Origin of the sequence: Massilia sp. Dwa41.01b (assembly GCF_014171775.1) — a bacterium.
In the GTDB taxonomy this organism is placed as follows: domain Bacteria; phylum Pseudomonadota; class Gammaproteobacteria; order Burkholderiales; family Burkholderiaceae_D; genus Telluria.
Window position 1 is genome coordinate 858948 of record NZ_CP050454.1, and the last position, 57671, is coordinate 916618.

Sequence of the window (57671 nt, forward strand, 5' to 3'; positions counted from 1 at the left end):
ACTGATTACCGCCATTATCAAGCCCTTCAAGCTCGACGAAGTGCGCGAGGCGCTGTCGGACATGAACGTGCAGGGCATGACGGTGACCGAAGTGAAAGGCTTCGGGCGCCAGAAGGGACACACCGAGCTCTACCGCGGTGCCGAGTACGTGGTCGACTTCCTGCCGAAGATCAAGATCGAAGCCGCCATCGATGACGCGCTGGTCGACCAGGTCATCGACGCCATCCAGGGCGCCGCCCGCACCGGCAAGATCGGCGACGGCAAGATCTTCGTATCCGACCTGGGCCAGGTCATCCGTATCCGTACCGGCGAGACCGGCAACGACGCACTGTAAGGGGCTGACGATGAATCGACTGTTCACCAAATCCGCTGGCCTGCTGCTCGGCCTCGGCCTGGCGCTGCCCGCCATGGCCGCGCCCGCCATCAACAAGGGCGATACCGCCTGGATGTTCGTTGCCACCCTGCTCGTGATCATGATGTCGATCCCGGGCCTGGCGCTGTTCTACGGCGGCCTGGTGCGCGCGAAGAACATGCTGTCGGTGCTGCTGCAGGTCTTCATGATCTTCTCCATCATCATCGTGCTGTGGTGCCTGTACGGCTATTCGCTGGCCTTCACCGGTGGCAATGCCTTCATCGGTGGCTTCGACCGTGCCTTCCTGAACGGCATCTATGATCCGGCCGCAGGCGTGTTCAGCATGGCTGCCACCTTCAGCAAGGAGACGATGATCCCCGAGTTCATCTTCGTCGCCTTCCAGGGCACGTTCGCCGCGATCACCTGCGGCCTGATCGTCGGCGCTTTTGCCGAGCGTGCCCGCTTTGCCGCGGTGCTGCTGTTCGTGGTGCTGTGGTTCACCTTCGGCTATATCCCGGTGGCGCACATGGTCTGGTTCTGGGCCGGCCCGGATGCGATCAAGGATGCCGCCACCCTGGCTTCCGTCACGGCGGACGCAGGCTGGTTGTGGCAGAAGGGCGCGCTCGACTTCGCCGGCGGCACCGTTGTGCACATCAACGCGGCCGTTGCCGGCCTGGTCGGCGCATATGTGATCGGCAAGCGCGTCGGCTATGGCCGCGAATCGATGGCCCCGCACTCGATGACGATGACGATGATCGGCGCTTCGCTGCTGTGGGTGGGCTGGTTCGGTTTCAATGCCGGCTCGGCCCTGGAAGCGGGCGACATCGCTGCGCTGGCCTTCATCAACACCTTGCTGGCGACTGCCGCCGCAACCGTGGCCTGGACCCTGGGCGAGTGGATGACGAAAGGCAAGCCGTCGATGCTGGGCGCGGCGTCCGGCGCGGTGTCGGGCCTGGTGGCGATCACCCCGGCCTGCGGCTTCGTCGGCCCGATGGGCGCGCTCGTCATTGGCCTGATCGGCGGCATCGTCTGCCTGTGGGGCGTGAATGGGCTGAAACGCATGCTGCGCGTGGACGATTCGCTCGACGTGTTCGGCGTGCATGGTGTCGGCGGCATCGTCGGCGCGTTGCTGACCGGCGTGTTCGCCGCGCCGCAACTGGGCGGGCAGGGCATCTGGGACTATGTCACCAACAAGGCGTCGCTTGAGGTGTATTCGATCGGCCACCAGGTCTGGGTGCAGGCGCAGGCGGTGGGCGTGACGATCGTCTGGTCGGCTGTCATTGCCTTCCTTGCCTTCAAGATCGTCGACCTGACGATCGGGCTGCGCGTGCCGGAAGAGCAGGAACGCGAGGGCCTCGATATTACCAGCCACGGCGAATCGGCGTACCATGCCTGATACCGCAAGCTGATCGAGACAGAGGCGCCCTGCGGGGCGCCTTTTTGTTTTCAGCAACCTTAGGTGCGGTGCAGCATAAGCCTTTAAAATGGGAGTATTGCCCCAAGATAAATGCATTGATTGCCAAGAAGCCAATAAGGATAGCATTCCATGGTTCCGCACCTCGCCACGGCCCTGACCGGCCCGCTGCTCGATCTAGAAAAGAAAATCCTCGATGCCACCCCGGCCATCGAGCGCTGGTTCCGCCTCGAGTGGCAGGAACATACGCCGCCGTTCTATTGCTCGGTCGACTTGCGTAACGCCGGTTATAAACTGGCGCCGGTCGACACCAATCTGTTCCCGGGCGGCTTCAACAACCTGTCCACCGAAATGCTGCCGCTGACCGTGCAGGCGGCCATGGCGGCCATCGACAAGTACTGCCCGGACGCGCGCAACCTGCTCTTGATCCCGGAAACGCATACGCGCAATCCCCACTACCTGCAGAACGTGCAGCGGCTGATGCAGATCTTCCGCCAGACCGGCCTGCACGTGCGCCTCGGTTCGCTGTCGCCGGAGGTCACCCAGCCGACGCCGCTGGCGCTGCCAGACGGGAACATGCTGGTAGTGGAACCGCTGGTGCGTTCGCCCAACGGCCGCCGCCTGGGCCTGGCGGACTTCGACCCGTGCACGATCCTGCTCAACAACGACCTGTCGAGCGGCATTCCTTCGATCCTGGAAAACATCCACGAACAGTCGTTGCTGCCGCCGGTGCATGCCGGCTGGGCGGTGCGCCGCAAGAGCAACCACTTCAAGGCGTTCGACGAGGTCGCGAAGAAGTTCGGCAAACTGATCGACATCGATCCGTGGATGGTCAACCCGCTGCACGCGAAAGTCAGCGAAATCGACCTCGAGCACGACCAGGGCACGGAAGCGCTGGCCGATGCCGTATCGAGCCTGCTCTCGAAGATCAAGAAGAAGTACAAGGAATACGGCATGAAGGAGCAAAAGCCCTTCGTGATCGTGAAGCCCGACGCCGGCACCTACGGCATGGGCATCATGACGATCAAGGACGCCAGCGAAGTGCGCGACCTGACGCTCAAGCAGCGGGCCAAGATGTCGGTCATCAAGGACGGCCTGGCCGTGACCGACCTGATCGTGCAGGAAGGCGTGCCTACTTTTGAAAACATCGATGACGCGGTGGCCGAGCCCGTGGTCTACATGATCGACCGCTATGTCGTCGGCGGCTTCTACCGCGTGCACGCCGAGCGCGGCATCGACCAGAACCTGAACGCGCCCGGTTCGCAATACGTGCCGCTGGCATTTGCCCAGCAGCATGCGGTACCGGACCTGAAGGCCCAGCCGGGCACGGCCGCGCCGAACCGCTTCTACGTGTACGGCGTCGTGGCGCGCCTGGGTTTGCTGGCGGCTTCGCTGGAACTGGAACGCACCGATCCAAATCCGGAAGTGTATTGAACGCCGCGGCTAGGCAGCCAAAGACATCGACAGGGACCTGCGGGTCCCTTTTTCATTGGCGGCGTGCCTGGCGCCTGTGTATGCGGCGATAATGTTCGCTCAACAATATTGCGACTGTCATCAGGCTTTTACGAAAAGACACCATGCGCCGCTTCTCGTTCGCCTTGCTGATGCTTATCTTCGCTGCCGCAGCCCTGTCCTGGTTCGCCGGCAGCAGGCTGGTGGCACCGATTCGTCATCCGGTGCCGCTGCCGGCTGGCCTGGCGGCACGCAAGGTGGCGCTGGCACTGGAGGAGGGGCGCACCCTGGCCGGCTGGTTCCTGCCGGGTAAGGGGAAAGGGCGCCATTCTCCTGCTGCACGGCATACGCGGCGACCGGCGCCAGATGCTGGGACGGGCGCGATTCCTGAACGCGGCGGGCTATGGGGTCTTGCTGGTCGACCTGCCCGGGCACGGCGAGAGTGCCGCGCCTGTCATCACCTTCGGCCTGCGCGAAGCCGATGGCGTACGCGCTGCGCTGGCTTACCTGGAGCGTGAAGCGCCGGCGCAGCCGCTCGGGGTCATCGGCGTCTCGCTCGGGGCCGCGTCCTTCATGCTGTGCCGCGACTGCTTGGCGGTCGATGCCGTCGTGCTGGAATCGATGTACCCGACGATTCACGAAGCGGTCGAGGATCGCCTGCGTATGCGCGTCGGGCCGCTGGCGGTGCCGCTGTCGACGCTGTTGCTGGCGCAGCTGCCCTTGCGGCTGGATATTCTGCCGGCCCAGCTGCGCCCCATCGATGCCATGGCCGGTTTGACGGCGCCCGTGCTGGTGGCGGCAGGCGACCAGGACCGCCATACGACGATCGCGGAAACCCGCCGCATCGTGGCAGCCGCGCCGGCGCCGCGGGAAAGCTGGGAAGTGCCGGGAGCGGCACACGTCGATCTGTACGGCTATGCCCGGCAGGAGTATGAGGCGCGCATCGGCGGCTTCCTGGCGCGCGCGTTTGCACAGCGCCATGCGCGTGCGGGCGGATTGACAACAGCGGTAGGGGAGTGATGAAAGCCGCACCATCGGCTGGGTTCGGAAGAACCGGCGGTGGTGCGGCTGCCTGCGCACGCCCCGGGGGGCGGCGCAGTGGGAAAGGTCAGGCAGGAACGGCGGGAGTGACTGGCGCAGCGGCAGGGGCAACAGCAGGAATCGCAACGCCCAGGGTAGCTGCGGCGCGGATATTGTCGCCGTCGCTACCAGCGAGGACATAGCCACGTTCCATGAGCTTGCGGGTGTAGTACTTGTTGTACATGAAAGCCCACACCAGGCCGATGAAGAGGGCGCCAACGCCCATCGTCAGGAAGGCGATGATCAGCGAGACCACGAAGCCACCGATGAAGGTGATGAAGTCGCCGCGGAACAGGGCGGGGAAGAAGCCGAAGAACAGGGTGGTCCAGGAAAAGCCATAGAAGCCATCCTTGACGATGCCCGATTCCTTGTGACGCATGCTGATACGTGTTGCCAAGATTTTCTCCCGAGTTGAACTGAGTGCTTATAGTTTTGTCCGGTCCGTGGCGCCATGCCCTGCTGTAGAGCGCTGTACCGTTCGTAGGACCGATCCTACGAGTATCTCAGTTTTTCCGTGAGGAAATCTATCGTATTGTAACGAAACACAATATTCGCGGGTGTTCACACTGCCCGGACGACGGTGTCTGGACGCGAAGCCGGCCGTCCCATGCACGACATGCCCCAGCCTGCATGCGGCTCATCGTTCCTTTTGCACCATATAGACGAAGTGCGACCGCAGCGGCGGTGCCAGGCTGGCCAGCGCTTCGGTGAGCAGGGTCCGGCATGGCGGCCAAGGCGCGGCCGAGCGGCGGCGCCAGCAGCAGCGTCTGGTATTGTTCGCGGTGGCCGGGCCAGTAGGCGCGCAACTCCTCGCGCCTGACCTTGCGCACGTGCGGGTTGCGCGGGTTGTTGTAGCGGAAGTCGAAGACCAGGCACCAGCCGCCGGGTTTTAGTACGCGCCACATGTCGGACGCCAGGCGCTGGCGCAGTTCAGGGTCGAGTACCGAGGACAGCACCGTTTGCGCGCTGACGAGGTCGGCGCTGGCGGCGGGCAGCGCGCTCAAGGGCCCACATACCCACTTCACCTCGGGCGCGGTGCGCGGGCGTGCCAGGTCGAGCCGGTCTTGCTGGAGTTCCGTGCCGGTGAGATGGGCGGGGGTAGCGCCCCAGTCGATCAGCTGGCGCAGGAAGCCGCCGGTGCCGCAGCCGACGTCGATCACGCGTACGCCGCCAAGGTCGGTACCGAGGGTAGTGGCGAGCATGTGCGACAGTACCCGGCTGCGCATGCCCTGCTGGCGCACGACGTCGGGCCGGTGCCAGGCATAGCGCGCCAGCGCCGCGCCACCATGCCAGCCACGGTAGACCTGGCCGATGCGTTCCTGTTCTGCCTGATGGTGAAGCTGAGGGTCGAGTTGAGCGTCCATGACCCCATCGTGGCCCAGCCAATCGCACTCCGGTTTGCGCCCGCTCAGCCCAACTCCCGATCCCGCGCAATTTGCTCATCAGCACTATATGCCTGAGGAAACTATGCGCCCCGGGGCCCGCGGCCGCGCGCCTTTGCGAATCACGATAAAATCGCATCCATTGCCATCAATGGACCCACCATGAAAATCGCCTTCCTCGCCGATCCGGTTTCCAGCTTCAAGATCTACAAGGACTCGACCTTCGCGATGATGCGCGAGGCCGCGCGCCGTGGTCACGAGGTTTATGCCTTCGAGCAGCGCGACATGGCGCTCGAGCAGGGTGTCGTGCGCGCCGAAGTCGCGCGCCTGCACCTGACCGGCGATCCGGTCGACTGGTACCGCGCCGACCCGGCTGTTGATGCGCGCCTGGCCGAGTTCGACGCCATCATCGAGCGCAAGGATCCGCCCTTCGACATGGAATATGTCTACGGCACTTATTTGCTGGAACTGGCGGAAAAACAGGGCGCGCGCGTGTTCAACAGGCCGTCGGCAATTCGCGACCACAACGAGAAGCTGGCGATCGGCCAGTTCAGCGAGTATACCTCGCCGACCCTGGTCACCTCCTCGGAAAAGCGCCTGCGCGCCTTCCATGCGGAACACGGCGACGTCATCTTCAAGCCGCTCGACGGCATGGGCGGCACCGGCATCTTCCGGGTAAAAGCCGACGCCATGAACCTGGGCGCGATCATCGAAACGCTCAGCGACAACGGTAAACGCACCATCATGGTGCAAAAATACATTCCCGAGATCGTCAAGGGCGACAAGCGCATCCTCGTCATCGGCGGCAAACCGGTGCCGTTCGCACTGGCGCGCATCCCGCAGGGGACCGAGGTGCGCGGCAACCTGGCGGCCGGCGGCATCGGCGTGGCCCAGCCGATCACCGAGCGCGACCGCGAGATCGCCGAGGCGCTGGGCCCCGTACTGGCCGAGCGCGGGCTGTTGCTGGTAGGATTAGACGTGATCGGCGATTTCCTGACCGAGGTGAATGTCACCAGTCCGACCTGCTTCCAGGAGATCACCGACCAAACCGGTTTCGACGTGGCCGCGATGTTCATCGACGCGGTCGAACAGCAGGCGACAAGAAAGTAAATCATGGTAGGCATCCTGCTCCTGACCCACGCACCGCTGGGCCAGGCATTCATCGCGGCGGTCGCGCACGTGTTTCGCGGACCGACCGAACGCTTCGAGGCCATCGACGTGGCGGCCGACCAGGACCTGGTCGACGTCAACTGCAAGGCCAGGGAAGCGATCGCACGGCTGGACGACGGCGACGGCGTCCTCGTCATTACCGATATCAAGGGCGGCACGCCCTCGAACTGCTGCAATTCGCTGGCCGATGCCGGGCACGTGGAGGTCATCGCCGGCATCAGCCTGCCGATGCTGCTGCGCGCAATCACCTATCGCCGCGACACGCTCGACGTGGTGGTGGAAATGGCGTTGGCCGGTGCCCAGAACGGCGCGGTGCGGGTCGATAACCGCATCCGGGTCGGCTCCTGATGTGGATGTGGACGGGCGCCTCGCGCAGGTAGCCCGTCTTTTGGTGTAGCGCCGTCCTGACGATGGAAAAGAAAACGAGAACATGATTCAGCAAGAACTTGAAATCATCAACAAGCTGGGCCTGCATGCGCGCGCATCGGCCAAATTCACCCAGCTCGCCGCCAGGTACAAGAGCGATGTCTGGCTCACCCGTAACGGGCGCCGCATCAACGCGAAATCGATCATGGGCGTGATGATGCTCGCCGCCGGCAAGGGCGCGAAGGTCACGCTCGAAGCCGACGGCGCCGACGAGCATGACGCGATCGTCGCGCTGGCCGCCCTCGTCAACGACAAGTTCGGCGAAGGCGAGTAATGCCCGAATCCGGATTCGCCCGCTCCCGGGGACCCTCGATGGCTTCGTTCACGCTGCACGGCATACCGGTGTCACGCGGGATCGCGATCGGCCGCGCGCACCTGCTCACGCCGGCCGCGCTCGACGTCAAGCACTATCTGGTTCCGGAAGAGCAGGTCGAAGCGGAAGTAAAACGCCTGCAGGACGCGATCGCCGAAGTGCACCGCAACCTGCAGGAGCTCTGGACCGATCTGCCCAAGGATGCCCCGACCGAACTGGGCGCCTTCATCGACGTCCACGCGCTGATCCTGTCCGACCCGATGATCTCGGAAGCGCCGCTCGACATCATCCGCTCGCGCCACTACAACGCCGAGTGGGCGCTGGTCACCCAGATCGACGAGCTCTCGAGCCAGTTCGACGAGATCGAGGACGAGTACCTGCGCGAGCGCAAGCACGACATCCAGCAGGTAGCCGAACGCGTGCTGAAAGTGTTGATGGGCACCGCGCTGTCGGTGCCGCCCGTGCTGGCCGGCGACGACGGCTACCAGCCGCAGATGATCGTCGTCGCCCACGACATCTCGCCGGCCGACATGCTGGCCTTCCGCGACCGCGGCGGCGATCCGCGCCCCTTCGTCGGCTTCGTCACCGACGTCGGCGGACAGAACTCGCACACGGCGATCGTCGCCCGTTCGCTCGACATCCCGGCGGCGGTCGGCATGAGCCAGGCCTCGCGCCTGATCGAGCAGGACGACTGGGTCATCGTCGACGGCGATGCCGGTGTCGTCATCTGCAGTCCGAGCCCGCTGGTGCTGGAGCAGTACCGCGCGCGCCAGGCGGCGCTGGGCAAGGCGCGCAAGCGTCTTCTCAAGCTGAAGAAAACGCCGGCCGTGACGAAAGACGGCACCGCGATCCGCCTGATGGCCAACATCGAGCTGCCCGACGATTGCCCGCATGCGCTCGACGCCGGCGCCGTCGGCATTGGCCTGTTCCGCTCCGAGTTCCTGTTCATGGCACGCGGCGCCGACGGCCTGAAAATTCCGAGCGAGGACGAGCAGTTCGAGCAGTACCGGCGCGCCGTGGTGGCCATGAAAGGCCGTCCGGTGACGATCCGCACGCTCGACGTCGGCGCCGACAAGCCGCTCGACCCGACCGAACACACGGCCCTCAATCCCGCGCTGGGCCTGCGCGCGATCCGCTATTGCCTGGCCGAGCCGCAGCTGTTCCTGACCCAGCTGCGCGCCATCCTGCGCGCTTCCTGCTTCGGCAAGGTGCGCATCCTGATCCCGATGCTGGCCCATGCCTACGAGATCGACCAGACCCTGAACATGATCGAGCAGGCCAAGTTCCAGCTGCGCGAACAGAACATCAAGTACGACCCGGCCATCGAGGTCGGCGCCATGATCGAGATCCCGGCCGCCGCGCTGGCGCTGCCGATGTTCGTGCGGCGCATGAATTTCCTCTCGATCGGCACGAATGACCTGATCCAGTACACGCTGGCGATCGACCGCGTCGATTACGAAGTGGCCCACCTGTACGACCCGCTGCACCCGGCCGTGCTGCAGCTGATCGGCATGACGATCGCCGCCGGCCAGAAGGCGGGCATCGACGTGGCGGTCTGCGGCGAAATGGCGGGCGACATCAAGCTGACGCGCTTATTGCTGGGAATGGGCCTGCGCGAATTCTCCATGCACCCGGCCCAGCTGCTGGCGGTGAAGCAGGAAATCCTGAACGCCGACCTCGGCCAGATCACGCCGCGAATGCGACGCATCATGCGCTCGATGGAGCCGGCCGAGATCATGGAAGCGGTCGAACAGCTCCAGCTCACGTAATACCCCAGCTTTACCTCAGTTTTACCCAAGCGGCCGTCAGTGCCGCGACACACACAGCAAAGAAAACCTCATGGGATCCATCGGAACCGTCACTCCGCAAGCGATGCATTTCGCCGAGCCGCTGCGCCTGCAAAGCGGCGCGCACATCGGCGACTACACGCTCATGTATGAAACCTACGGCACCCTCAACGCCGACAAGTCGAACGCGGTGCTGGTTTGCCACGCGCTCAACGCCTCGCACCACGTCGCCGGCACCTACGCGAACGAGCCGAAAAGCACGGGCTGGTGGGACAACATGGTCGGACCGGGCAAGCCGCTCGATACAAGCCGCTTCTTCGTCATCGGCGTCAACAACCTCGGTTCCTGTTTCGGCTCGACCGGCCCGATGCATACCAATCCCGCCACCGGCAAGCCCTATGGCGCCGCCTTTCCGCTGCTGACCGTGGAAGACTGGGTGGCGGCGCAGGCGCGCCTGGCCGACCGCCTCGGCATTGCGCAATTCGCCGCGGTGATGGGCGGTTCGCTCGGCGGCATGCAGGCCCTGTCGTGGAGCATCCTCTTCCCCGAGCGCCTGCGCCACTGCATCGTGATCGCCTCCACGCCGAAGCTCTCGGCCCAGAACATCGCTTTCAACGATGTCGCGCGCCAGGCCATCCTGACCGACCCGGACTACCGCGGCGGCGATTTCTACGAGCACGGCGTGGTGCCGAAGAACGGCCTGAAGGTGGCGCGCATGGTCGGCCACATCACGTATTTGTCGAACGACGACATGGCGGAAAAGTTCGGGCGCAAGCTGCGCAACGCGGCCGAGAGCCGGGACGCTGGCCGCTCCGACTACAAGTTCGACTTCGGCGTCGACTTCGAGATCGAGTCCTACCTGCGCTACCAGGGGGATAAATTCTCGGAATACTTCGACGCGAATACCTACCTCCTGATCACCAAGGCGCTGGACTATTTCGACCCCGCGCGCGAGCACGGTGGCGACCTCACCAAAGCCCTGGCGGCCACCCGTGCCCAGTTCCTGATCGCTTCCTTCACCACCGACTGGCGCTTCTCGCCCGAGCGCAGCCGCGAGATCGTCGAAGCCCTGATCTCGAATCGCCGCCGCGTCACCTATGCGGAAATCGACGCGCCGCACGGGCACGACGCTTTTCTCCTGGAAGACGCGCGCTACATGGGCGTGGTGCGGGCCTATTACGACCGCATCTGGGAAGAAGGCGAAGGAGCACAGGCATGAAATTCGAAGACTTGACCACCTTGCGCCCCGACCTGGCCTTCATCGCGCACTGGGTACGCGAAGGTTCGCACGTGCTCGACGTCGGCTGCGGCGACGGCGCCATGCTGCGCTACCTGGAAAAGGGCAAGGGCTGCAGCGGCTACGGCATCGAGATCGCCGACGACAAGGTACTGGAAAGCACGCGGCGCGGCATCGCCGTCATCCAGCACGACATGGAGCAGGGCCTGGACCTGTTCGGCGATAACTCCTTCGACACGGTGCTCTGCCTGTCCTCGCTGCAGATGATGCTGCACGTGGAGGCGCGCCTGCGCGACATCGTGCGCGTGGGCGCCGAGGCGATCGTCTCCTTCCCGAACTTCGCCTACTGGCCGCACCGCATGGCGCTGCTCAAGGGCCGCATGCCGGTCTCGCGCACGCTGCCTTACCAGTGGTACGACACGCCCAACGTGCGCTACGCAACGATCTACGACTTCAAGGAGCTGGCCGAGGAATGCGGGCTGGAGGTGCTGGAATACGTGGCGCTGGCCGAAGGCAAGCCGGTCAGCTTCCTGCCGAACCTGCGCGGGAGCCTGGCGGTGTTCAGGTTGAGGAAGAAGGCGCAGCGGGCTTGATCGTTGGCGGATCGTAGGGTGGGCACGGAGTGCCTCGCCGGCCGCGCCCACCCTGCGAGATACTTCCGCCCATATCGTGCGTACCCCATCCGCGCTTTTCTGCGACGATGTTGTTGACAAAAACAGCATACTGGTAACTATCATGAAAAAATTCAAACACTTAGCCGTTTGCATCGCGCTGCTGTCGACGCTCGGCGGCGCCCATGCCCAGAAGGGCGAACAGGTCGTCCAGGACGGCATCGCCGTCAAGCCGCTCTCGCGCGTGCGCGTGCTGGTGCCGGAAGAGCAGCTCAACGCCCAGGCTGCCCAGCAATACCAGGCGATGATGTCCGAAGCCCAGCAGAAGGGGGCCCTGGTGCCGGCCACCCATCCGGAAGTGCGGCGCCTGCGTGCGGTCGCCCAGCGCATCATCCCGTATGCACCGCGCTGGAACGCCTCGGCCAAGAACTGGAACTGGCAGGTGAACCTGTTCGACGTGCCGCAGGTGAATGCCTTCTGCATGCCGGGCGGCCGCATCGGCTTCTACACCGGCATCATCAACCAGCTGCGCCTGACCGACGACGAGATGGCCGCCGTGATGGGCCACGAGATCGCCCACGCGCTGCGCGAGCATGGCCGCGAGCGCGCGGCGAAATCCGGCATCACCTCGGTTGTCGCGCGCGGCGCCGGTGCCCTCGGTGCGGCCATCTTCGGGATCGACCCGAACATCACCAACGCGGTGACCGGCATGGTCGGGCAGGGCGTGGTCTTGAAATTCTCGCGCGACGAAGAGCGCGAAGCCGACCTGGTGGGCCTGGACATCGCCGCCCGCGCCGGCTTCGACCCGCGCGCGGGCGTGGCGCTGTGGCGCAAGATGGGCGCCCTGAACAAGTCGGCGCCGCCTGAATTCATGTCGACCCACCCGGGCGGCGAAACCCGCATCCGCGACATGGAAAAGCACATGAACGTGCTGCTGCCGCTGTATGCGCGCAGCAAGGGCACGAGCGTCAATCGCCTGCCGTCCTACCGCACCACGGCCCTCCAGCGCTGACCGATGGGACACCAGGCCGACGCCAATTCCCATGTTCCGCTGCCGGTGAAGAGCGGCGTCGCGCCCAGCTACCTGTGGCTGACCGAAACGCGCGCCGGCGGCATGCTGCGCTTTCTCAGCGAGCGCTTTCCCGACGTGGCGCCCGCGTCCTGGGCCGCGCGCCTGCAGCGCGGCGAAGTGGTCGATGCGGCAGGCAAGCCGCTGCAGGCGGACAGCCATGTGCGCCAGGGCATGCGCATCTGGTACTACCGCGAACTCGACGAAGCGGAAACGCCGATCCCGTTCAAGGAACGCATCCTGTTCCAGGACGCGCACCTGCTGGTCGTCGACAAGCCGCATTTTTTACCGATGATCCCGAGCGGACGTTTTCTCCACGAGACCCTGCTCGTGCGCCTGAAAGCCCAGCTCGAGCTGCCGCACCTGACGCCCATCCACCGGCTCGACCGCGAGACGGCGGGCGTGGTCATCTTCTCGCACAACCTCGATTCGCGCGGGAAGTACCAGTCGATGTTCCAGAAGCGGGTAGTGAAAAAAGTGTACGAGGCCCTGGCCGGGCCGATCGAGGGGAGGGAGTTCCCCTTCACCTACCGCAGCCGCATGCAGGACGCGGCGCAGTTTTTCGTCAGCGAAGAAGTGGTGGGCGAGCCGAATTCGGAAACGCTGATCGAGGTCATCGAGCGCCGCGGCGACGTGGTGCGCTACCGCCTGCACCCGCACACGGGGCGCAAGCACCAGCTGCGCCTGCATTTGTCGTCCCTGGGCGCGCCGATCCTGAACGACGCGTTTTACCCGGTGGCGCTGCCCTGCAAGGGCGACGATTTTTCGGCGCCGCTGCAGCTGCTGGCGCGCTCGATCAGTTTTGACGATCCCCTGACGGGGGAACCGCGCACGTTCAACAGCGAACGCACGCTCGATTGGCCGTGAATGGTGGGCACGGGGCGCCTCGCCGGCCGCGGCCACCCTACCAGTCGCTGTCGTGCCAGACCCGTAGGGTGGGCGCCCCGAGCCCACCATCCTCAGCGTCACAACCGGCCATGCATCAAGGGTGATAGTCGATGATCAGGGGCGCGTGATCCGAAAACCGCTCGTCCTTGTACACCGCCACCGCATGCGCCTTGGCCGCAATGCCGGGCGTCGCCACATGATAGTCGATCCGCCAGCCCACGTTCTTCGCCCACGATTGCCCGCGGTTGCTCCACCAGGTATAGTCCGCCGCATCCGGCGCCACGACACGGTGCACGTCCACCAGCCCCAACTCGTCGAACAGGCGCGTCATCCACGCGCGCTCTTCCGGCAGGAAGCCCGAGTTCTTCTGGTTGCTCTTCCAGTTCTTCAGGTCGATTTCCTTGTGGGCGATGTTCCAGTCGCCGCAAATGACGACTTCGCGGCCCTCGGCCTTCAATTCCTGCAGGTGCGGCAGGAAGACTTCCATGAAACGGAACTTGGCCAGCTGGCGCTCCGGCGAGGACGAGCCGGAGGGGCAGTAGACGGAAATGACGGTGAGGTTGCCGAAATCGCAGCGCGTGTAGCGGCCCTCGGCATCGAATTCCTGGCAGCCGAAGCCGATGCGCTTGTTGTCCGGGGCGACGCGGCTGTAGACGCCGGTGCCGGAATAACCCTTCTTTTCGGCATAGTGGAAATGGCCGTGGTAGCCGTGCGGACGCAGGAATTCCTCGGTCATGTCGGCTTCCTGGGCCTTCAGTTCCTGGACGCAGATGAAGTCGGCGTCGACGGACGCCAGCCAGTTGAAGAAACCTTTTTTGTGGGCCGAACGGATGCCGTTCAGGTTGGCGGAAATAATTCGTGGCATGGAAATGAGAAGAAGAGGGAACGGCGGCTGTGGGCACGGAATGGGTGCTGGATTAAAATACAGCCACTTTTTTAATCTGGGGTCACCGTGAACAATTTGCGCCAACAGTTTATCGCTTTTTCGGTCTCGACGGGAGTGCTCAAGTTCGGCGAGTTCACCACCAAGGCGGGCAGGCTCTCGCCGTATTTCTTCAACGCCGGCCTGTTCCACGACGGCGCGACCCTCGGCCAGCTGGCCCAGTTCTACGCCCAGACCCTGCTTGACTCGAACGTCGAGTTCGACATGCTGTTCGGCCCTGCCTACAAGGGCATCACGCTGGCCAGCGCCACCGCGGTCGCGCTGGCCGCCAAGGGCCGCAACACCTCCTACGCCTACAACCGCAAGGAAGCCAAGGACCACGGCGAAGGCGGCACCATCGTTGGCGCCACACTGCAGGGCAAGGTCGTGATCGTCGACGACGTGATCTCGGCTGGCACCTCGGTGCGCGAATCGGTGACCATGATCCGCGCCGCCGGTGCCGAGCCTGCCGCCGTGCTGATCGCGCTCGACCGCATGGAGCGTTCCGGCAAGGACGACGCGTTATCAAACGGGTCGGCGGTGCAGCAGGTGGCGGAGGAATTCGGCATACCCGTCATCTCGATCGCCAACCTGGAAGACCTGTTTACTTACCTGTCGGGCGAAGGGGCCGGGGCCGAACTGGGACAGCACAAGGACGCGGTGGCGGCGTATCGCAGCCGCTACGGCGTCTGAAGGTGAAGCGTCTGCAAGCGGGCCTCGCGTTGCTGTGCGCGGTCCTGGCCGGTGCGTCCCACGCGGCGGCGACGGACCTGCCGCGTGCCGATCCCTGTCCCGGCGCCACAGCCTGGGCCGCGGCCCACCCTGACGAATCGGACGAGGCCCAGGCTGCGCGCGACGCCACGCGCAAACTGGGCGACCCCGCGCTGCGTGCGGAACTGGACAAGCGCTTTGCCGTCGACCAGAAAGTGCGCAAGGCCTACCTTGCCGCCCGACTGGATCGCGACGCCCAGCGCATGGTCGTACTGGTCGACGACAACAACCTGGACTGGCTGAAGTATCTGGTGCGCACGAAAGGTTTTCCGACAGCTGCCCGGTGGGGGAGACGGGCGTGGATGCTGCATGGACCCTGCTGCAGCACGCCGACAGCAGCCCGGATTTCCGGGCGGCGCTGCTGCCGACGCTGGGCGAGCGCGCCGCCGCCGGCGAGCTGCGCGCCGCCAGGCTGGCGCAATTTACCGACCGCGTGCTGGTCGCCTATGGCCGGCCGCAACGCTACGGCACCCAGTTCTCGCCCGAGGGCTGGCGCGCCCCGCATTTCGGCCTGGACGACGCAGCGAGCCTGCGCGCGGTCGAGGAAAACCGGCGTGTACTCGGTGTCATGCCACTGGCGGACTATGTGTGCATGATGAGCGAGGCCAGGAAGCGCTGACGGCGCTGGCGCCTCATGCGAGCACGCCTCGCCCGCATACAGGGCCACTGGTCGGCGAGCGTCTTCCTGAACGCCTGCCGTGCCGTATAGCGCGCGCAGGCCATCGTCTCGCTGTGCGTGGGCGCCATGGTGCTCGCGGGTACCGCCGAAGACCTGGCACTGCGCCGTTCCCTGCGCGTGGCGGCGCGGCAGCAGGCGCTGGTGCTGCTCGACGGGTAGGCAGCAGGGCCGGTCCAGGTGAACAGGGCAGCGCCGTCGTGCTAGGTCAATGGTGCAGGGCGATCCTGCGCAACTGGCACATCGGTAAACGTCTTGTTGACGATTTTCCACTGTCCTTCCTGCCGGACGAAGCTCAGGTAGTCGATGTAATGGAAATCGAACATCGGGCAATGAACTTTCGCAAAAGCGATCTCGCCTGTAATCTCGATGTGGAGCGGCTTCATCGCGAATGCCTGCCCGAGCGAGGCGGGCGATGCGCGTCCTGCGACCACGGCGAGATAATCGTCCAGCGGCCGGAAATAAGCTTGTCCGCGCACTTCGGCAAACAGCTGCGCACGGGGATCGAAGACCGAGCGCAGGAGCCCGATGTCTCCGTGGTACACGCCGCGGCAATAGGCGTCGATGGCTGCAAGGACTTCGTCGTGCTGGTGCATGGCATTCCTCCTTCTGCAAAAAGCGCGCCGCTCAGGCGCAGGTTCGATAGTCGTCGGCACTGCTGCGGCGCTGCTCAGGAGCGCCTGACAAAACCGTTATGGCCGCGTTGCGGCTCCTGGCCGTACAGATGTACTGTCTTCGTCGCCGCGCCTTGCTCTGACGATTTTGTCAGGTGCTCCAGGGCTCGGTGGTCTCAGCGGGCGGTGGATGCATGCCGGGCGCATGAAGGCCGAAAAAAAACCGGAGCGAGCTCCGGTTTTTCATGCGTGCAGCTCGCTTCAGCCCGCCAGCTTCTTCTTCAGCAGCTCCGTCACCTGCGCCGGATTGGCCTTGCCTTTCGAGGCCTTCATGGCCTGGCCGATCAGCGCGTTGATCGCCGCTTCCTTGCCGGCGCGGTACTGCTCGACCGATTTCGCGTTCGCCGCCAGCACCTCGTCGACGATCGCTTCCAGGGCGCCCGTGTCCGAAATCTGCTTCAGCCCTTTTTGCTCGATGACGGTGTCGGCCAGGTTGTCGTCGAGCGATTTGGCTTCCCACATCGCCGCGAACACTTCCTTGCCGGCCTTGTTCGAGATCGTGCCGTCGGCGATGCGCTGGATGAGCAGGGCCAGCTGCGACGCCTGCACCGGCGCTTCACTGACGTCGACGCCTTCGCGGTTCAGGGTCGACGAGACGTCGCCCATCATCCAGTTCGCCACTGCTTTCGCGTTCGCTTTGCCGGCTTTCTCCACCACGGCTTCGTAGTAGGTCGCCATCGCCTGGGAAGAGGTCAGGATCAGGCTATCGTATTCCGGCAGGCCGTACTCGCCGGTGAAGCGTGCACGCATGGCGCCCGGCAGTTCCGGCATCGACGCACGCACGCGCTCGATCCAGTCTTCCGAGATCGTCAAGGGCGGCAAGTCCGGGTCGGGGAAGTAGCGATAGTCCTGCGCGTCCTCTTTCGAGCGCATGGCGCGGGTTTCCTTCTTGTCCGGGTCCCACAGGCGCGTGGCCTGCTGGACCTTGCCGCCGTCCTCGATCAGTTCGATCTGGCGGCGCACTTCGTAGTGGATCGCCTCTTCCATGAAGCGGAAGGAGTTCAGGTTCTTGATCTCGCAGCGGGTGCCGAATTCCTTCTGGCCCATCGGCCGCACCGAAACGTTGACGTCGCAGCGGAAGGAGCCTTCCTGCATGTTGCCGTCGCAGACGCCCAGCCACATCACCAGGCCGTGCAGGGCTTTTGCGTAGGCGACCGCTTCGGCGGCGCTGCGCATCTCCGGCTCCGAGACGATTTCCAGCAGCGGCGTGCCGGCGCGGTTCAGGTCGATGCCGGTCATGCCTGCATAGTCCTCGTGCAGCGATTTGCCGGCGTCTTCCTCGAGGTGGGCGCGGGTCAGGTTGACGGTTTTCGTCTCGAGTTTCCCATCCTTCTCGTAGCCGAAGGTGATCGTGCCGCCCTGGACCACGGGGTCTTCGAACTGGCTGATCTGGTAGCCCTTGGGCAGGTCGGGATAAAAGTAGTTCTTGCGCGCGAAGACGGAATGCGGGGCGATTTTCGCACCGACCGCCAGGCCGAAGCGGATCGCGCGCTCGACGGCGCCCTTGTTCATCACGGGCAGCACGCCCGGCAGGGCCAGGTCCACGGGACTGGCCTGCGTGTTCGGCGCGGCGCCGAACTGGATCGCGCTGCCGCTGAAGATTTTCGAATTGGTCGTGAGCTGGACGTGGTTCTCAAGACCGATGACGACTTCCCATTGCATGGTGTTCTCTCTTTGTATTCTTTGTGCAGGCGTTGGTTGAACGCGTAGGCGGGAAACCCGCCTACCCTGCGACCTTAGATGCCTTCGGGGGCGCGCTGGTGCCAGTCGGTCGCTTGCTGGTACTGGTGCGCGATGTTCAGCAGCTTCGCTTCGGCAAAATAATTGCCGATGATCTGCAGGCCGACCGGGCGCTTGGCGTTCTTGTCGCCCTGGCCGAAACCGCAAGGGATCGACATGCCGGGCAGGCCGGCCAGGCTGGTCGACAGCGTGAAGATGTCGGCCAGGTAGTTTGCCACCGGGTCGTTGGCCTTCGCGCCCAGGTCCCAGGCGACGGTCGGGGCCACCGGGCCCATGATGACGTCGCACTTGTCCGCGAACGCGGCCTGGAAGTCGTCGGCGATCAGGCGGCGGATCTTTTGCGCCTGCACGTAGTAGGCGTCGTAGTAGCCATGGCACAGCACGTAGGTGCCGACCATGATGCGGCGCTGGACCTCGCGGCCGAAACCTTCGGCGCGGGTTTTCTTGTACATGTCCTGCAGATCCTTGTACTCGCTCGCCCGGTGGCCGTAGCGCACGCCGTCGAAACGCGACAGGTTCGACGAGGCTTCGGCCGGGGCGATGATGTAGTAGGTCGGGATCGACAGGGCCGTTTTCGGCAGCGAAATATCCACCAACTGAGCGCCCAGCGCCACGAATTGATCGAGCGCGGCGCGCACGGCGCTTTCCACGTCGGCCGCCAGGCCTTCGCCGAAGTACTCGCTCGGCACGCCGATGCGCAGGCCGGTGAGCGGCTGGTGCAGGTCGCGCGTGAAGTCTTCTTTGAGGTTGCCCTGTTCCACGGTCAGGCTGGTCGAATCGCGTTCGTCATGACCGATCATCTCATTGAGCAGCAGCGCGCAATCCTCGGCGGTCTGGGCGATCGGGCCGCCCTGGTCGAGCGAGGAGGCGAACGCGATCATGCCGAAGCGGGAGACGCGGCCATAGGTCGGCTTGATGCCGGTGACGCCGCAGAAGGCCGCCGGCTGGCGGATCGAACCGCCGGTATCGGTGGCGGTGGCGGCCGGGGCCAGGCGCGCGGCAATCGCGGCGGCGGAACCGCCCGAGGAACCGCCTGGTACGGCTTGCGTGTCCCGGGGGTTCTTCACCGCACCGAAAGCCGAGTTCTCGTTCGCCGAGCCCATCGCGAATTCGTCGCAGTTCAGCTTGCCCAGCGTGACCATGCCGGCGGCGCCGAAGCGGTCGACGACGGTGGCATCGAAGGGGCTGACGTAGTTGGCCAGCATCTTCGAACCCGCAGTCGTGCGCCAGTCGCGCGTGACAAAGATATCCTTATGGGCAATCGGAATGCCGGTCAGCGGGCCGGCGCTGCCGGCGGCCAGGCGCGCGTCAGCGGCGGCAGCCTGGGCCAGCGACAGTTCCGGGTCGAGGTGCAGGAAGGCGTTGTGGCTGCTTTTCTCGATGCGGGCCAGGTAGTGACGGGTGAGTTCGGTGCTCGAGACCTGCTTCGCATGCAGTAGCGCCGACAGCTCTTTGATGGTTTTGTTGTGCATGGTGCGTTTTCTGTTCGTGGATGCAGGATTACTCGATGACCTTCGGTACCAGGTACAGGCCGTCCTGAGTCTTGGGCGCCGGCGCCTGGTAGGCTTCGCGGCGGTTTTCTTCCGTCACCACGTCTTCGCGCAGGCGCAGCGGCAGCGACAGGATCGCGGCCAGCGGATGCGACAAGGGCGCAACACCTGTTGTATCGACCGCCTGCATCTGTTCGGCCAGTGCAAAGATGCCATTGAGCTCACCCAGCGCGGTTTCGGCATGGGCGTCGTCCATATCGAGCTGGGCCAGGTTGGCGATGCGTTTTACGTCTGAAAGAGTCAGGGACATGGCAAAAGGCGCGGCCGGGGCCGCATTCAAAATGGGGTTGGGAGAATGACAGAATGGCAAGCGCAGACTGTTGAACAGCGTGCTACGGTCGATAAAACCTTGCTAATCCCGTCGATCTCGCTTCGAGAACTAGGGGGTAAAACCACCTGTTTTCAGCGTTTAATCGGCAAATTATAAGGTAGAATGGCGGGCTAATGCGTGGTCTGCGCCGAATGAGCGCGGCCCCTCAGTACGAACGAAGACCGCAGGGCGCAGGCAGGGCCGATGCGGCGAGGACTCTCCCGATTAATGTTAGGCGCATACAGCGCGCATCAGGACACACATGTTTGGTTCTTTACGCAGTTACTTCTCGAACGACCTGGCCATCGACCTGGGTACCGCCAATACGCTGATCTACGTGCGCGGCCAGGGCATCGTGCTGGACGAACCGTCGGTCGTGGCAATCCGCCAGCAGGGCGGCCCGAACGGCAAGAAGACGATCCAGGCGGTCGGCAAGAAAGCCAAGCAGATGCTGGGCAAGGTGCCGGGCAATATCGAGGCGATCCGCCCGATGAAGGACGGCGTCATCGCCGACTTCACCGTCACCGAGGAGATGCTCAAGCAGTTCATCCGCATGGTGCACGATTCCAAATTCTTCCGTCCGTCGCCACGCATCATCATCTGCGTGCCTTGCGGTTCGACCCAGGTCGAGCGCCGCGCGATCCGCGAATCGGCCCTCGGCGCCGGTGCCTCGCAGGTCTACCTGATCGAGGAACCGATGGCCGCCGCGATCGGTGCCGGCCTGCCGGTCTCGGACGCGACCGGTTCGATGGTGGTCGACATCGGCGGCGGCACCACCGAAGTGGGCATCATCTCGCTGGGCGGCATGGTCTATAAAGGTTCGGTGCGCGTGGGCGGCGACAAGTTCGACGAAGCCATCGTCAACTACATCCGCCGCAACTACGGCATGCTGATCGGCGAACAGACCGCGGAAGCGATCAAGAAGGCCATCGGTTCGGCCTTCCCGGGTTCGGAAGTGAAGGAAATGGAAGTCAAGGGCCGCAACCTGTCCGAAGGCATCCCGCGCGCGTTCACGATCTCGAGCAACGAGATCCTGGAAGCGCTGACCGACCCGCTCAACAACATCGTCTCGGCCGTGAAGAATGCGCTCGAACAGACCCCGCCGGAACTGGGCGCCGACATCGCCGAGAAGGGCATGATGCTGACCGGCGGCGGCGCGCTGCTGCGCGACCTCGACCGTCTGCTGATGGAAGAGACCGGCCTGCCGGTGCTGGTGGCCGAAGACCCGCTGACCTGCGTGGTGCGCGGTTCGGGCATGGCGCTGGAACACAACGACAAGCTGGGCTCGATCTTCTCCTACGAGTAAGCACGACAGCCTCGCAAGCTACAGCGTGGGCAGGTGGACGGTGTCGAACCGTGCACCTGCCCATGTGCCCATCTAACGGGCCGTCCGTCATAATCGAAAGTCATGGAATACAGTCCTCCGCCGCTATTCAAACAGGGCGCCCCCGCGCGGGTGAAGGTGACGGTGTTCGCGTTCGTGTCGCTCGCGCTGCTGCTGATCGATGCCCGCATGCACCTGCTCGGCACGGTACGCCAGGTCGCCGCCACCGTGCTCTACCCGCTGCAGATGGCCGCGCTGATGCCGCGCGATGCCATGTTCAGCATGGGCGATTACTTTTCCTCGATTTCCAGCCTGCAGAAGGAAGTGCGCGAGCTGAAGAACCAGCAGGTCGCGCAGGCGCAGTCCATGCAGCTGGCCCAGCTCCAGATGGCGGAAAACGCCCACCTGCGGCGCCTGCTCGAGGCGCGCGAGCACCTGCCGGTGCAGTCGATCATGGGCGAGATCCTGTACGACGCGCGCGACCCGTCCACCCGCCGCATCGTGCTCGACCGCGGCACGCGCAACGGCGTGCAGCTCGGGCTGCCGGTGATCGACAATGCCGGCGTCATCGGCCAGGTCACCCGCGTATTCCCGTTCACCTCCGAAGTCACGCTGCTCACCGACCGCGACCAGGCCATTCCGGTGCAGGTGCTGCGCTCGGGCCTGCGCAGCATCGCCTATGGCCGCGGACGTTCCGGCCTGCTCGACCTGCGCTTCGTCGCGCCCGACGCCGATATCCAGGTGGGCGACGTGATCGTCACCTCGGGCCTGGACGGCATGTATCCGGCCGGCCTGGCCGTGGCCAAGGTCGTGCAGGTCGAGAAAGTGGCGGCCGGTGCCTTCGGGCGCGTGACCTGCCAGCCGCTGGGCGGCGTCGACCGCAACCGCCAGCTCCTGATCGTGATGTCGCAGGCGGCACGCGCGGCGCGTCCGCAGGACCTGCCTGTGCCGCCGGCGCATGGCGCGGCGCGCCGCAACCTGCCGAAGATGGAGCCGGTACCGACACCACCGCTGGCGCCGGCGCCGCTGCCGGCGCAGGGTGCGCCGACGCAACCGGCGGCCGGCGTGCCCGCGGCGGTGCCCGCTGCCGCGCCAGCCACGGCGCCGACGACGGCACCGGCAGGTGCTGCGCCAGCGACGGCAATCGCCACGCCGGGCGCGAACACGGCGCCACGCACCGCCGCGCCGCGTGATGCGGCCCGCTTGAACGCCGCCCCCGCCGCGGCCACCACCCAGCCGGTCCAGCCGGCGCTGCGCAAGGAAGGCGCTCCATGACCGGTAACCGTCCCCATTACATCCTGCTGCCGGTCAGCCCGCTGTTCATCGCGTTCAGCCTGACCTGCGCTTTCATGCTCAACCTGCTGCCCTGGGGCCGCTGGATCGGCGCGCCCGATTTCGTCGCGCTGGCGCTGATCTTCTGGGGCATCCACCAGCCGCGCAAGGTCGGCATCGGCGTCGCCTTCTGCATGGGCCTGCTGATGGACGTGCACGATGCGGCGCTGCTGGGCGAAAACGCGCTGGCCTATACGCTGCTGTCCTATGTCGCCATCATGATCCACCGCCGCGTGCTGTGGTTCCCGGTGCTGACCCAGGCCATGCACGTGTTCCCGCTGCTGCTGCTGGCCCAGGCGATCCAGGCGCTGGTGCATTTCTTCGCCACCGGCCGCTTCGCCGGCTGGCTGCACTTCGTCGAGAGTGCCGTCGCCGTTGCCCTCTGGCCGCTCATCACCTGGCTGCTGCTGGCACCGCAGCGCCGCGCCGTCGACCGCGACCATACGCGCCCCATCTGACCGTCGCAGTACATGATTGACGCAGTAAATGACTGAAATAAAAGACAGCGACCGCGAGATCCACCTGTTCCGCCTGCGCCTGACCGCGCTGGCGGTGCTGGTGTTCGTCTGCTTCGGCTGCCTGGTCGCACGATTTGTCTGGCTGCAGGTGATCCAGCACGACCAGTATGCCTCCCAGGCAGAGGACAACCGGATTGCCCTGGTGCCGATCGTGCCCAATCGCGGCCTGATCGTGGACCGCAACGGCGTCGTCCTGGCGCGCAACTACTCGGCCTACACGCTCGAGATCACGCCCTCGAAACTGCAGGCGAGCATGGACTCGGTGATCGACGAGCTGGCCAAGCTGGTCGCGATCGAAGCGAAGGACCGCAAGCGCTTCAAGCGCCTGCTGGAAGAATCGCGCAGCTTCGCCAGCGTGCCGCTGCGCACCCGCCTGACCGACGACGAAGTGGCGCGCTTCACCGCGCAGCGCTTCCGCTTCCCCGGCGTGGAGGTGCAGGCGCGCCTGTTCCGCCAGTACCCGCTGGGCGAGGTCGCCTCGCACGTGATCGGCTACATCGGCCGCATCAACCAGAAAGAGGCGGCCGCGCTCGAGGAGAGCGAAGACGCGGCCAACTACAACGGCACCGACTACATCGGCAAGGAAGGCCTCGAGAAGAAATACGAGAGCTACCTGCACGGCACTACCGGTTACGAGGAAGTCGAGCGCACCGCGGGCGGGCGGGCGATCCGGACGCTGTCGCGCCGTCCGCCGGTCCCGGGCAGCAACCTGATCCTGTCGATCGACATCGAGCTGCAAAAAGTGGTCGAGGAAGCCTTCGGCGACCAGCGCGGCGCGTTTGTCGCGATCGATCCGGCCACCGGCGACGTGCTGGCTTACGTGTCGCGGCCCGGTTTCGACCCGAACCTGTTCGTCGACGGCATCGACAGCCAGAGCTGGAACGAACTCAATACCTCGCTCGACAAGCCGCTGATGAACCGCCCGCTGTCGGGCACCTATCCGCCCGGCTCGACCTTCAAGCCCTTCATGTCGCTGGCCGCGCTGGAGTACGGCCTGCGCCGCCCGTCGGACGCGATCCGCGACCCCGGCTTTTTCGTCCTCGGCGGCCACCGCTTCAACGACGACAAGCCGGGCGGCCACGGCTACGTCGACATGTACCGCTCGATCGCCGAGTCCTGCGACACCTTCTATTACCAGCTCGGCAATGAGATGGGCATCGACCGGATTTCCAACTTCATGCGACCGTTCGGCTTTGGCGTGCCGACCGGGATCGACCTCGAACACGAGAAGATCGGCGTGCTGCCATCGAAAGAGTGGAAGGCCAATCGCTTCAAGCGCAACCGTGCGGCCCAGAAGTGGGTTGGCGGCGACACCATTTCGGTCTCGATCGGGCAGGGCTTCAACAACTACACCATCATCCAGCTGGCGCATGCGGTGGCCAACCTGGCCAATAACGGCGTGGTGATGCGGCCGCACCTGGTCAAGCTGATCGAGGACGGCGCCACGCGCCAGCGCACGCTGACGGTGCCGAAGGAAAGCCGGCGCATCGCGCTGAAACAGGAAAACATCGATTTCATCAAGCGTGCGATGGTGGGCGTGACCCAGGAAAACTATGGCACCGGCCACCGCGCCTTTGCCAACGCCGGCTATATCTCGGCGGGCAAGACCGGTACCGCCCAGGTGATCGGCCTGAAGGGCGGCAAGTACAACGCCCACGCGATTGACGAGCGCCACCGCGACAACGCGCTGTACACGGCGTTCGCGCCGGCCGACAAGCCGACCATCGCCATCGCGCTGGTAGTCGAGAACGCGGGCTTCGGTGCCGCCTCGGCCGCGCCGATCGCGCGCAAGGCGCTCGACTACTACCTGCTCGGCAAGCGCCCGCCGCCGCCGAAGCCGGCCGAGGAGGGGGCGCCTGGCGCCAAGCCGGGCACGGTGCAAGCCGGGGCGAAGCCGGCGCCCGCTACGGCGCCCGGTACGGCGCCTGCGCTGGTGCCGACGGCCGCTTCCGCTACGCCACGCGGCACGCCTGTCACGACCGCGGCCGCCCCACAGCCGGCGCCGGCACGGAAGGCGCCGGCCCCCGCCACGCTGCCGGCCGCCGTTCCCGCCGCGCCGCCGCCGCGCGCCGCAGTACCCGACAAGGAGTAAGCAGATGGCCTATTACCCGGAACGGCGCTCCCTCAGCCGCCGGCTCAAGCCCTATTTCACGGTGTTCGACTGGCCGCTGGCGATCGTGCTGTTCATGCTGCTCACGACCAGCATGATCACGATGTCCTCGGCCGGCCTCGAGTTCCCGGGCCGCGTCGAATCGCAGATGCGCAATTTCGTGCTCGCCTTCGTCGTCATGTGGCTGGCCGCCCTGGTGCCGCCGCAAACGCTGATGCGCCTGGCCGTGCCGATCTATACCTTCGGGGTGACGCTGCTGGTGGCGGTCGCCGTGTTCGGCATCATCAAGAAGGGTGCGCGCCGCTGGCTGCACGTGGGTGTCGACATCCAGCCTTCCGAAATCATGAAGATCGCCACGCCCCTGATGCTGGCCTGGTATTTCCAGCAACGCGCCCGGGTCGGCAACTGGAAGTCGTTCGCGGTCGCGGCGGTGCTGCTGGCGATTCCGTTCGGGCTGATCGCCAAGCAGCCCGATCTCGGCACCGCGCTGCTGGTCGGCGCTTCCGGCTTCTACGTGATCTTCCTGGCCGGCCTGTCGTGGAAAGTGCTGATCGCCCTTGCCGTGGGCGCCGCGGCCAGCATGCCGATTGCCTGGTCGATGCTGCACGACTACCAGCGCGAACGCGTCATGACCCTGATCGACCCGACTTCCGATCCGCTGGGCAAGGGCTTCCACATCATCCAGTCGACCATCGCGATCGGTTCGGGCGGTATCACCGGCAAGGGCTATGCCCAGGGCACCCAGGGCCAGCTCGAATTCGTTCCCGAACAAACCACGGACTTCCTGTTCTCGGTGTATTCCGAAGAATTTGGGCTGGTCGGCAACCTATTTCTTTTGGTAATCTATCTCTTGCTGATCGGCCGCGGCATGATGATCGCCGCGAATGCCCCGAATCTGTTCTCGCGGCTGCTGGCCGGCGCGATCACGATGATCTTCTTTACCTATGCGTTCGTCAACATGGGCATGGTGAGCGGGATCCTGCCGGTGGTCGGCGTTCCGCTGCCGTTCATGAGCTATGGCGGCACCGCGTTCATCACGCTGGGCCTGGGCGCTGGCATATTGATGAGTATTCAACGGCACCGGAAACTGGTGCAAACGTGATGGAGGAGGCGCGATGACCGCTTCGAGACATCTCCCAGCGGTCATTGTCCTCGCGGCCTTGTTGGCCGGATGCGGCACCACTGGCAGCCAGAAGGGCACGGCACAGAAAGCCGGCGCCGGCCGGGGTGCGGCGAAGCTGCCGGCGGCCGGTTCCGGCCGCGGCGGCTATTACCGGACGACGGCCCGGGCCGCAACATCCCGCCGGGGCTGGAACTGGTGCCCGACGCCGTCGTCAAGGCCGAACCCTATGCCAAATGGGCGAACCGGCCCTACGAAGTATTCGGCCAGACCTATACCCCCATCCTCAACGAGGAAGCCTTTGTCCAGCGCGGCGTGGCCAGTTGGTACGGCGTCAAGTTCCATGGCCAGCGCACCTCCTCGGGCGAACCCTACGACATGTACGCGATGACGGCGGCGCACCCGACGCTGCCGATCCCTTCGTATGTGCGCGTCACCAATGTGGCCACCGGCAAGTCTGTGGTGGTGCGCGTCAACGACCGCGGGCCCTTCCATGCCAGCCGCGTCATCGACGTTTCGTACACGGCGGCGCTGAAACTGGGCCTGCTGGGCAGGGGCAGCCATGAAGTCACGGTCGAACGCCTGTTCGCCGGCGATGTTCCGCGCTTCGCCGGCGCCGGCAGGCCCGCGCCTGCAAAAAGCAACCTGCGCCGCCGGAAATCGCCGCGCTGATGCTGGAAGACCGCGTGCAGTCCGACAGCGCCGCCGTCGCGCAAGCCTTGCCGGTGCCGCTCAAGCCGGCAACCGACAGCGCCGCGACCGAAGAGGGCGCGCCCAGTGGCGGCTTCTACCTGCAGCTCGGCGCCTACAGCCGCGCCGACACGGCCCAGGACAAAGCCAGGCAAATGAGCCGCCAGCTGGCCGATGCCGGCGTTCCCATCGCCGGCCTGGAGGTGGCGCCGGCCGGCAGCGTGCACCGCCTGTACGGCGGACCTTTCGGCTCGCGCGAGCAGGCACAGGAAGCGGCGCGGGCGCTGCCGTCGGAATGGGGTTTGAAGCCGATTGTGGTGAAGCGCTAGGCTGCTTGGCATGCAAATGGCCTTGCTGGCGATGACCGGGCGCGGCCCGTGCAAGCGCGTGGAGTCAGGACTCCACCCTGCGAAACAGCAGTACACGCAGGGTGGAGTCCCGACTCCACGCGGGCCGAATTGTGATCAGCCTGGACGTCAAACCCGACAGGCACGCCCCGATCGTCCGGATCGCGGCTGCCAACGCTAGCAGGTACTCACTTGCAGATATGCAGCACCGCAGCCGGCATGTTGCGGCCGGCTTCGACGATGCTCGCACGGATGCCGGTATCGATACCGCGGAAGCGGTAGGCGAAGCGCTGGGTTTGCGGCCCGCGCGGGAGGATGCGCACGCCCTGGACGCCTTTTTTCGCCAGGTTCGCCACTTCCGCATGTGCGGCCGCGTCCGATTTGAAGACGCCCAGCGAGATCGCCCATTTCATCGGCGAATCGCCCTGGACCACGAAGAAGCTCGTCACGCCCTGCTCCTGCAGCTGGGCGACGCGGCGGTCGGCGGCTTCCTTGCTGCCCTGGGATGGCAGGTAGACCATGTAGCTCGTCACTTCCTGGAAGGGCACCGTCAGGCGGGTCTGGCGCGTGCCGAGGTCCAGCGGCGCCAGGCGCGTCTCGAAGCGGCGCGTCGCCGGCGGCAAAGGCGTCGGTCTCGACGCAGGCGACCGGCGTGCCGGAAGGCGCCGCCGGGGCGGCAGCCAGGGGCGCATCCGGCGCCTGTTCCGGCTCCTCGTCCTTGTCATCGGGGACGGGCGGTTCCGCGGTGTCGGCCGCAGCCTGCGCCTGGGCGCCGCTCAGCAGCACCAGGCGGTTGGCGGCCAGCTGGTTGCGCAGGCGCGCCGGCTCGCGCACTTCGGCGTCCACACTGCCGAGCAGCCCGCGGCCCAGTGCGAACAGCACCACGTTGGCGCACAGCAAAGCCCAGAAAACGAATCTCAACAAAACCTATCCTCCGTATGCGGACTCGGACCGCACCACCGCGTGCAGGCCCACCAGCACGATATTATCGACCATCCTGTGCTCCACCTTGAGGGCGGGAGCGATATACGGGGCCGCGCCCCCGACAGCACGCAGGATGCCGCGTCCTGGCCGCCGTGTGCCGCCAGCGCGCGCTCGATCGCCCCGGTTCTGGGCCGACAGGCAGCCCGAGACGATGGCGTCGTTCGTATTGTCGGCGAACAGCGGTGGCGGCGTCGCACCGGGGTCGCCTGCGGCAGCTGGGCGGTATTCCTCGCCAGCGCGCCGGCCATCAATGCCAGTCCCGGCAGGATCATGCCGCCGATGAAGCGGCCCTCGGCGCTGACCGCGTCGACCGTGGTCGCGGTGCCGCAGGTAGCCACCACCAGCGGCCGGCCAGGGACCAGCGCGCGCGCCGATGGCCGCGGCGAAACGGTCGCAGCCGAGGCGCTCCGGTTCGCGGTAGCCGTTTTCCACTCCGGCGCGGCGTGCGTTCGATGCGAACCACTCGGTGTCGACCGTGCCGAGCAGCTGCGCCAGGCGTGCGCGCAGCGCGGCGCCGGCCACGTTCGACACCAGCGCACGCGTGGTGCCGCGCGCCTGCCAGCTGCTTGCCACCGCGTCCAGGTCGGCATGCAGGGCCGCGCCCTGTTCGATCCAGTCGCCAAGGGGCGCGCCGGGTGCGGCCAGTGCCCATTTCACCCGGGTATTGCCGGCGTCGATCAGCAGCAGCATCAGGCGCCCTTCACGCGCAGCGACACGTCGCCCGCCAGCACGGCGCTGCGCCCCGCCGCGCTGTCGAGCAGCAGGCGCCCGGCCTCGTCGACCCCGGCAGCTATACCCTCCTGCATCACGGCGCCGCCATCGAGGATGGTCACCAGCTCGCCCTGCCAGGCATGGCGCAGGTTCCAGCGCGCGCAAAAGGCGGCGAAACCGGCCGCCTCGAACTCGCGCAGGTTCGAGGCCAGGCCGTCGAGCAGGGCGGCGAGCAGCGTGGAGCGGTCCATTTGCGCCAGCCAGGGCAGCGAGGCAGTCGGGCGGCCGATGCGCGCTTCCAGCTCGTCCGGCATCAGGAGGTTCAGGCCGATACCGATCACGGCCCAGGTACCGCCCCTGGGGTGCGGCTTGCGTCTCGATCAGGATGCCGGCCAGCTTGTCGCCGTCGCGCAGCACGTCGTTCGGCCACTTCAGCTGCACCTGCACGCCAAGGCGTTCGAGCGTTTCGGCCAGCGCCACGCCGACTGCCAGCGGCAGGCCGGCCAGGCGCGGCAAGCCGCCCGCACAATGCCAGGCCAGCGAGAAGGTGAGCGAGCCTTCGTTTGAAGACAACCAGCTGCGCCCGGCCCGGCCACGGCCGGCGGTCTGGTGGCGTGCCACCAGCAGCAGCGGTCCGCTCAAGCTTGCCGCGCGGGCCAGCAGGTCGGCATTGGTGGAGCCGGTTTCCTCGACCACCTCGACCGCGACGCCTGAAACCGATCGGGCCGCGATGTCGGCTGCGTTCATGCGGCCCCCTTGCGGCGCTTGGTCGGCGCGCGCGAGAACAGCGCATCGAAGACGCGGTTCGGCAGGGCGCGCAGCAAGGCGGCGACGGCGCCCATCTGCCACGGCAGGACGCGGTAGCTGTCGCCGCGCGCGATGGCACGGACTGCTGCGGCCGCGAAGCGCTCGGCCGGCATCAGGAAAGGCATGGGGAAGGGGTTGTTGCTGGTCATGGGGGTCGCGATATAGCCGGGCGCGATGGTGACGACGCGGATGCCCGAGCGTTTCAGCTCGAGGCGCAGCGACTCGCAATAGGCATGTACCGCCGCTTTCGACGCACAGTAGGCGCCCGCGCCGCGCATGCCGCGTACCCCGGCGACGCTGCCGATCGCCACCAGCCGACGCCGGCCCTCTGCTGCTCGCGCATGGCCGGGATAAAGGGGGCGAAGGTGGCGACCGTGGCGGTGACGTTGGTGGCGAACACCGCCTCGAAGACCGGCAAGTCCTCGGGACGTTCAGTCAGCGTGCCATGCGAAATGCCGGCGCAGGCGATGACGATGTCGGCGCCGTTCATCTCCGCCAGAAGTCGGCACCGGCGGCCGCCAGCGCCGCATGGTCGCAGACATCGACCGCATAGGTGCGGTGGCGTTCCGGATGGGGGAGGGTGGCGACCAGCGCAGCGAGGGCATCGCCGCGCCGGGCCAGCAGGCCGAGCGTGGCGCCGCGCGCCGCGTACTCGCGCGCCAGCGCCGCGCCGATGCCGCTGGAGGCGCCGGTGATGAAGACGCGCTCGGCGGTCCCGGCGTCCATGCTTATTTCTTGTCCGCTTTGGCTTTCGCCACCAGGGTGTCCATCACCTGCAGCGCGACCTGCTGCTGCTCGGTCTCGGTACGGGCGCTCGAGCCTTCCGGATTGGCCATCGACGGCGAGGTGACAAAGCGGCCATCGATGACCACCATCGGCCAGTGGTCGACGCGGTACTCGTTCATCATGGTGCCGGCACGGCGCACCTGGGCCTGCACGCCGAAGGAGTTATAGGCGCTGGCGAAGCGGGCGCGGTCGATCCCGGCCTTTGCGGCCCAGTCGAGCACTTCCTTGTCGTTGGCAAAGCGCTGGTCCTGCTCGTGGATGGCCGCGAACGCACGCGCATGGTACTGCTCGAGCAGTCCCAGCGCCTCGAGCGTATAGAACAGCTTCTGCTGCGGCAGCACGCGCGGCCCACCGGCCACGTGCACGCGCTTGAACACGATATTGCTGCCCTGCTTCTTGACCCATTCCGCCAGCAGCGGCTCGAACACATTGCAATGCGGGCAGTAATACGCAAAGAACTCGATCACCTCCACCTGCTTGCCCGCCATCGGATTGACCTGCTGCGGCAGCACTTGGTAGTGCACACCCTGGGCCGGAACAACGGGTGCGGCAAAAGCGGCACCGCTCAGGGCGAAGAATGCAGTGGTAACGAACAAACGACGAAGCAAATTCATGGTTTTCCTTATCTAGTCAGGAACGTCACGGGGCCTTGAGAAACCGTAGCGAGCGGAAGGAGTGTTGGCCGAGAAGCGCAGCTGTACGAGTAGTACAGCCGGTCCGCCGGTGCGGAGCATCGCAGGCCGACAATCCGACGCGCAGTAGGTTTATCAAGGACCTATCTGGTATTGCGGACGATGGCGACGTCGATACCGCTGTCGAGCAGCTTCGCCCGCGCCTTGTTCACGGCTTCGACCTGGTTGAACGGCCCCAGGCGCACCCGGTGCAGCACGCCGCTGTCGCTGCTGCGATCGCTGATCGCCGCCTCGAAACCCAGCAAGGCCAGCTTGGCCCGGGTGGCCTCGGCATCGGACATCTCGCGGAAGGCGCCCGCCTGCAAGTAATAGATGTATTTCTCGTCCGCGCCCGCGGCGGCCGGGGTGGCTGCAGCCGGCGCACCGGCAGGCGCCGCCGCCGGAGCGGGAGCTGGAGCAGCGGCTGCCGCCGGCTTGGCGCTGCCCGCCTCGGTCATGCCGGCAATCGCCTGGCCGAGCGGGTCGGCGTCGGTGGCGGCGGCCGGCGCCGGCGCCGGCGTCGTGGCGGTCGCGGCGGCGGCTGCTGCCTGCTTGGCTTCGCGTTCGGCCAGCTGGCGCGCCGCTTCGCGCGCGGCGTCGCGGTTGCCGTACATCGGCTTGTTCGGATCGTTGGCCTGGCTCGGTTCGAGGTCGGCCGGCCGTCCCATTTTCGTGGAACGGTCGGTGAAGGGCGAGGTGCCCTTGGTGATCATCAGGGCGACCGCCACCGCGATCCCCAGCCCGATAATCAGGCCGATGATGATGCCGGTCAGGGTACTGCCGCGTTGCAGGCGCAGGGAAGGGATGCGGGTGATAGCGGTCATCGCGTTTACTCGTCTTGCTCTTGTGGTTCGGTAGGGTTGCGTTCCATCTTGACCGGTGCCGAGACGCCGATCAGGGCCAGGCCGTTGCGCAGCACCTGGCGCGTCGCGGTGGCCAGCGCCAGGCGTGCCAGCTTGAGCGGCTCGTCGCCGTCGAGCAGCCACTTGTGCGCGAAATAGTAGCTGTGCAGTTCGCCGGCCAGTTCGCGCAGGTAGAAGGCCACCTGGTGCGGGCCGAGTTCGGCCTGGGCACGCTGCAGCATCTCCGGATACGCGGCCAGCTTCGACAGCAGGCTCGCTTCGTGCGGCGTGGTCAAGCCCGACAGGTCGACGTTCGCCAGCTGCGCTTCGTCGCCGCCCCAGTTGGCCAGGGCCGAGCAGATGCGCGCGTGGGCGTACTGCACATAATAGACCGGGTTTTCGTCCGAGGTTTTGAGGGCGACGTCGACGTCGAACACGAATTCGGTATCGGCCTTGCGCGAGATGAGGAAGAAGCGCACCGCGTCGCGGCCGCGGGTGATGTCGCCGCCGCCCGACCATTCGATCAGGTCGCGCACGGTGACATAGGAACCGGCGCGCTTGGAGATCTTGACCTCTTCGCCGCCCTTCATGACGGTGACCATCTTGTGCAGCACGTAGTCAGGGTAGCCCTGCGGGATGCCGATGTTCACGGCCTGCAGGCCGGCGCGCACGCGGGCAATGGTGCCGTGGTGGTCGCTGCCCTGGATGTTGATGGCCTGGTCGAAGCCGCGGCGGAACTTCTGCATGTGGTAGGCCACGTCCGGCACGAAATAGGTAAACGTGCCGTCGGACTTGCGCATCACGCGGTCCTTGTCGTCGCCATAATCAGTGGTTTTCAGCCACAGCGCGCCATCTTGCTCGTAGGTGACGCCGGCGTCGACCAGGGCCTGCACGGCCTGCTCCACTTTGCCGTCGGCGTAGAGCGAGGATTCGAGGTAATAATTGTCGAACTTGACGCCGAAGGCCTGCAGGTCCTGGTCCTGCTCGTTGCGCAGGTAGGTGACGGCGAAGCGGCGGATCGAGTCGAGGTCGTTCACGTCACCGCTGGCGGTGGCCGGCTCGCCGTCGCTGGCCGCGACGGTTTTCTTCGCCAGGAAGTCGGCGGCGATCTCGGCGATGTAGTCGCCGTTGTAGGCCGACTCGGGCCATTGCTCGTCGCCCGGCTTGAAGCCGCGTGCGCGCGCCTGCACCGAGTTGGCGAGCGTGGCGATCTGGACGCCGGCATCGTTGTAGTAGAACTCGCGGGTGACTTCATGGCCCTGCGACTCGAACAGGCTGGCCAGGGCATCCCCCAGCGCGGCCTGGCGGCCGTGGCCGACGTGCAGCGGGCCGGTCGGGTTGGCCGAGACGAATTCGAGGATGGCATGGTGGCCGGCGCCGGACTGGCCGCGCCCAAAAGCTTCGCCGGTCTGCAGGATGGTGCGCACCACCGACTGCTTGGCGCTGGCGGCCACGCGCAGGTTGATGAAGCCGGGACCGGCGACGTCCGCCGATTCCACCAGGCCGGCAGCGCCCGGCTCGGCCAGCAGGGCGGCGACCAGGCGCGTGGCCAGCTCGCGCGGGTTGGTTTTCAGGGGCTTGGCCAGCTGCATGGCGACGTTGCAGGCGATGTCGCCATGGGCCGGGTCGCGCGGGCGTTCCAGCACGATATTCGGCGTCAGATCGCTGCCGGCAACGATCGGCGCGAGGGCGGCCTGGAACAGGGCGACGATTTCTTGTTTTTGTTGGGCGAGCATAGGTTCGGAGGGTGAAGTCGATAAGTTCAGCAGGGCGGTGGCCGCGGCCACGGCAAACAGTGGTTCATTATACTGGTTTGCTGCAGCGCCGAATATGCCCGGGGCTTCCGGTTGTGGCGCTGGCGCCCGTCCCTGGCCGGCTGTTTAAGCCCGGCCAAAGGTGGAGCCGGTACAATGCGGGTCTTTACCGTACCTGCCCGCCATCATGACCGACAAGCGCCCCACGCTCTCCATCAAGCCCAAGGCCCGCAGCGGCGCCAAGCCCGCTCCGCGACCGGTCGCCAACCCGGCGGCGCAGCACGCCAGGCCGCAGGCCCGGGCCCAGGCCACCACGCCGAAGCCGGCAGCCAAGCCGGCCGCGCCCGCTCAGGCAGGCCCGTCCGAGGCTAGGCCCCCAGCCGCCCGCGCGCCGGCAGCGCGCGCCGAGGCGCCCCGTCCAAGCCATGAAATGAAGCAGCAGTTCCAGCTCGACTACCGTCCCGCGCTGTCGGGCGACTCGCTGGCGCTGGCGCTGCTGGGCGCCGCCGCGGCGGTGGCACGGGTGCGCGCCGGTACCGCGCTGCCCCAGGCGCTCGCTACCGTGTTCAAGGCCTATGACGCTGCTCCTCAAACGCGCGGCGCGATCCAGGGACCTGGCCTACCGCAGCATGCGCGGGCTCGGCCGCGCCGAGACCCTGCTCGGCCAGATGACGAGCAAGGCGCCGGACGCACCGATGCTGGCCGGCCTGCTGTGCTGCGCGCTGGTACTGCTCGATCCGCCGGAAGGGGAGAGTGCTCCTTATGAGGCCTTCACCGTGGTCGACCAGGCGGTCAACGCGGCCGCGAGCCACCCCGATTTCGCCCATGCCAAGGCGATGGTCAACGCCGTGCTGCGCCGCTTCCTGCGCGAGCGCGAACAGCTCGTCGCCGGCGCGCTGCAGCAGCCGCTGGCGCAGTGGAACTACCCGCAATGGTGGATCGACGCCACCCGCGCCGCCTATCCGCGCGATTGGGAAGCCATCCTCGCGGCCGGCAACACCCATCCGCCGCTGACGCTGCGCGTCAATACGCGCAAGACTTCGGTGGAGGACTACACGGGACGCCTGGCCGATGCCGGTTTCGAAGCCGACGTGGTCGGGCCGACCGCACTGCGCCTGAAGCAGGCGACCAACGTGGCGCAGATTCCCGGTTTCCATGAGGGCCTGGTGTCGGTGCAGGACGCCGGCGCCCAGCTCGCCGCGCCGCTGCTCGACCTGCGTGAGGGCATGCGCGTGCTCGACGCCTGCGCGGCGCCCGGCGGCAAGAGCGGCCATATCCTCGAGAGCGCCGACGTCGAGCTGACCTCGGTCGACGCCGACCCGCAGCGCCTGGCGCGCGTGGGCGACAACCTCGGCCGTCTCGGCCTGCAGGCGACGCTGGTGGCGGCCGAAGCGCAGGCGGCCGGCTGGTGGGATGGCCGTCAATACGATCGTATCCTGGCCGACGTGCCGTGCACGGCGTCGGGCATCGTGCGGCGCCACCCGGATATCCGCTGGCTGCGCCGCAAGACCGACACGCGCCAACTTACAACACTTTCCGCGCAGATACTCGACAATCTTTGGCAGATGCTGCTGCCCGATGGTAAATTGCTGTTTGTGACATGTTCGCTCTGGCCCCAGGAGTCGGAGGCGCAGGCGGCCGCCTTTGCGGCCCGCCATGAGGACGCCATCCGCCTTGACGCGCCGGGCCAGCTGCTCCCCACGAGCGGCGCCGGGCTGGATCATGACGGGCTGTTCTATGCCCTGTTCCACAAGCGCGTGGCGTAACTTTTCACACGCAAGCTTGTTTAACGCTCGTCAGGGCAGGGGATGCGGCCCACCGACGCATCGTCGAAGACAGTACCTTGGTACGGCGAGACGATGCAACGCGGCCATGGCGATTTTTAAACACGCTCTGCGCTCAATTAATTTAGGTTCCGGCCCACCTGTGACATTACGATTCTTCCGCCTCCTCGCCTGCCAGCTGCTGCTGGTCTTCGCGTGCGCAACGGCGCAGGCGGCCGACGGGATCGAGATCACGCTGGCGAAAATCGAGGCGACCGACGAGGGTTACCGCCTCGGCGCCAATTACGCATTCGACCTCAATCGCGACCTGGAAGACGCCCTGCAGCACGGCGTCAAGCTGTTCTTCACGACCGAGATCGAACTGACCCGCCCGCGCTGGTACTGGCGCGACGACCGCGCCGTGTCCACCCGGCGCACGGTCAGCATCTCCTACGACGTGCTGCTGCGCCAGTATTATGTGTCGGTCGGCGGCAGCGTCCAGCAGACCTACCAGACCCTCGACGAAGCCATGTTCCAGATCCGGCGTCCGAGCCGCTGGCTGATTGCACCGAAAGGGGCTCTCAAGCACGGCGAGACCTACGAGGTCAGCCTGCGCATGTACATGGACCGCGACCTGCTGCAAAAGCCGCTGCAGGTCAATGCCTTCGGCAATTCGGACTGGCGCCTGGCTTCGAACTGGAAGACCTTCACCTACCGTGCGGAGTAAGCCGTGAACCAGGCCATGCGCTACGCGCTGGTGGTCGGCGGGGCGATCGTCTCGATCCTGCTGTTCCTGCTCGCCTCGGCCTCGGACAACTCGGGCTTCTTCCAGCGCTACTATGCCTGGCTGCTGGGCCTGAACGCGACGATCGCCTTCCTGCTCCTGATCCTGGTGCTGGTCGCCCTCGGGCGCCTGTATTCGCGCTACAAGGCGGGGCGCTTCGGTTCGCGCCTGATGGCGCGGCTGGTGCTGCTCTTTGCCGGCATCGGCATCCTGCCCGGCCTGATCATCTTCATGGTGTCGGTGCAGTTCGTCTCCCATTCGATCGAATCCTGGTTCGACGTCAAGATCGAGTCCGCCCTGCAGTCCGGCCTGAACCTCGGCCATGCCGCGCTCGACGAGGCGCTGGGCGAACTGGGCAACAGTGCCCAGACCGTGGCGGCAACCCTGTCCGGCCAGGATGACGTCGGCGCCCAGATGACGCTGTCGCAGCTGGTGAGCGACACCGAAGGCATGCAGAGCGCGATGCTGCTCGATGCCAGCGGCAAGCTGGTGGCCAGCGCCAGCCAGGACCGCCGTGCCGACCTCACGGCCGACCTGCCGAACCCGCAGATGGTGCGCCAGGCCGGCATGCCGGGCGGCTATGCGCGCGCCGAAGGGGGCATCGAACTCGATTTCCGCGAGGGCGCCAACGGCGAGGCGAACGGTCTCGACGCCGCCACCGGCCTGCGCCTGCGCGTGGTGCTGGCCGTGCCCGAGCCGCCCGGTGCGGCGCCGCGCTACCTGCAGGTGATGCAGGCGGTGCCGGTCAACCTGGCCTCGAACGCGGCCGTGCTGAAAAGCGCCTACAGCGAATACCAGCAGCGCTCCTGGTCGCGCGACAGCCTGCGCCGCATGTACCTGCACACCCTGACGCTGACGCTGCTGCTGGCCATTTTCGGCGCCATCGGCAGCGCGGTGCTCATCGCCGGCAACCTGGCGCAGCCGCTGCTGGTGCTGGCCGAGGGCACGCAAGCCGTGGCCGAGGGCGACCTGTCGCCGCGCCCGATCGTCGAAACCAGCGACGAACTCGGTACCCTGACCCAATCCTTCAATGCCATGACCGGCCAGCTGTTCGAGGCCAGGAGCGCGGTCGAACGCAACCGCGCAGCGCTGCAAAGCGCCAAGGCCCACCTGGAGTCGGTGCTGGCCAACATGTCGGCGGGCGTGCTCGTGCTCGACGCCGAGGGGACAGTGGTCAACTCGAACGACGCCGCCTGCCGCATCCTGCAGATGGAACACTGCAATTTGCACGGGCCGCTGAACAAGATCGAAGGCCGGAGAATTTCGCCAACGCCGTCACCCGTGCCTTCTCGACGCAGAGCGCGCAGTCGGCCGCGGGCACCGCGCGCCAGCGGACGCACTGGCAGCAGCAGATCGAAATCCCGCGCCGCGCCGCCGGCGAAGACCACGACACGACCCTGCTGGCGCGCGGCTCGCGCCTGCCGGTGGGGGTGGGCAGCGGCTTCATCGTGGTGTTCGACGATATCTCGGACGTGATTTCGGCACAGCGCTCGGTGGCCTGGGGCGAAGTGGCGCGGCGCCTGGCGCACGAGATCAAGAACCCGCTGACCCCGATCCAGCTGTCGGCCGAACGCCTGCAGATGAAGCTGGCCGACCGCCTGGAAGCGGGCGACAAGGCGCTGCTCGAGCGCGCCACGACCACCATCGTCAACCAGGTCGACGCCATGAAGCGCATGGTCGACGACTTCCGCGACTATGCGCGCACGCCGCCGGCGGTGCTCGAACCGCTTGATTTGAACGACCTGATCGGCGAAATCCTGAACCTGTACCTGGCCGAGGACGCGTCCGACATCATCCATGCGGCGCTGGAACCGAACCTGCCGCGCGTGATGGGCGACGCGACCCAGCTGCGCCAGGTGATCCACAACCTGCTGCAGAACGCCCAGGACGCCTTTGCGGACCGCGCGCCGGGCGCGCCTTCTCCGCGCATCGACGTCGCCACCGAGATCATCCACTACACCGGGGCGGACGGCACGGCCGGGACCGCCGTACGCCTTGCCATCCTCGACAACGGCCCTGGATTCGCCCCGAAAATCCTCGCCCGCGCCTTCGAACCCTACGTCACCTCGAAAGCCCGCGGCACCGGCCTCGGCCTGCCGATGGTGAAGAAGATTATCGATGAGCACGGTGGCCGCATCGATATCCAGAACCGTCCGGACGGTTCTGGCGCGTCAGTATTCATTTTGCTGTTAAAGTTAGCACAAGAGGCGAACTTGGCCGAAGTGTAAAACGGGCATAGAATCACGCCTGAATATCAGCTGCATTGACGACTGGATAACGGGTGGAGGCGGAAAGCGAACGATGGCAAACATACTCGTAGTTGATGATGAAATGGGCATCCGCGAGCTGCTCTCGGAAATCCTGGGAGACGAAGGTCATGCAATCACGCTGGCGGAGAACGCGCAGCAGGCACGGGAAGCGCGCGCGGCCGGCGCGCCGGACCTGGTCCTGCTCGATATCTGGATGCCCGACACCGACGGCGTCACCCTGCTCAAGGAGTGGCAGCGCGACGGCTTGCTGACCATGCCGGTCATCATGATGTCGGGCCACGCCACCATCGACACGGCCGTCGAGGCCACCCGCATCGGCGCCCTGAATTTCTGGAAAAGCCGATCGCGCTGCAAAAGCTGCTGAAAGCCGTGCAGCAGGGCCTGACCCGCGCCCGGAAGTGGCACGCGCCCCGGTGCCGCCGCCGCGCCCCGTGATGGCGGCCCCGAGCATCGAAGCCGCCCCTGCCAGCGCGCCCATGTACGCGGCCAGCCGATGGCGGCGCCCCTGAACGGCGCCGGGGTCGGCGTGGTCGGCCATGGCGAGACCCGGGCTACACGCTCGTTCGACCTGCCGCTGCGCGAGGCGCGCGACGCCTTCGAACGCATGTATTTCGAACACCACCTCGGCCGCGAAGGCGGCAGCATGACGCGCGTGGCCGAAAAGACCGGCCTCGAGCGCACCCACCTGTACCGCAAGCTCAAGCAGCTCGGCGTCGAACCGGGCAAGCTGGGCAAACGCGGCGGATGATGGAGGAGACGGGGCAGGGCGGCTCCTCGCCCGCGGCCCCGTCGGTCTCATCTTCCGCTGTCTCGTCAGTTCGTCGGACGATGACTACTCTGGTTGTCGGCCCCGACGCCGCCCGTCGCGAAGCGGCGATTGCACAAGCGCTGGAATTACCGGATTTGCGCGAAGATCGCGTCGCTATCCTCCTTGAAGGCATGCCAAGTGGCACTTCCCCCTTCGAATCTTCTGAAAATCTCCTGATTTCACGCATTGCTCCGGGGTGCCTTTGCTGCGCCGGGAATCTCGTGATGCGTGTTACATTGAATCGTCTGTTGCGCCAGCGACCGGCGCGCCTGTTCATCGGCGTGGCGAGCGCGGAGCATCTTGACCAGTTGAGATCGTGGTTGAGCACCGCGCCATACGATCAGCTGTTGGCTCTTACGCCTGACCTCGACTCTTGAAATCGGGTGGGCGACCCCCACCTCTTCAATGAAGTCGAAAGCCAGCCGCCCGCCGCCGCGCGACTGGTCCAACACTGACCGAGAGAAGGAGTCATCATGAACATGATCTACAACAGCGAACAGTACAGCGTCGTCGAATTTGGCGTCGATCGCGACCTCGAAGCCCTGCGCTTCGGCGGTTACGAGATCGTCGACAAAGCCGGCCGTCGCGAAGCGTTCATCGGCGGCAAACTGGCACAATCGTTCCGTCGCGATGTGAACAATCTCATCGCCAGCGAGCCGACCATGGAGGAAATCGACGATTTCCTGGGCTCCTACGACACCCTGATGAGCCAGCCGGTCGTGCTGCACTAAGCAGTCCGTCCACCCACCAGGAGAGCCAGACACAAGAAGGGCCAGGGACCTCCAACAGGACGCAGGCGCACCCGGCGCCGTGCCCGCCCTGCCGCCCCACCTGCAGCCCGCAGGTCCATGCCCCGCGCGGGCCATCGTGAGTCCACGCCGCCCGCGCCGCCCCTCCGCGAACCCGCGCCATGGTAAGCTGCCTGCCATGTGCCAACTGCTTGCAATGAACTGCAATGTCCCGACCGACATTGTGTTTTCCTTCACCGGCTTCGCCCACCGCGGCGGCCGCACCGATACCCACCACGACGGCTGGGGCATCGCCTTTTTCGAAGGCGCCGGCGTACGCCACTTCGTCGATCACCAGGCCGCCATCGCCTCGCCGATCGCCGAGCTGATCAAGCGTTACCCGATCAAGTCCACCAACGTCATCGCCCATATCCGCAAGGCCACGCAGGGCAGGGTCGCGCTCGAGAACTGTCACCCCTTCGTGCGCGAACTCTGGGGCCGCTACTGGGTCTTTGCCCACAATGGCGACCTCAAGGAGTTCCAGCCGAACCTGGACGGCGCCTTCCGCCCGGTCGGCACCACCGACAGCGAACTGGCCTTCTGCTTCCTGCTGCAGGAATTGCGGCGCCGCTTCGGCGACATGCCCCCCGCGCTGCCGGCCCTGCGCGCCGCGCTCGCGGAACTGGTACAGGCTGTCTCGGATTACGGCACCTTCAACATGATGCTGTCCGACGGCAGGGCGCTGTTCGCGCATTGCTCCACCAAGCTGTGCTACGTGGTGCGCCAGTATCCGTTCACCGCCGCCTGCCTGTCCGACGAAGACCTGTCGGTCGACTTTTCCCAGGTGACGACGCCGAACGACCGCGTCGCCATCATCGTCACCGAGCCACTCACCACCAACGAAACCTGGACGCCATTCGCGGCGGGTGAATTGCTGGTGTTCGTGGACGGGGCGCCGGTCGCGCCGGCCTAGTGCCGGGCACTTTTTTCGTGCACGTCGATGCCGAAAAGCCACTAATTGCCGAGAATCAGGTAGAGTGATCGGCTCTACCTGACCACCGGACCGCAATGACCGATACCGCCAGCCTCGACCAGGCATCCCAGCCTCTCCAGCTGCGCAATTTCTTCCTGGCGCGCCAGCCGCTGCTCGACCGCAACGGAGCGCTCTTCGGTTACGAACTCCTGTTCCGCAATACCTCGGCAAACGAAGCCGACATCGATTCCGACCTGTCGGCCAGCGCCGGCGTCCTCGCCCACGCCGCCCAGCTCGGCCTGGCGCGCGCGGTGGGCGATGCCCAGGCCTTCCTGAATGTCGACACCGAAGTGCTGATGAGCGACATCTTCGCCTTCCTGCCGCGCGCGAGCGCACCGTGCTCGAACTGGTGGGCACGGTGGAGGCAAGCGAGCCGGTGCTGTGGCGCCTGGCCGAGCTGACCGGACACGGTTTCCGTTTCGCCGCCGAAGCATCACGCCATGGCAGCCGCCTGGGCCAACTGTTGCCGCTCATCGACTTCGTCAAGGTCGACCTGCGTGCGATGCCGGCGGCGACGATGCTGGCGCTGGTGCCGCGCCTGCGCGGCACGGGCAAGCGCCTGATCGCGGAGAAGGTCGAAAGCCAGGCCGAGTACAAGACCTGCCTCGACCTCGGCTTCGATTACTTCCAGGGCTTCTATTTCGCGCGGCCCTCGGTACTTACCGGACGCAAGCTGTCGCCCTCGCAGCAAGCCCTGGTCGAGCTGATGAACCTGGTCATGTCCGACGTCGACAATATCGACATCGAACGTGCGATCAAGCGCGACATGACGCTCTCGATCAACCTGCTGCGGATCGTCAACACGCCGGCGGCCGGCCTGCGTCAGCGTATCGATTCGCTCAGCCAGGCCCTGCTCGTGCTCGGACGGCGCCAACTGCAGCGCTGGCTGCAGATCATGCTTTATGCCGAGCCGGGCACGCGCGGGCCCGGCCATACGCCTCTTCTGATGCTGGCCAGTACCCGTGCGCGCCTGATGGAATTGCTGGCCCAGCGCCTGCGCCCTGGTCAGCGCCAGGTGGCCGACATCGCCTTCACGGTCGGTATCACCTCCCTGATGGACACGCTGTTTTGCGTGCCGATGGCGGACCTGGCCGAACAGATGGGGGTGAGCGACGAGGTGGCGGACGCGCTGCTGCGCCGCACCGGCTTCTTCGGCGAATTGCTGCGCCTGGCCGAGTCTTTCGAACAGATGGAAGAGGGCGGCGACGTGCTGCCGGCACTGCGCGAACTGGCCGCCAGCGGCGACGACCTGGCGGAACTGGAGATGGCGGCTTTCGAGTGGAGCGAGCAGGTGGTGCGCTACGCGCTGTAGAGCGCCTCACCAAGGTGAAGCCGCACGCGCGATGCGCGCGCCCTCCAGCCCAGCGTTGCGTCGCCTCGCCGTACTGTTGTACTGTCTGCGACGACGCGCCTTGCTCTGAAGGTTTTGTGGGGCGCTCTGGCCACCGCCGGTGGCGCCGCCGCGCGCAGACGAACGAGATAAACAGAGGTGTGATGGAAATGCTGCTGGAAGTGTCAGGGCTGGCCAAGTCCTATGGTGCGCGCCGCGCCGTCGATGGCGTGTCCTTCCGCCTGCGCGCCGGCCAGACGCTCGACCTGATCGGTCCGAACGGCGCCGGCAAGTCGACCACGGTCGGCATGCTGTGCGGCTTGCTGCGCCCGGATGCCGGCGAAGTGCGCCTCGGCGGGGTTGCCGTCGGCCCCGGCGTCAACGCGGCCAAGCGCCGCATCGGGCTGGTGCCGCAAGACCTGGCGCTGTACGAGGACTTGCCGGCCCAGGACAACCTGATGCTGTTCGGCGCCCTCTACGGCATCGGGCGGAGCGAAGCACGGGTGCGCGCCGCGCGGGTGCTGGAGCAGGTGAACCTGCTCGACCGCGCGCGCGAGCGGCCCGCCACCTTCTCGGGCGGGATGAAGCGGCGCCTGAACATCGCCGCCGCCCTGATGCACGCGCCCGACCTCTTGATCCTCGACGAGCCCACCGTCGGCGTCGACCCGCAAAGCCGCAATGCCATCTTCGACATCCTCGAAGCTCTGAAGGCCAAAGGCTGCGCGCTCGTCTACACCAGCCACTACATGGAGGAAGTCGAACGCCTGGCCGACCACATCGTCGTCATCGACGGCGGCAAGGTGCTGGCCGACGACACCCCGGCCGGCCTGCAGCGGCGCCTGCCATCGCAGGCCGCGCTGCACGTCGAACTGATCGATCCGCCCGAGGCGGCATTGCTGGCCGGCCTGCGCGCATTGTCCGGGGTGACGGGCGTGCACATCGACGGCGCCCACCTCGAGATCGGCCTGGCCCACGAGAGCGACGCCCTGCCGGTGATGGGCTGGCTGGACCGTTCCAGCTGCCGCACGCAGGGCTTCGCCACCGCGCGCACCCGTCTCGAAGACATCTTCCTTCACCTTACCGGACGCAGCCTGCGCGACTGACATGACCGCCTTTCTCGCCCTGGTCCGCAAGGACCTGATCCTGTTCGTGCACGACCGCCGCGCCCTGCTCGTGAGCCTGGCGCTGCCGATCATCATCGCCACCTTTTTCGGCTTCCTGTTCGGCGGCGGCGACAAGCAGAACAGCGCCATCGAACTGGCCCTGGTGATGGAAGACGACAGCGGCACCGCCAAAGCCATCGCCGCCGGCCTGGAAGCGGACCCTGGCCTGGCGCTGGTGCGCATGACGGCGCAGCAGGCGCGCCAGGCGGTGCGCACGGGCGAACGCAAGGCCGCCATCGTCATCCCGGCGGGCTTTGGCGAAGCGGCCAGCGGCGCCTGTTCGGTCCGGCCGAGAAGCCGGAAATCGGCCTGCTGTACGACCCCTCGCAGCCGGCCGTGCTGTCGATGGTCAAGGGCATGCTCACCCAGCAGGTGATGCAGGTGGTATCGAGCGAGATGTTCGGCGGCCCCGGTGGCCGCGAAGCCACCGAGCGCAACCTGGCCATGCTGAAGGAACAGCCGGAATCGGCTGACACGCTGGCGCTGCGCGACATCCTCGTCAGCGTGCAGAAGTACCAGGCCTTGCCGCAGCCGACCGACGGCGCGGCCGCCGCGCGCGGGATGTCGGTGCCGTTTACCACCAGCGACGAAGGCGTGGGCGGCGGCAAGCGCGCCGGCCCGGAGGGCTACAACGCCTTTGCCCATGCGTTTGCCGGCATGGGCGTGCAGTTCCTGCTGTTCATGGGCATCGACATGGGGGCGGGCCTGCTGCAGGCGCGCCGCAGCGGCGTCTGGAACCGCCTGCTGGCCGCGCCCGTGCCGCTGTCGACCCTGCTGCTGGCGCGCGCCGCCTCGAGCGCGCTGATCGCCTTTGGCGTCATGTGCGCGATCTTCGCCTTCGCCGTGCTCGTGTTCGATGTGGAGATCGCCAGTGTCGCCGGTTTCGCCGGCGTCGCGCTGTGCTTTGCACTGGTTACCGCCAGCTTCGGCGTCCTGATTGCCGCCTTCGGCAAGACGCCGGAGGTGGCGCGCGGCCTGGCGCTGTTCGCCACGCTGCTGATGGTGATGCTGGGTGGCGCGTGGATGCCGTCCTTCATGTTCCCGGTCTGGCTGCAAAAGGCCTCGGTGGCCGTGCCGACGCGCTGGGCGGTGGAAGGGCTGGACGCGGTCACCTGGCGCGGCCTCGACCTGGACGCGGTGATGCCGGCGATGGCGGCGCAGCTGGGCTTTGCCTTGCTGTTTGCGGTGCTGGCCGTATGGAAGTTCCGCCGTATAGAAGATTGAGAGCGCCTGAAAACGCCTCATGCCGGCGTTGCACCGTCTTGCCGTACTAGCGTACTGTCTGCGACGGTGCGCCTTGGCCTGAGGCGTTGTCAGACGCTTTCTGGTAGCGCCCGTAAAACCCTCAGGCGAGCCTGCTCAGCCCGTTGTACCGATCCACTGCTGGTGCAGGTCGGGATCGGTGCGCATTTCCCATAGTCCGAGCACGATGGCCGCGATGCCGACAACGAGCATGCTGGTGCTCATCGGGCGGTCGGGCACCACGCCGACCAGCCAGGGCGACACCGCCACCCAGGCACCGACGAGGATATTGACCAGCACTGCCCAGATATAGGTCTTGTAGAGATCGAAAGCGGCAAGAACGGCCATGATGCCGCCGGCAATGAATGCATTGATTGCGGGGGGCGAATAGCTCGGATAGCCCATCGCCCAGGGCGAAACGAAGAGCCAGAGTCCCAGCAGCAGGATGCCCTGGTCCTGCCAGCGCCGGGTAGCGAGGTGCATTGCCATGATGTCCTCCCTGCATGTCCTTCTCCTGATGAGGGCCGAGGCCCCACGGAATTAGGCAATATTTAACGGGAAAAGTTCAGCGCGCATCGCGTCGCCGCTGCGTGGGAGGCAGCCCGGCGCACGAGAGCGGTGGAGATAAAAATGCCTGGGGACGAGCGATCGTCCGCTAGGCATTGTTGCGTTTGCGGCCCGGTCGGGCCACGGCGCTCAGGACAGGTTCGGCGCCAGGTGGCGTTCGACCTCGCTCTTCTCCATGCCGCGGCGGCGCGCCATGTCGCTTACCTGGTCGTCGCCGATTTTGCCGACGACAAAATACTTCGAGTCCGGATGGGCAAGATAGAAGCCGGACACCGCCGCGCCCGGATACATGGCATATGACTCGGTCAGCTGCATGCCGATCTCCTCGGCCTGCAGGGTCTCGAACAATTCCTTCTTGACCGTGTGCTCGGGGCAGGCCGGGTAGCCCGGGGCCGGACGGATACCAAGATATTCTTCCGCGATCAGCTCGGCGTTGTTCAGGTCTTCGCCCGCCGCATAGCCCCACAAATCGGTCCGCACGCGCTCGTGCAGGTACTCGGCGAAGGCCTCGGCCAGGCGGTCGGCCAGCGCCTTGAGCATGATCGACGAGTAGTCGTCGTGGGCATCCTCGAAGCGCTGCTCGTGCTTCTCGATGCCGAGACCGGCGGTGACGGCAAACATGCCGATATAGTCGGCCACGCCGGACGCTTTTGGCGCGATGAAATCGGCCAGGCACTGGTTCGGACGCTGCACGCCGTCCACCACGGGTTTCACGCCTTGCTGGCGCAGGCCGTGCCAGGTGAAGGCCACTTTCTCGCGGGTTTCGTCCGTATAGATTTCGATGTCGTCGTCGTTCACGGTGTTGGCAGGCAGCAGCGCGATGGCGCCATTCGCCGTGAGCCAGCGGCCCTCGATGATCTTCTTGAGCATCGCCTGGCCTTCCTCGAACACTTTCGAGGCCGCTTCGCCGACGACTTCGTCGGTGAGAATGGCAGGGAAAGGACCGGCCAGGTCCCAGGTCTGGAAGAACGGACCCCAGTCGATGTAGCGCGAAAGCGTGCCGAGTTCCACGTTCTTGAACACGCGCCGGCCGATGAACTTCGGTTTCACCGGTGCAAAGTCCAGCTTGGCCTTGTTGGCGCGCGCCTGCTCGAGCGTGACCATCGGCAGCGCCTTCTTGTTGGCGTGCTGCTCGCGGATGCGTTCATAGTCGGCCTTGATCTCGGCCATGTACTGCAGGCGCGATTCCTCCGTCAGCAGCGACTGGCCGACCGACACCGAACGCGAGGCGTCCGGCACATAGACCACCGGGCCATCGTAGTGCGGCGCGATCTTGACGGCGGTGTGGGCGCGGCTGGTGGTGGCGCCGCCAATCAGCAGCGGGATGCCGCGCTCGCGGAACCACGGGTCGCGCTGCATCTCGCGCGCGACGTGGGCCATTTCTTCCAGCGAGGGCGTGATCAGGCCGGACAGGCCAACGATGTCGGCATTCTCTTCCTTGGCCTTGGCGAGGATGTCGGAGCAGGGCACCATCACGCCCATGTTCACGATCTCGAAGTTATTGCACTGCAAGACCACCGAGACGATGTTCTTGCCGATGTCGTGGACGTCGCCTTTCACCGTGGCGATCACGATCTTGCCCTTCGGTTTCGCCACGACGCCGGTGCGCTCTTCCTCGCGCGCCTTTTCTTCTTCGATATACGGCACCAGGTGGGCCACGGCCTGCTTCATCACGCGCGCCGATTTCACCACCTGCGGCAGGAACATCTTGCCCTGGCCGAACAGGTCGCCGACGACATTCATGCCGTCCATCAGCGGGCCTTCGATCACGTGGATCGGGCGGCCGCCGCTACTGGCCACGGCCAGGCGTGCCTCTTCGGTGTCTTCGACGATCCACTGGGTGATGCCGTGCACCAGCGCATGTGCCAGGCGTTTCGCGACCGGGGCATTCCTCCACTCGAGGTTCTGCTCCTGCTTGCCGCCGCCGGCCTTCAGGCTGCCGGCGAATTCGATCATGCGCTCGGTCGCGTCCTTGCGACGGTTCAGCACCACGTCCTCCACACGCTCGCGCAGCTCCGCCGGCAAATCGTCATAGACGCCGACCATGCCGGCGTTCACGATACCCATGGTCATGCCGGCCTGGATCGCGTGGTAGAGGAATACGGTGTGGATCGCTTCGCGCGCCGGATCGTTGCCGCGGAAGCTGAACGAGACGTTGGAAACGCCGCCCGACACTTTCGCGTGCGGCAGGTTCTTGCGGATCCAGCGGGTGGCATTGATGAAATCGACCGCGTAGTTGTCGTGTTCCTCAATGCCGGTGGCGATCGCGAAGATGTTCGGGTCGAAGATGATGTCTTCCGGTGGGAAGCCCACTTGCTCCGTCAGCACGGTATAAGCGCGCGCGCAGATTTCCGTCTTGCGCTCGAAGGTATCGGCCTGGCCCTGCTCGTCGAAGGCCATCACGATGACGGCGGCGCCGTAGCGGCGGCACAGTTTCGCCTGGCGGATGAATTCCGCTTCGCCTTCCTTCATCGAGATCGAGTTGACGATGGCTTTACCTTGCACGCATTTCAGGCCCGCTTCGATCACGCTCCACTTCGAGGAGTCGATCATGATCGGCACGCGCGAGATGTCCGGCTCCGAGGCGATCAGGTTCAGGAAGCGCGTCATCGCCGCCTGCGAGTCGAGCATCGCCTCGTCCATGTTGATGTCGATAACTTGCGCGCCGTTCTCGACCTGCTGGCGCGCCACCGACAAGGCCTCGTCGAACTGCTCGTTCAGGATCATGCGCGCAAACGCCTTCGAGCCGGTAACGTTGGTACGCTCGCCGACGTTCACGAAGAGCGAGGATTCGTCGACCGTGAACGGCTCCAGGCCCGACAGGCGCATGGCAACCGGCACGTCCGGCACCGTGCGCGGCCTGGCGGTCGAGAGCAGCCCGGAGATCGCCTGAATGTGCTCGGGCGTCGTGCCGCAGCAGCCGCCGGCGATATTGATGAAGCCGGCGTCGGCGAATTCGCGCAGCAGGGCCGAGGTGTCGGCGGGCAGCTCGTCGAACCCCGTGTCGCTCATCGGGTTGGGCAGGCCGGCGTTCGGGTAAATGCAGACAAAGGTATCGGCGATTTGCGCCAGCTCCTCGGCGTACGGGCGCATCAGCGCCGCGCCCAGCGCGCAGTTCAGGCCGATGGTCAGCGGCTTGGCGTGACGTACCGAATTCCAGAAGGCCGGAACGGTCTGGCCCGAGAGGATGCGGCCGGAAGCGTCGGTGACGGTGCCCGAGATCATGATGGGTTTGCGGACCTGCTCGGGATGCTCGTCGAAATACAGGTCGATGGCGAACAGCGCGGCCTTGCAGTTCAGGGTATCGAAGATGGTCTCGACCAGCAGCACGTCGACGCCACCATCGACCAGGCCGCGGACCTGCTCGTGATAGCTCGCGACCAACTGATCGAAGGTGATGTTGCGCGCTGCCGGGTCGTTCACGTCGGGCGAAATCGAGGCCGTCTTCGGGGTCGGCCCGAGGGCGCCGGCGACGAAGCGCGGTTTATCCGGCGTGCTGTATTTGTCGCAGGCGGCGCGCGCCAGTTTGGCGGCCTCGACGTTCATCTCATAGGCCAGGTGGCCCATGTGATAGTCGTCCTGGGCCACGCTGGTGGCGCCGAAGGTATTCGTCTCGATCAGGTCGGCACCGGCGGCAAGGTAGCGCTCGTGGATTTCCTGGATGACCTGCGGCTGGGTCAGCGTCAGCAGCTCGTTGTTGCCCTTGACGAAGAGTTCGCGATGTCCCGCGCTTTCCGGTGCGGCGAAGGCGGCGAAACGGCCATCCGGGCCGCCGCGGTAAGCCGTTTCGTCGAGTTTGTATTGCTGGATGATGGTGCCCATCGCGCCATCCAGGATCATGATGCGGCGCGCGAGGATCTCGCGCAGCTGGGTTTCGATCGGGGAGAAGGTGGCGTTCGGGGCAGTCATCGGTCGCTTTCTGGAGGCTGGCCACCTGGGACGGCGGCACGAATGGGGCGGTCTGAAATTATACGTCAATGCCGGGCATTGTTTTCCGGACCGCCGGGATAGTCGGCAGATTGTATCGTTATGTATTTATGCGCCCGATTGTTACACGACGTTACAAATCGTGGCTGTTTCGCAATTTTGCCGATACATACAGCGGTGACAATGAATACATGCCATGAGAAGTGTGGCACGTATTAACACGGGATCGAGAGCATGAACAAAGAGTACGAACCAGATTGGGACCAGTCTGCACTGCAAAGCCACGTTGTGGCTGCTCCTTCGAAGCACCAGCCAAGCGGTGTGAAGCAGATCGTCACGATCCGCCTCGACGTCGACATGTTGGAATGGTTCAAGGCGGCCGGTCCAGGTTATCAGACCCGCATCAACCAGGTCTTGCGCGAACACATGGACGCGCAACGCGCTGCGGTCGCCAGCGCCGAGTAAGCGCTAGTAAGGTGCAAGTGCAAACGCGTCCGAGGGGCGCGTTTTTCGTTTGTGGGGGATAGGTGGGGTTCGCGCTGCTGCGCATGTCATTTTGCAGGCGCTGGTGGTATGCCGTCGGCATGGCCAACTCGGTGCGGATGTCGGCGTGGGCACAGTGTGCCCACCCTACGGTTGTACGGATGTCCGGGTAGGCAGTCGTGACAGCCGGGGCTATCAAGGCGGGACTACCCATGCATCACGCGAACTGCAGGCCTTCGAGCGGGAAGCCCTTCAGGAATTCCGCGGCAGCCAGGCGCTTGCCGCCGGGCTTTTGTAATTGCAGCAGACGCAGCGCGCCTTCGCCGCAGGCCACCACGATACCGTCGGCGTCGGCCGCCAGCACTTGTCCAGGCGTGCCCCTGCCATCGGCAAGCTTTGCCTCCCAGATCTTGATCACAGTGCCATTGAGCGTGCCTTGTGCGGCGGGGAAGGGGTTGAAGGCACGCACCTTGCGCGCGAGCACGGGCGCCGGCAGGGTGAAGTCGAGCCGGGCTTCGTCCTTGCTGATCTTGGCCGCATAGGTCACGCCTTCCTCGGGCTGCACGGTTGCCGGCAGGTCGCCGCGCGCCATCCGTCGGAGTGCCTCGACGATCATCCTGCCGCCGAGCCCGGCCAGCTTGTCGTGCAGGGAAGCGGTGGTATCGTCCTGCCCGATCGCGACGCGCTCGATCAGCAGCATCGGGCCGGTATCCAGGCCTTCCTCCATCTGCATGATGGTCACGCCGGTCTCGACGTCGCCACTTTCAATGGCACGGTGGATCGGCGCGGCGCCGCGCCAGCGTGGCAACAGCGAGCCGTGGATATTGATGCAGGGTGCGATATCGAGCGTGCTGCGCGGCAGGATCAGGCCATAGGCCGCCACCACCATGGCGTCGTAGTCGAGTGCCACCAGGCGTTCATGGGCGGCGCGCGCTTCCTCGGCACGCTGCGGGTCTTTACTATCCATGCGCAGCGACAGCGGCTGCAGCACCTCGATGCCGTGCGCCAGCGCCAGCTGCTTGACGCTGGAAGCCTGCAGCTGCATGCCGCGGCCGGCCGGGCGGTCGGGCTGGGTCAGCACCGGGGGAATCTCGAAGCCGGCCTCGATCAGCGCGCGCAGGGCGGTAGCGGCAAATTCCGGCGTGCCGGCGAAGACGACTTTCATCGGGCGGCCGTTCAACGACGGCCGGCGGCGCGCATGGCGGCCTCGCGTTCCATGCCGCGCTCTTCCTTCTGCAGCTTGGCCTTGATGCGGTTGCGTTTCAGCGGCGACAGGTATTCAACGAAGACCTTGCCCATCAGGTGGTCCATCTCGTGCTGGATGCACACGGCCAGCAGGCCATCGCATTCTTTCTCGAAAAACGCGCCTTTCGCGTCCTGCGCACGCACTTTCACGCGCGCCGGACGTTCCACGCCGTCATAGACGCCGGGCACCGACAGGCAGCCTTCGTCGTAGACCTGCTTTTCTTCGCTGGCCCAGGTGATTTCCGGATTCACAAAAACGATCAGCTCGTCGTGGGTCTCGCTGATGTCGATCACGACCACGCGTTCGTGCACATCGACCTGGGTTGCGGCCAGGCCGACGCCGGGCGCGTCGTACATGGTCTCGCTCATGTCGGCCACGAGCTTGGCGAGGCGATCGCCGAATTCGGTCACCGGCTTGGCGACCTTGTGCAGGCGGGGATCGGGGTAGCGCAGGATATTCAGGAGAGCCATGGCAGCTTCTTTAATAACAGTTCGATAAGGATAGTGGGAAACAGGCAATAGATGGGGTGCGAGAACAGAAATGCAACACGCAACCTGGTCAGCAGGACGCGGTTTGTCTTGCTAGTTCAAGGATTTGTGTGCAGAATTTGATTCAGTTCGGCAACTCTTCGTGATCCGCCACTGCGATCAGGGGAGCGTTCGATCGTGCTGTCTCTTGCGCCGCGGCTGGCCGAGTGACGGGCAGCCAGCTATTCCGTTGTCAATGCCGCATTTTACGGACGTCTTCAATGAAAAATTTTAGCACAGTCATGACCCGCGCTGCAGGCGCGGCGCTCGTCGCGTGTGTCGTGGCGGGTCCTGTGCAGGCCGCCGATTGCGCCTTCAAGCCGAACGCGCCAGACCAGCACGTCGTCGTCAAGCGCGATACGCTGTGGGACATTTCGGGCAAATTCCTCGAGCATCCATGGTGCTGGCCCCAGGTCTGGGGCATGAACCGCGATGAAATCCGCAATCCGCACTGGATCTATCCGGGCCAGATCGTGTATTTCGACCGCAAGCATGGCCGCCTCTCGCTGACCAAGCCGGGCGACGATTCCGGCGCGCCGCTGCAGCGCCTGTCGCCGCAGGTGCGCAGCGAGGCCTGGAGCAGGCGGCGATCGACACGATTCCCGCCGGCGCCATCGAGCCCTACCTGACCCAGCCGCTCGTGGTCGACAAGAACGCGCTGGCCGGCGCGCCGCGCATTGCCGCTTCCGAGGAAAGCCGTGTCTACCTCGGCGATGGCGACCGCGTCTATGTCCGCGGCAACCTGCAAGGCGCAACCGACTTCCAGGTATTCCGTCCGGGCGGTCCGCTGCGCGACCCGCAGACCCGCGCCGTGCTGGCCTACGAGGCGAGCTATCTCGGCACCGTCAAGCTGGTCAAGGCCGCAGTGCCGGGCGTGGACGTGCATACCTTTATCATCACCAGCGCAAAGAGCGAGATCGGCGTAGGCGACCGTCTGGTCCCGACGCCGCCGCCAAGCTTGCGCAACTATGTGCCGCATGCGCCGCAACGGCAGGTCGACGCGCGCGTGATGTCGATTTATTCGGGCGTGACCCATGCCGGACAGAGCCAGGTCGTCACTGTCAATCGGGGTTCGCTTGACGGACTCGATGTCGGCTCGGTGCTGCGTCTCTATCATTTCGGGAAGACGGTGGCCGACCCGGAGCGCAAGGGTTTCATGGGCTTCGGACGCGCCAAGTTGAAGCTTCCCGATGAACAGTACGGCAACCTGTTCGTCTTCCGTGTGTTCGACCGTGTTTCTTACGGCCTGATCATGCAAGTAGCGGCGCCGGTGGAAGTCGGCGACGTGGCCAAATCACCGGAGTAAACCCGCCGTGCAGGACACGGACCCCACCCCCGCCAGCCGCCTCGCTCTCCTTACCGACTGGCTGCGCCTGCAAGGCGCGAGCGGGGTGGGGCTGCAGGGCGCGCATGCGCTGCTCTCATGTTTCGGCTCGCCCGGTGCCATCTTCGCGGCCGGGCATGCGGACCTTGCCGCACAGGTCGGCGAGCGCCTGGCGCGTGCGCTCTGCGCGCCGCCCACGCGCGCCATCCTCGAGCAGGCCGACGCCACCGCTGCCTGGTGCAGCCAGCCCGGCCACCATGTCGTCGTGCTGGGCGATCCCGCCTATCCGCAGGCACTGTCCCACATTCCCGATCCGCCGCTGCTGCTCTATATAAGGGGCGCATCGACCTGCTGGCGCGCCCGGCCCTGGCCATCGTCGGCAGCCGCAATGCCACGGCCCGGGGCAAGGCGAATGCCGCCGCCTTCGCCGCCGCGCTCAGCGCTGCCGGCGTCTGCGTGGTGTCGGGCCTGGCGCTGGGCATCGACGCAGCCGCGCACGAGGGCGCACTGCGCGGGCCGGGGGCCACCGTCGCCGTGATCGGCACCGGCGCCGACCTGGTTTATCCGGCGCGCAACCGGGCGCTGGCCGAACGCATCGCGCAGGAGGGCTGCATCGTTTCCGAATACGCGCTCGGCACGCCGCCCACGCCCGGCAACTTCCCGCGCCGCAATCGCATCATCAGCGGCCTGTCCGCCGGCGTGCTCGTGGTCGAAGCGGCGGCCGCCTCCGGTTCACTGATTACCGCGCGCGTGGCAGGCGAGCAAGGCAGGGAAGTGTTCGCCTTGCCGGGTTCCATCCATGCGCCGCTGGCGCGCGGTTGCCACAAGCTCATACGCGAAGGCGCGCGCCTGGTTGAAACCGTCGACGAGATCCTCGAGGCCATGCGCGTGTCGCCCCTGGCCTGCATTGAGCCTGCAACTGACACTGCCGTGCCGCTCGATGCGCAGTGCATGCTGGTGTTGAAAAAGATGGGACACGACCCATTCGAAGTCGACAGCCTGCTGTCTCACAGTGGCTTGCAGATCGGGCAGCTGAGCATGGCGCTGCTCGCACTCGAACTGGCCGGCATGGTGGAGCGCCTTCCGGGTAGCAGGGTGCAGCGCGTGGTCGGGGCAACGGGGGGTGCGCTGGCGGGGTGACGGCGGCGCAGACCATCGGTCAGGGAAACGCATCATGCTGCCCGAATAGCCATCGGAAAAGCCATGTCATCCTGATCGTTACTTACACGGCTATATGAACCGATAAGGCTGAAAAACGACGAAATCTGTTCGCCGCATGCCCGTGCACGCAGCAAGCTTGTACGCGTGCGAGCTTAGCTGCTACAGTAGCGTCACTATGTTCGACATCCTGGTCTACCTCTACGAGACGTACTATCGTCCCGAAGCCTGCCCCGAGCCGGCTGCCCTGGCACGCAAGCTCTCCGCCGTCGGCTTCGACGACTTCGAGATCTGCGAGGCCATCGATTGGCTCACGGGTCTTACTGAAATGGCCGGCGAAGAACTTGCCGACGTGACGGCCTCCACCGGCATGCGCTATTACGTGGACGAGGAATACATGGAGCTTGGCAGCGATGCAATCGGCTTCATCCAGTTCCTTGAAAGCGCCAAACTGCTCACGCCGGTGCAGCGCGAAATCGTCATCGAACGCGCGCTGGCCGTGGACGAATCGCCCGTCACGCTGAGCAAACTCAAAATCATCATCCTCATGCTCATGTGGACCCAGAACAAGGAACCGGACGCCCTGATCTTCGACGACCTGTTCGGGTCGGACGACGAGCAGATCCCACGGATGCTGCACTGACATGAATCCCTCACCTGCCGCCATTGCGGCAGGTGTCATTTTGGGCCTGCGCATCGTCCACCGGCCCTGTCCTTCCGATTCAAGCAGCCGTGATGCCGGCCGCCCGATCCGAGACGGCCAGTATCACTTGCGCGCTCAAGTGTTATCCTTGCCTCCGCCGGAATTGGCGCTGCCGTAGCTGGATGCCGGCTGTTCGGGATGGCCGCGGTTTTCCGAGCCCTGGTCACCCGACTGGCGCGAACCCGGACCGGCGGGCGATTCCTGCGAGCCCGCGCGCTGGTTCTGCTCGAGGCCGCCGTAGCCGGACTGCTGCGACATGCCCAGGCGGTCTTCCTCGGCGCGTGCCTGCATGCGCTGTCCCTTCTGGCGCGCGCTCCATCCGCCTCCCCGGGTGCCGACACCGCCGCGTCCGCGGTCGCGCTGGCCACCGACGCTGGCCTGGTCGGCGCTCAGGTTTTCAGATTGCATGTTGCCGGAGGGACGCTGTTCGGAATTGGGCGTCCACGATTGCGAATTCGGTGCCGACGCCGCCACCGCGCCAGGCGCACGGCCCTGCTGGCTGCCCTCGGCCACCGGCACCATCTTTTCCCGCGCCATGCTGCGGCCGTGTTCGTTCACCATGCCTTTGTGTTTGTCGCTCATGGTACTTTCCTCCCGTAAAACGGCGTGGCCCGTGCACGCCAACGGGACGATCATGCGCGCGCAACCGTGGCACTTGTATCGGAATCGTGTCCGGACCGATGTAGGAAAGCGCCCACTTCACGGCGGCAAGGCATGAAGCGCGCACACAACATTGTCCCTTGCTAAGGGCGCGCGGGGCGACGCAAACGGCTTGCACGACACAAGCATGGTGCAGAGGCTACTTGCGAACAGCGCGATAACGCGCTTATCATTGGCCGCTCATTCAGGACTGTTACTACTAAGAACCTACCCGCGTAACAGAATTGCGGCGCAGTTCGCCGACGCGGTCCGGCCGCCAAGCATGTATGATGCGCAGGCCACACACCTAATATAAGTACGACGAGAAACTTTATGACCAAAACCCTCATCATCGCCGAGAAGCCCTCCGTCGCGAATGACATCGCCAAGACGCTGGGCGGCTTCACCAAGCACGATGAGTATTTCGAGAACGACGAATACATCCTGTCGTCGGCTGTCGGCCACCTGCTGGAAATCGCGGTGCCGGAAGAGTACGACGTCAAGCGCGGCAAATGGAGCTTCACGCACCTGCCGATGATTCCGCCCCACTTCGCGCTGAACCCGATCGCGAAAACCGAGTCGCGCCTGAAGGTGCTGAACAAGCTGATCAAGCGCAAGGATGTCACCACCCTCATCAACGCATGTGACGCCGGGCGCGAGGGCGAACTGATCTTCCGCCTGATCGCGCAACACGCGAAAGCCAAGCAGCCTGTGAAACGCCTGTGGCTGCAGTCGATGACGGCCAATGCGATCCGCGAAGGCTTCAAGCAGCTGCGCAGCGACGAAGAGATGCTGCCGCTGGCCGACGCCGCGCGCTGCCGTTCGGAAGCGGACTGGCTGATCGGCATCAACGGCACCCGCGCCATGACCGCCTTCAACTCGAAGGAGGGCGGCTTCTACCTGACCACCGTCGGCCGCGTGCAGACGCCGACCCTGTCGATCGTGGTCGAGCGCGAAGAAAAGATCAAGAAGTTCGTCCCGCGCGATTACTGGGAAGTGCGCGCCGAGTTCGTCTGCGCCGCGGGCGTCTATGAAGGACGCTGGCTCGACCAGAACTTCAAGAAGGACGAGAACGATCCGGAAAAGCGCGCCGAGCGCCTCTGGAGCAAGACGGCCGCCGATTCGATCGCCGCCGCCTGCCGCGACAAGCAGGGCGTGGTCACCGAGGAATCGAAGCCGACCACCTCGATGGCGCCGGCCCTGTTCGACCTGACGAGCCTGCAGCGCGAGGCCAACGGCCGTTTCGGCTTCTCGGCCAAGAACACGCTCGGCCTGGCCCAGGCGCTCTACGAAAAGCACAAGGTGCTGACCTACCCGCGTACCGATTCGCGCCACCTGCCGGAAGACTATATCGCGACCGTCAAGGAAACGATGGTCGCGCTGGCCGACACGAATAACTACAACCAGTTCGCCAAGCAGATCACCAGGAACGGCTGGGTCAAGCCGAACAAGCGCATTTTCGACAACACCAAGATCTCGGACCACTTCGCCATCATCCCGACCGGCGTCGCCCCTAAAAACCTGACGGAACCGGAGCAGAAGCTGTACGACCTGGTGACGCGCCGCTTCATGGCCGTGTTCTTCCCGCCAGCCGAGTTCCTGGTCACGACCCGCTTTACCGAAGTGTCGGGCCACCAGTTCAAGACCGAAGGCAAGGTCATGACCAACCCGGGCTGGCTTGCCATCTACGGCAAGGACACCACCGGCGACGACAAGGATGGCGCCACGCTGGTCCCGGTCGCGAAGGGCGAGAAGGTGTTGACGGACAAGATCACCGCCAACGGCCTGGTGACGAAACCGCCTGCGCGCTACAGCGAAGCGACGCTGCTCTCCGCCATGGAAGGCGCCGGCAAGCTGGTCGACTCCGACGAGCTGCGCGACGCCATGGCCGGCAAGGGCCTGGGCACGCCGGCCACGCGCGCCGCCATCATCGAGGGCTTGCTGACCGAGAAATACCTGATCCGCGAAGGGCGCGAACTGATCCCGACGGCAAAGGCGTCGCAGCTGATGACCTTGTTGCGCGGCCTCGGTGTGAACGAACTGACGGCGCCGGAACTGACGGGCGAGTGGGAATACAAGCTGTCGCAAATGGAGAAGGGCAAGATCTCGCGAGAGGAATTCATGCGCGAAATCGCGCAGATGACGCAGATCATCGT

General features: G+C 65.7%; 50 protein-coding genes and 8 pseudogenes (2 of these 58 cut by a window edge). 39 read left to right on the top strand and 19 right to left on the bottom strand.

The genetic code is table 11. The annotated features are described in order from the left end of the window. The 4 genes from glnK to G4G28_RS03930 form a co-directional block, all read left to right on the top strand. On the top strand, positions 1–334 hold the 3' portion of the coding sequence (gene glnK / locus G4G28_RS03915) for a P-II family nitrogen regulator (protein WP_182990918.1). The gene continues 5 nt to the left of window position 1, outside the view; the window shows 334 of its 339 coding nt (coding positions 6–339); its start codon lies beyond the left edge, outside the window; the stop codon is at positions 332–334. 10 nt (positions 335–344) lie between these two features. After that, positions 345–1748 carry an ammonium transporter gene (amt, locus tag G4G28_RS03920; protein ID WP_182990919.1) on the top strand — a complete coding sequence of 468 codons (1404 nt, stop codon included), beginning with the start codon at positions 345–347 and terminating at the stop codon, positions 1746–1748. Positions 1749–1898: 150 nt separating this feature from the next. Then, positions 1899–3200: a glutamate--cysteine ligase gene (gene gshA, locus G4G28_RS03925; RefSeq protein ID WP_182990920.1), complete on the top strand. Its 1302-nt coding sequence runs from the start codon at positions 1899–1901 to the stop codon at positions 3198–3200. A gap of 384 nt (positions 3201–3584) precedes the next feature. Next, entirely contained in the window at positions 3585–4238 is a 654-nt protein-coding gene (locus tag G4G28_RS03930) for an alpha/beta hydrolase (RefSeq protein WP_183108064.1), read from the top strand. Between the two features lie 88 nt (positions 4239–4326). Here G4G28_RS03930 and G4G28_RS03935 read toward each other — a convergent pair whose 3' ends face one another. Both G4G28_RS03935 and G4G28_RS03940 read right to left on the bottom strand, forming a co-directional pair. Further along, positions 4327–4695, bottom strand: a complete 369-nt coding sequence (locus tag G4G28_RS03935; RefSeq protein ID WP_182990922.1) for a hypothetical protein — start codon at positions 4693–4695, stop codon at positions 4327–4329. A gap of 127 nt (positions 4696–4822) precedes the next feature. Next, complete coding sequence (locus G4G28_RS03940) at positions 4823–5662, bottom strand: class I SAM-dependent methyltransferase (protein WP_229507884.1); 840 nt, start codon at positions 5660–5662, stop codon at positions 4823–4825. A 180-nt stretch (positions 5663–5842) separates the two neighbouring features. Between G4G28_RS03940 and gshB the strand changes: the two genes are divergently transcribed. From gshB to G4G28_RS03980, 8 genes are all read left to right on the top strand, one after another. Continuing rightward, a complete protein-coding gene (gene gshB, locus G4G28_RS03945; RefSeq protein ID WP_182990923.1) occupies positions 5843–6790 on the top strand; it encodes a glutathione synthase in 948 nt (315 codons plus the stop codon). Between the two features lie 3 nt (positions 6791–6793). Beyond that, the gene (locus G4G28_RS03950) at positions 6794–7198 is read left to right on the top strand and encodes a PTS sugar transporter subunit IIA (protein ID WP_182990924.1); all 405 of its coding nucleotides are present in this window, start codon (positions 6794–6796) and stop codon (positions 7196–7198) included. An 82-nt stretch (positions 7199–7280) separates the two neighbouring features. Continuing rightward, positions 7281–7550 (top strand): HPr family phosphocarrier protein, encoded by a 270-nt coding sequence (locus G4G28_RS03955; RefSeq protein ID WP_182990925.1) that lies wholly within the window; start codon positions 7281–7283, stop codon positions 7548–7550. Positions 7551–7588: 38 nt separating this feature from the next. Further along, positions 7589–9358: a phosphoenolpyruvate--protein phosphotransferase gene (gene ptsP, locus G4G28_RS03960; protein WP_182991708.1), complete on the top strand. Its 1770-nt coding sequence runs from the start codon at positions 7589–7591 to the stop codon at positions 9356–9358. Positions 9359–9461: 103 nt separating this feature from the next. Further along, positions 9462–10595 (top strand): homoserine O-acetyltransferase, encoded by a 1134-nt coding sequence (locus tag G4G28_RS03965; RefSeq protein WP_229425575.1) that lies wholly within the window; start codon positions 9462–9464, stop codon positions 10593–10595. Next, a complete protein-coding gene (metW, locus tag G4G28_RS03970) occupies positions 10592–11206 on the top strand; it encodes a methionine biosynthesis protein MetW (protein WP_182990927.1) in 615 nt (204 codons plus the stop codon). The genes G4G28_RS03965 and metW overlap by 4 nt, the downstream gene beginning before the upstream one ends. 142 nt (positions 11207–11348) lie before the next feature. Next, on the top strand, positions 11349–12236 hold the full coding sequence (locus G4G28_RS03975) for a M48 family metallopeptidase (RefSeq protein WP_182990928.1): 888 nt from the start codon (positions 11349–11351) through the stop codon (positions 12234–12236). A gap of 3 nt (positions 12237–12239) precedes the next feature. Further along, a complete protein-coding gene (locus G4G28_RS03980) occupies positions 12240–13160 on the top strand; it encodes a pseudouridine synthase (protein ID WP_182990929.1) in 921 nt (306 codons plus the stop codon). Positions 13161–13275: 115 nt separating this feature from the next. On the opposite strand, the gene G4G28_RS03985 is transcribed toward G4G28_RS03980, so the two are convergent. Beyond that, positions 13276–14046 carry an exodeoxyribonuclease III gene (locus tag G4G28_RS03985; protein ID WP_182990930.1) on the bottom strand — a complete coding sequence of 257 codons (771 nt, stop codon included), beginning with the start codon at positions 14044–14046 and terminating at the stop codon, positions 13276–13278. Positions 14047–14133: 87 nt separating this feature from the next. Here G4G28_RS03985 and pyrE point away from each other — a divergent pair, with 87 nt between their 5' ends. After that, positions 14134–14796 (top strand): orotate phosphoribosyltransferase, encoded by a 663-nt coding sequence (pyrE, locus tag G4G28_RS03990; RefSeq protein WP_182990931.1) that lies wholly within the window; start codon positions 14134–14136, stop codon positions 14794–14796. A 376-nt stretch (positions 14797–15172) separates the two neighbouring features. Then, positions 15173–15493, top strand: a complete 321-nt coding sequence (locus G4G28_RS03995) for a DUF6624 domain-containing protein (protein ID WP_183108065.1) — start codon at positions 15173–15175, stop codon at positions 15491–15493. A 260-nt stretch (positions 15494–15753) separates the two neighbouring features. Here G4G28_RS03995 and G4G28_RS04000 read toward each other — a convergent pair whose 3' ends face one another. The 4 genes from G4G28_RS04000 to gatC all read right to left on the bottom strand — a co-directional run bounded on the left by G4G28_RS04000 (position 15754) and on the right by gatC (position 19764). After that, on the bottom strand, positions 15754–16146 hold the full coding sequence (locus G4G28_RS04000; RefSeq protein WP_182990933.1) for a nuclear transport factor 2 family protein: 393 nt from the start codon (positions 16144–16146) through the stop codon (positions 15754–15756). Between the two features lie 279 nt (positions 16147–16425). After that, positions 16426–17886, bottom strand: coding sequence for an Asp-tRNA(Asn)/Glu-tRNA(Gln) amidotransferase subunit GatB (gene gatB, locus G4G28_RS04005; RefSeq protein WP_183108066.1), 1461 nt, complete (start codon positions 17884–17886; stop codon positions 16426–16428). A gap of 74 nt (positions 17887–17960) precedes the next feature. Next, positions 17961–19436 (bottom strand): Asp-tRNA(Asn)/Glu-tRNA(Gln) amidotransferase subunit GatA, encoded by a 1476-nt coding sequence (gene gatA, locus G4G28_RS25220; RefSeq protein WP_183108067.1) that lies wholly within the window; start codon positions 19434–19436, stop codon positions 17961–17963. A 28-nt stretch (positions 19437–19464) separates the two neighbouring features. Further along, on the bottom strand, positions 19465–19764 hold the full coding sequence (gene gatC / locus G4G28_RS04015; protein ID WP_182990935.1) for an Asp-tRNA(Asn)/Glu-tRNA(Gln) amidotransferase subunit GatC: 300 nt from the start codon (positions 19762–19764) through the stop codon (positions 19465–19467). A 322-nt stretch (positions 19765–20086) separates the two neighbouring features. Here gatC and G4G28_RS04020 point away from each other — a divergent pair, with 322 nt between their 5' ends. The 7 genes from G4G28_RS04020 (at position 20087) to G4G28_RS27925 (ending at position 27247) form a co-directional block, all read left to right on the top strand. Next, a complete protein-coding gene (locus G4G28_RS04020) occupies positions 20087–21130 on the top strand; it encodes a rod shape-determining protein (RefSeq protein ID WP_056338938.1) in 1044 nt (347 codons plus the stop codon). Between the two features lie 102 nt (positions 21131–21232). Then, positions 21233–22423, top strand: coding sequence for a rod shape-determining protein MreC (gene mreC / locus G4G28_RS04025; protein ID WP_183108068.1), 1191 nt, complete (start codon positions 21233–21235; stop codon positions 22421–22423). Further along, positions 22420–22938 (top strand): rod shape-determining protein MreD, encoded by a 519-nt coding sequence (mreD, locus tag G4G28_RS04030; RefSeq protein ID WP_182990936.1) that lies wholly within the window; start codon positions 22420–22422, stop codon positions 22936–22938. Before mreC ends, mreD begins: the two co-directional genes overlap by 4 nt. Before the next feature lie 28 nt (positions 22939–22966). Further along, positions 22967–25090: a penicillin-binding protein 2 gene (gene mrdA, locus G4G28_RS04035; protein ID WP_183108069.1), complete on the top strand. Its 2124-nt coding sequence runs from the start codon at positions 22967–22969 to the stop codon at positions 25088–25090. Positions 25091–25094: 4 nt separating this feature from the next. Beyond that, entirely contained in the window at positions 25095–26210 is a 1116-nt protein-coding gene (gene rodA / locus G4G28_RS04040; RefSeq protein ID WP_183108070.1) for a rod shape-determining protein RodA, read from the top strand. A gap of 216 nt (positions 26211–26426) precedes the next feature. Beyond that, positions 26427–26900: a septal ring lytic transglycosylase RlpA family protein gene (locus G4G28_RS27920; protein WP_308601791.1), complete on the top strand. Its 474-nt coding sequence runs from the start codon at positions 26427–26429 to the stop codon at positions 26898–26900. Beyond that, entirely contained in the window at positions 26900–27247 is a 348-nt protein-coding gene (locus G4G28_RS27925; protein ID WP_183108071.1) for an SPOR domain-containing protein, read from the top strand. The genes G4G28_RS27920 and G4G28_RS27925 overlap by 1 nt, the downstream gene beginning before the upstream one ends. Positions 27248–27453: 206 nt before the next feature. On the opposite strand, the gene G4G28_RS04055 is transcribed toward G4G28_RS27925, so the two are convergent. The 7 genes and pseudogenes from G4G28_RS04055 to argS all read right to left on the bottom strand — a co-directional run bounded on the left by G4G28_RS04055 (position 27454) and on the right by argS (position 33802). Continuing rightward, a complete protein-coding gene (locus G4G28_RS04055; protein WP_183108072.1) occupies positions 27454–27888 on the bottom strand; it encodes an SPOR domain-containing protein in 435 nt (144 codons plus the stop codon). Between the two features lie 304 nt (positions 27889–28192). Next, a pseudogene (locus tag G4G28_RS04060) lies at positions 28193–28939 on the bottom strand (type III pantothenate kinase). After that, positions 28939–29707 (bottom strand): annotated as a pseudogene (locus tag G4G28_RS04065) (biotin--[acetyl-CoA-carboxylase] ligase). The pseudogenes G4G28_RS04060 and G4G28_RS04065 overlap by 1 nt, the downstream one beginning before the upstream one ends. Next, positions 29704–30493, bottom strand: a pseudogene (locus tag G4G28_RS27740) (SDR family oxidoreductase). The pseudogenes G4G28_RS04065 and G4G28_RS27740 overlap by 4 nt, the downstream one beginning before the upstream one ends. A 2-nt stretch (positions 30494–30495) precedes the next feature. Beyond that, a complete protein-coding gene (locus G4G28_RS04080) occupies positions 30496–31167 on the bottom strand; it encodes a thiol:disulfide interchange protein DsbA/DsbL (RefSeq protein WP_182990940.1) in 672 nt (223 codons plus the stop codon). Between the two features lie 161 nt (positions 31168–31328). After that, positions 31329–32048: an SPOR domain-containing protein gene (locus tag G4G28_RS04085; RefSeq protein ID WP_182990941.1), complete on the bottom strand. Its 720-nt coding sequence runs from the start codon at positions 32046–32048 to the stop codon at positions 31329–31331. A gap of 5 nt (positions 32049–32053) precedes the next feature. Further along, a complete protein-coding gene (argS, locus tag G4G28_RS04090) occupies positions 32054–33802 on the bottom strand; it encodes an arginine--tRNA ligase (protein WP_182990942.1) in 1749 nt (582 codons plus the stop codon). A 448-nt stretch (positions 33803–34250) separates the two neighbouring features. Between argS and rsmB the strand changes: the two are divergent. The 12 genes and pseudogenes from rsmB (at position 34251) to G4G28_RS04140 (ending at position 44923) form a co-directional block, all read left to right on the top strand. Next, positions 34251–35586 (top strand): annotated as a pseudogene (rsmB, locus tag G4G28_RS04095) (16S rRNA (cytosine(967)-C(5))-methyltransferase RsmB). A gap of 160 nt (positions 35587–35746) precedes the next feature. Then, positions 35747–36310, top strand: a complete 564-nt coding sequence (locus G4G28_RS04100; protein ID WP_229425444.1) for a DUF4390 domain-containing protein — start codon at positions 35747–35749, stop codon at positions 36308–36310. Positions 36311–36313: 3 nt separating this feature from the next. Beyond that, positions 36314–38595 (top strand): annotated as a pseudogene (locus G4G28_RS04105) (ATP-binding protein). A gap of 73 nt (positions 38596–38668) precedes the next feature. Then, positions 38669–39385, top strand: a pseudogene (locus G4G28_RS04110) (response regulator). Positions 39386–39465: 80 nt separating this feature from the next. Next, positions 39466–39822: a GTPase gene (locus G4G28_RS04115; RefSeq protein ID WP_182990947.1), complete on the top strand. Its 357-nt coding sequence runs from the start codon at positions 39466–39468 to the stop codon at positions 39820–39822. 96 nt (positions 39823–39918) lie between these two features. Beyond that, positions 39919–40176, top strand: a complete 258-nt coding sequence (locus G4G28_RS04120; protein WP_027865841.1) for a DUF3567 domain-containing protein — start codon at positions 39919–39921, stop codon at positions 40174–40176. 196 nt (positions 40177–40372) lie between these two features. Further along, the gene (locus G4G28_RS04125; protein ID WP_182990948.1) at positions 40373–41146 is read left to right on the top strand and encodes a class II glutamine amidotransferase; all 774 of its coding nucleotides are present in this window, start codon (positions 40373–40375) and stop codon (positions 41144–41146) included. Between the two features lie 95 nt (positions 41147–41241). Next, positions 41242–41607 carry a hypothetical protein gene (locus G4G28_RS27935; protein ID WP_308601792.1) on the top strand — a complete coding sequence of 122 codons (366 nt, stop codon included), beginning with the start codon at positions 41242–41244 and terminating at the stop codon, positions 41605–41607. Beyond that, positions 41544–42518 (top strand): HDOD domain-containing protein, encoded by a 975-nt coding sequence (locus tag G4G28_RS04130; RefSeq protein ID WP_308601793.1) that lies wholly within the window; start codon positions 41544–41546, stop codon positions 42516–42518. Before G4G28_RS27935 ends, G4G28_RS04130 begins: the two co-directional genes overlap by 64 nt. Positions 42519–42700: 182 nt before the next feature. Then, positions 42701–43639, top strand: coding sequence for an ABC transporter ATP-binding protein (locus tag G4G28_RS04135; RefSeq protein ID WP_183108075.1), 939 nt, complete (start codon positions 42701–42703; stop codon positions 43637–43639). Between the two features lies 1 nt (position 43640). Then, the gene (locus tag G4G28_RS25230; RefSeq protein ID WP_229507885.1) at positions 43641–44075 is read left to right on the top strand and encodes an ABC transporter permease; all 435 of its coding nucleotides are present in this window, start codon (positions 43641–43643) and stop codon (positions 44073–44075) included. After that, positions 44045–44923: an ABC transporter permease gene (locus G4G28_RS04140; protein WP_229508056.1), complete on the top strand. Its 879-nt coding sequence runs from the start codon at positions 44045–44047 to the stop codon at positions 44921–44923. Before G4G28_RS25230 ends, G4G28_RS04140 begins: the two co-directional genes overlap by 31 nt. Positions 44924–45058: 135 nt before the next feature. On the opposite strand, the gene G4G28_RS04145 is transcribed toward G4G28_RS04140, so the two are convergent. Further along, the gene (locus G4G28_RS04145; RefSeq protein WP_182990951.1) at positions 45059–45430 is read right to left on the bottom strand and encodes an SPW repeat protein; all 372 of its coding nucleotides are present in this window, start codon (positions 45428–45430) and stop codon (positions 45059–45061) included. Between the two features lie 207 nt (positions 45431–45637). Next, positions 45638–49348, bottom strand: a complete 3711-nt coding sequence (gene metH / locus G4G28_RS04150; RefSeq protein WP_374011301.1) for a methionine synthase — start codon at positions 49346–49348, stop codon at positions 45638–45640. Positions 49349–49756: 408 nt separating this feature from the next. Between metH and G4G28_RS28840 the strand changes: the two are divergent. Beyond that, a pseudogene (locus G4G28_RS28840) lies at positions 49757–49900 on the top strand (BrnA antitoxin family protein); the annotation flags it as partial. Between the two features lie 235 nt (positions 49901–50135). On the opposite strand, the gene fmt reads toward G4G28_RS28840, so the two are convergent. After that, on the bottom strand, positions 50136–51083 hold the full coding sequence (gene fmt / locus G4G28_RS04160) for a methionyl-tRNA formyltransferase (protein WP_182990954.1): 948 nt from the start codon (positions 51081–51083) through the stop codon (positions 50136–50138). Between the two features lie 11 nt (positions 51084–51094). Beyond that, the gene (gene def, locus G4G28_RS04165; protein ID WP_182990955.1) at positions 51095–51634 is read right to left on the bottom strand and encodes a peptide deformylase; all 540 of its coding nucleotides are present in this window, start codon (positions 51632–51634) and stop codon (positions 51095–51097) included. A gap of 278 nt (positions 51635–51912) precedes the next feature. On the opposite strand from def, the gene G4G28_RS27940 reads away from it, so the two are divergent. The 4 genes and pseudogenes from G4G28_RS27940 (at position 51913) to G4G28_RS04180 (ending at position 54816) form a co-directional block, all read left to right on the top strand. After that, positions 51913–52320 (top strand): LysM peptidoglycan-binding domain-containing protein, encoded by a 408-nt coding sequence (locus G4G28_RS27940; RefSeq protein ID WP_308601794.1) that lies wholly within the window; start codon positions 51913–51915, stop codon positions 52318–52320. An 11-nt stretch (positions 52321–52331) separates the two neighbouring features. Next, a complete protein-coding gene (locus G4G28_RS27945; RefSeq protein WP_308601795.1) occupies positions 52332–52997 on the top strand; it encodes a hypothetical protein in 666 nt (221 codons plus the stop codon). 7 nt (positions 52998–53004) lie between these two features. Next, positions 53005–54155 (top strand): annotated as a pseudogene (dprA, locus tag G4G28_RS04175) (DNA-processing protein DprA). Between the two features lie 196 nt (positions 54156–54351). Next, positions 54352–54816 carry a DUF494 family protein gene (locus tag G4G28_RS04180; RefSeq protein ID WP_182990957.1) on the top strand — a complete coding sequence of 155 codons (465 nt, stop codon included), beginning with the start codon at positions 54352–54354 and terminating at the stop codon, positions 54814–54816. A 135-nt stretch (positions 54817–54951) separates the two neighbouring features. On the opposite strand, the gene G4G28_RS04185 is transcribed toward G4G28_RS04180, so the two are convergent. Continuing rightward, positions 54952–55458, bottom strand: coding sequence for a hypothetical protein (locus tag G4G28_RS04185; protein WP_183108076.1), 507 nt, complete (start codon positions 55456–55458; stop codon positions 54952–54954). Between the two features lie 390 nt (positions 55459–55848). On the opposite strand from G4G28_RS04185, the gene G4G28_RS04190 reads away from it, so the two are divergent. Beyond that, positions 55849–57671, top strand: partial view of a DNA topoisomerase III gene (locus tag G4G28_RS04190; RefSeq protein ID WP_182990959.1) — the 5' portion only. The gene runs 859 nt beyond the window's last position; 1823 of the gene's 2682 nt are visible here — the first part of the coding sequence; its start codon is at positions 55849–55851; the stop codon falls past the right edge of the window.

Bases quoted from the DNA above. Each gene is read 5' to 3' on its own strand.
- amt (WP_182990919.1), top strand. From the start codon at position 345: ATGAATCGACTGTTCACCAAATCCGCTGGCCTGCTGCTCGGCCTCGGC.
- gshA (WP_182990920.1), top strand. From the start codon at position 1,899: ATGGTTCCGCACCTCGCCACGGCCCTGACCGGCCCGCTGCTCGATCTA.
- G4G28_RS03930 (WP_183108064.1), top strand. From the start codon at position 3,585: ATGCTGGGACGGGCGCGATTCCTGAACGCGGCGGGCTATGGGGTCTTG.
- G4G28_RS03940 (WP_229507884.1), bottom strand. From the start codon at position 5,662: ATGGACGCTCAACTCGACCCTCAGCTTCACCATCAGGCAGAACAGGAA.
- gshB (WP_182990923.1), top strand. From the start codon at position 5,843: ATGAAAATCGCCTTCCTCGCCGATCCGGTTTCCAGCTTCAAGATCTAC.
- G4G28_RS03950 (WP_182990924.1), top strand. From the start codon at position 6,794: ATGGTAGGCATCCTGCTCCTGACCCACGCACCGCTGGGCCAGGCATTC.
- G4G28_RS03955 (WP_182990925.1), top strand. From the start codon at position 7,281: ATGATTCAGCAAGAACTTGAAATCATCAACAAGCTGGGCCTGCATGCG.
- ptsP (WP_182991708.1), top strand. From the start codon at position 7,589: ATGGCTTCGTTCACGCTGCACGGCATACCGGTGTCACGCGGGATCGCG.
- G4G28_RS03965 (WP_229425575.1), top strand. From the start codon at position 9,462: ATGCATTTCGCCGAGCCGCTGCGCCTGCAAAGCGGCGCGCACATCGGC.
- metW (WP_182990927.1), top strand. From the start codon at position 10,592: ATGAAATTCGAAGACTTGACCACCTTGCGCCCCGACCTGGCCTTCATC.
- G4G28_RS03975 (WP_182990928.1), top strand. From the start codon at position 11,349: ATGAAAAAATTCAAACACTTAGCCGTTTGCATCGCGCTGCTGTCGACG.
- G4G28_RS03980 (WP_182990929.1), top strand. From the start codon at position 12,240: ATGGGACACCAGGCCGACGCCAATTCCCATGTTCCGCTGCCGGTGAAG.
- G4G28_RS03985 (WP_182990930.1), bottom strand. From the start codon at position 14,046: ATGCCACGAATTATTTCCGCCAACCTGAACGGCATCCGTTCGGCCCAC.
- G4G28_RS04000 (WP_182990933.1), bottom strand. From the start codon at position 16,146: ATGCACCAGCACGACGAAGTCCTTGCAGCCATCGACGCCTATTGCCGC.
- gatB (WP_183108066.1), bottom strand. From the start codon at position 17,886: ATGCAATGGGAAGTCGTCATCGGTCTTGAGAACCACGTCCAGCTCACG.
- gatA (WP_183108067.1), bottom strand. From the start codon at position 19,436: ATGCACAACAAAACCATCAAAGAGCTGTCGGCGCTACTGCATGCGAAG.
- gatC (WP_182990935.1), bottom strand. From the start codon at position 19,764: ATGTCCCTGACTCTTTCAGACGTAAAACGCATCGCCAACCTGGCCCAG.
- G4G28_RS04020 (WP_056338938.1), top strand. From the start codon at position 20,087: ATGTTTGGTTCTTTACGCAGTTACTTCTCGAACGACCTGGCCATCGAC.
- mreC (WP_183108068.1), top strand. From the start codon at position 21,233: ATGGAATACAGTCCTCCGCCGCTATTCAAACAGGGCGCCCCCGCGCGG.
- mreD (WP_182990936.1), top strand. From the start codon at position 22,420: ATGACCGGTAACCGTCCCCATTACATCCTGCTGCCGGTCAGCCCGCTG.
- mrdA (WP_183108069.1), top strand. From the start codon at position 22,967: ATGACTGAAATAAAAGACAGCGACCGCGAGATCCACCTGTTCCGCCTG.
- rodA (WP_183108070.1), top strand. From the start codon at position 25,095: ATGGCCTATTACCCGGAACGGCGCTCCCTCAGCCGCCGGCTCAAGCCC.
- G4G28_RS27925 (WP_183108071.1), top strand. From the start codon at position 26,900: ATGCTGGAAGACCGCGTGCAGTCCGACAGCGCCGCCGTCGCGCAAGCC.
- G4G28_RS04080 (WP_182990940.1), bottom strand. From the start codon at position 31,167: ATGAATTTGCTTCGTCGTTTGTTCGTTACCACTGCATTCTTCGCCCTG.
- G4G28_RS04085 (WP_182990941.1), bottom strand. From the start codon at position 32,048: ATGACCGCTATCACCCGCATCCCTTCCCTGCGCCTGCAACGCGGCAGT.
- argS (WP_182990942.1), bottom strand. From the start codon at position 33,802: ATGCTCGCCCAACAAAAACAAGAAATCGTCGCCCTGTTCCAGGCCGCC.
- G4G28_RS04115 (WP_182990947.1), top strand. From the start codon at position 39,466: ATGACTACTCTGGTTGTCGGCCCCGACGCCGCCCGTCGCGAAGCGGCG.
- G4G28_RS04120 (WP_027865841.1), top strand. From the start codon at position 39,919: ATGAACATGATCTACAACAGCGAACAGTACAGCGTCGTCGAATTTGGC.
- G4G28_RS04125 (WP_182990948.1), top strand. From the start codon at position 40,373: ATGTGCCAACTGCTTGCAATGAACTGCAATGTCCCGACCGACATTGTG.
- G4G28_RS27935 (WP_308601792.1), top strand. From the start codon at position 41,242: ATGACCGATACCGCCAGCCTCGACCAGGCATCCCAGCCTCTCCAGCTG.
- G4G28_RS04135 (WP_183108075.1), top strand. From the start codon at position 42,701: ATGGAAATGCTGCTGGAAGTGTCAGGGCTGGCCAAGTCCTATGGTGCG.
- G4G28_RS25230 (WP_229507885.1), top strand. From the start codon at position 43,641: ATGACCGCCTTTCTCGCCCTGGTCCGCAAGGACCTGATCCTGTTCGTG.
- G4G28_RS04140 (WP_229508056.1), top strand. From the start codon at position 44,045: ATGGTCAAGGGCATGCTCACCCAGCAGGTGATGCAGGTGGTATCGAGC.
- G4G28_RS04145 (WP_182990951.1), bottom strand. From the start codon at position 45,430: ATGGCAATGCACCTCGCTACCCGGCGCTGGCAGGACCAGGGCATCCTG.
- metH (WP_374011301.1), bottom strand. From the start codon at position 49,348: ATGATCCTGGATGGCGCGATGGGCACCATCATCCAGCAATACAAACTC.
- fmt (WP_182990954.1), bottom strand. From the start codon at position 51,083: ATGAAAGTCGTCTTCGCCGGCACGCCGGAATTTGCCGCTACCGCCCTG.
- def (WP_182990955.1), bottom strand. From the start codon at position 51,634: ATGGCTCTCCTGAATATCCTGCGCTACCCCGATCCCCGCCTGCACAAG.
- G4G28_RS27940 (WP_308601794.1), top strand. From the start codon at position 51,913: ATGAAAAATTTTAGCACAGTCATGACCCGCGCTGCAGGCGCGGCGCTC.
- G4G28_RS04180 (WP_182990957.1), top strand. From the start codon at position 54,352: ATGTTCGACATCCTGGTCTACCTCTACGAGACGTACTATCGTCCCGAA.
- G4G28_RS04185 (WP_183108076.1), bottom strand. From the start codon at position 55,458: ATGAGCGACAAACACAAAGGCATGGTGAACGAACACGGCCGCAGCATG.